The sequence below is a fragment of the Thalassospira sp. UBA4513 genome, from assembly GCF_002388495.1.
GTDB classification, from domain to species: Bacteria; Pseudomonadota; Alphaproteobacteria; order Rhodospirillales; family Thalassospiraceae; genus Thalassospira; species Thalassospira tepidiphila.
Genome location: NZ_DGMR01000025.1, coordinates 1 through 57,671 on the forward strand (window position 1 = coordinate 1; position 57,671 = coordinate 57,671).

At 52.7% G+C, this 57,671-nt stretch carries 44 protein-coding genes and 1 tRNA gene (1 of these 45 running past the window's edge); 21 read left to right on the forward strand and 24 right to left on the reverse strand.

Features of this window, described 5'->3' with window-relative positions:
• The 13 genes from B2T33_RS10160 to B2T33_RS10220 all read left to right on the forward strand — a co-directional run.
• Positions 1-1,098, forward strand: a 1,098-nt coding sequence (locus B2T33_RS10160) for a toprim domain-containing protein (protein ID WP_286791925.1), incomplete at its 5' end; no start/stop codon positions are given.
• A gap of 116 nt (positions 1,099-1,214) precedes the next feature.
• A complete protein-coding gene (rpoD, locus tag B2T33_RS10165; protein ID WP_286791926.1) occupies positions 1,215-3,296 on the forward strand; it encodes an RNA polymerase sigma factor RpoD in 2,082 nt (693 codons plus the stop codon).
• A 106-nt stretch (positions 3,297-3,402) separates the two neighbouring features.
• A tRNA-Ile gene (locus B2T33_RS10170) sits at positions 3,403-3,479 on the forward strand.
• A 973-nt stretch (positions 3,480-4,452) separates the two neighbouring features.
• Complete coding sequence (locus tag B2T33_RS10175; protein WP_210514500.1) at positions 4,453-4,974, forward strand: TnsA endonuclease N-terminal domain-containing protein; 522 nt, start codon at positions 4,453-4,455, stop codon at positions 4,972-4,974.
• Complete coding sequence (locus B2T33_RS10180) at positions 4,971-7,061, forward strand: Mu transposase C-terminal domain-containing protein (protein WP_286791927.1); 2,091 nt, start codon at positions 4,971-4,973, stop codon at positions 7,059-7,061. Before B2T33_RS10175 ends, B2T33_RS10180 begins: the two co-directional genes overlap by 4 nt.
• The gene (locus tag B2T33_RS10185; protein ID WP_286791928.1) at positions 7,039-8,004 is read left to right on the forward strand and encodes a TniB family NTP-binding protein; all 966 of its coding nucleotides are present in this window, start codon (positions 7,039-7,041) and stop codon (positions 8,002-8,004) included. The genes B2T33_RS10180 and B2T33_RS10185 overlap by 23 nt, the downstream gene beginning before the upstream one ends.
• Positions 7,991-9,544, forward strand: a complete 1,554-nt coding sequence (locus B2T33_RS10190; protein WP_286791929.1) for a TniQ family protein — start codon at positions 7,991-7,993, stop codon at positions 9,542-9,544. The genes B2T33_RS10185 and B2T33_RS10190 overlap by 14 nt, the downstream gene beginning before the upstream one ends.
• A 173-nt stretch (positions 9,545-9,717) precedes the next feature.
• Complete coding sequence (locus B2T33_RS10195; RefSeq protein WP_286791931.1) at positions 9,718-11,196, forward strand: Fic family protein; 1,479 nt, start codon at positions 9,718-9,720, stop codon at positions 11,194-11,196.
• A 650-nt stretch (positions 11,197-11,846) separates the two neighbouring features.
• A complete protein-coding gene (locus B2T33_RS10200; RefSeq protein WP_286791933.1) occupies positions 11,847-12,272 on the forward strand; it encodes a helix-turn-helix domain-containing protein in 426 nt (141 codons plus the stop codon).
• Between the two features lie 428 nt (positions 12,273-12,700).
• Positions 12,701-15,730, forward strand: coding sequence for a type I restriction endonuclease subunit R (locus B2T33_RS10205; RefSeq protein ID WP_286791935.1), 3,030 nt, complete (start codon positions 12,701-12,703; stop codon positions 15,728-15,730).
• A complete protein-coding gene (locus B2T33_RS10210) occupies positions 15,720-17,045 on the forward strand; it encodes a restriction endonuclease subunit S (RefSeq protein WP_286791936.1) in 1,326 nt (441 codons plus the stop codon). The genes B2T33_RS10205 and B2T33_RS10210 overlap by 11 nt, the downstream gene beginning before the upstream one ends.
• On the forward strand, positions 17,042-18,265 hold the full coding sequence (locus tag B2T33_RS10215) for an AAA family ATPase (RefSeq protein ID WP_286791937.1): 1,224 nt from the start codon (positions 17,042-17,044) through the stop codon (positions 18,263-18,265). Before B2T33_RS10210 ends, B2T33_RS10215 begins: the two co-directional genes overlap by 4 nt.
• Positions 18,262-19,923, forward strand: coding sequence for a type I restriction-modification system subunit M (locus B2T33_RS10220; RefSeq protein ID WP_286791938.1), 1,662 nt, complete (start codon positions 18,262-18,264; stop codon positions 19,921-19,923). The genes B2T33_RS10215 and B2T33_RS10220 overlap by 4 nt, the downstream gene beginning before the upstream one ends.
• Positions 19,924-20,210: 287 nt before the next feature.
• Here B2T33_RS10220 and B2T33_RS10225 read toward each other — a convergent pair whose 3' ends face one another.
• The 9 genes from B2T33_RS10225 to B2T33_RS10265 form a co-directional block, all read right to left on the reverse strand.
• Positions 20,211-20,729: a DUF2478 domain-containing protein gene (locus B2T33_RS10225; protein ID WP_286791940.1), complete on the reverse strand. Its 519-nt coding sequence runs from the start codon at positions 20,727-20,729 to the stop codon at positions 20,211-20,213.
• A gap of 45 nt (positions 20,730-20,774) precedes the next feature.
• Entirely contained in the window at positions 20,775-21,398 is a 624-nt protein-coding gene (locus B2T33_RS10230; RefSeq protein ID WP_286791941.1) for a carbonic anhydrase, read from the reverse strand.
• Positions 21,399-21,444: 46 nt separating this feature from the next.
• Complete coding sequence (locus B2T33_RS10235; protein ID WP_197145733.1) at positions 21,445-22,263, reverse strand: peptidylprolyl isomerase; 819 nt, start codon at positions 22,261-22,263, stop codon at positions 21,445-21,447.
• A gap of 57 nt (positions 22,264-22,320) precedes the next feature.
• Positions 22,321-23,016, reverse strand: coding sequence for a respiratory nitrate reductase subunit gamma (narI, locus tag B2T33_RS10240; protein ID WP_064779676.1), 696 nt, complete (start codon positions 23,014-23,016; stop codon positions 22,321-22,323).
• An 11-nt stretch (positions 23,017-23,027) separates the two neighbouring features.
• Positions 23,028-23,732, reverse strand: a complete 705-nt coding sequence (gene narJ / locus B2T33_RS10245; RefSeq protein ID WP_286791942.1) for a nitrate reductase molybdenum cofactor assembly chaperone — start codon at positions 23,730-23,732, stop codon at positions 23,028-23,030.
• Entirely contained in the window at positions 23,732-25,255 is a 1,524-nt protein-coding gene (gene narH / locus B2T33_RS10250; protein WP_286791943.1) for a nitrate reductase subunit beta, read from the reverse strand. The genes narJ and narH overlap by 1 nt, the downstream gene beginning before the upstream one ends.
• On the reverse strand, positions 25,252-28,992 hold the full coding sequence (locus B2T33_RS10255) for a nitrate reductase subunit alpha (protein ID WP_286791944.1): 3,741 nt from the start codon (positions 28,990-28,992) through the stop codon (positions 25,252-25,254). Before B2T33_RS10255 ends, narH begins: the two co-directional genes overlap by 4 nt.
• 68 nt (positions 28,993-29,060) lie before the next feature.
• Complete coding sequence (locus tag B2T33_RS10260) at positions 29,061-30,455, reverse strand: NarK family nitrate/nitrite MFS transporter (RefSeq protein WP_245229948.1); 1,395 nt, start codon at positions 30,453-30,455, stop codon at positions 29,061-29,063.
• A 61-nt stretch (positions 30,456-30,516) separates the two neighbouring features.
• Positions 30,517-31,881, reverse strand: coding sequence for an MFS transporter (locus B2T33_RS10265; RefSeq protein WP_063088761.1), 1,365 nt, complete (start codon positions 31,879-31,881; stop codon positions 30,517-30,519).
• Between the two features lie 257 nt (positions 31,882-32,138).
• Between B2T33_RS10265 and B2T33_RS10270 the strand changes: the two genes are divergently transcribed.
• Together B2T33_RS10270 and B2T33_RS10275 are read left to right on the forward strand one after the other, a co-directional pair.
• Positions 32,139-32,837, forward strand: coding sequence for a helix-turn-helix domain-containing protein (locus tag B2T33_RS10270; RefSeq protein WP_063089020.1), 699 nt, complete (start codon positions 32,139-32,141; stop codon positions 32,835-32,837).
• A gap of 11 nt (positions 32,838-32,848) precedes the next feature.
• Complete coding sequence (locus B2T33_RS10275; protein WP_063088762.1) at positions 32,849-33,154, forward strand: carboxymuconolactone decarboxylase family protein; 306 nt, start codon at positions 32,849-32,851, stop codon at positions 33,152-33,154.
• Positions 33,155-33,344: 190 nt separating this feature from the next.
• Here B2T33_RS10275 and ubiV read toward each other — a convergent pair whose 3' ends face one another.
• Genes ubiV through ubiT form a run of 3 tightly spaced genes read right to left on the reverse strand, consistent with a single transcriptional unit; the run spans position 33,345 to position 35,971 of the window.
• Positions 33,345-34,262, reverse strand: a complete 918-nt coding sequence (ubiV, locus tag B2T33_RS10280) for a ubiquinone anaerobic biosynthesis protein UbiV (protein ID WP_197145727.1) — start codon at positions 34,260-34,262, stop codon at positions 33,345-33,347.
• Positions 34,259-35,236, reverse strand: coding sequence for a ubiquinone anaerobic biosynthesis protein UbiU (gene ubiU, locus B2T33_RS10285; protein ID WP_286791947.1), 978 nt, complete (start codon positions 35,234-35,236; stop codon positions 34,259-34,261). The genes ubiV and ubiU overlap by 4 nt, the downstream gene beginning before the upstream one ends.
• A 24-nt stretch (positions 35,237-35,260) precedes the next feature.
• Positions 35,261-35,971 (reverse strand): ubiquinone anaerobic biosynthesis accessory factor UbiT, encoded by a 711-nt coding sequence (gene ubiT / locus B2T33_RS10290; protein WP_245227676.1) that lies wholly within the window; start codon positions 35,969-35,971, stop codon positions 35,261-35,263.
• A gap of 272 nt (positions 35,972-36,243) precedes the next feature.
• Here ubiT and B2T33_RS10295 point away from each other — a divergent pair, with 272 nt between their 5' ends.
• From B2T33_RS10295 to B2T33_RS10305, 3 genes are all read left to right on the forward strand, one after another.
• Complete coding sequence (locus tag B2T33_RS10295) at positions 36,244-36,951, forward strand: DUF542 domain-containing protein (RefSeq protein ID WP_083996935.1); 708 nt, start codon at positions 36,244-36,246, stop codon at positions 36,949-36,951.
• Between the two features lie 205 nt (positions 36,952-37,156).
• Complete coding sequence (locus B2T33_RS10300) at positions 37,157-37,894, forward strand: Crp/Fnr family transcriptional regulator (RefSeq protein ID WP_167351180.1); 738 nt, start codon at positions 37,157-37,159, stop codon at positions 37,892-37,894.
• Between the two features lie 34 nt (positions 37,895-37,928).
• Entirely contained in the window at positions 37,929-38,567 is a 639-nt protein-coding gene (locus B2T33_RS10305) for a Crp/Fnr family transcriptional regulator (protein ID WP_167351179.1), read from the forward strand.
• Between the two features lie 54 nt (positions 38,568-38,621).
• Here B2T33_RS10305 and B2T33_RS10310 read toward each other — a convergent pair whose 3' ends face one another.
• The 8 genes from B2T33_RS10310 to B2T33_RS10345 are packed head-to-tail and all read right to left on the reverse strand — an operon-like array spanning position 38,622 to position 47,769.
• Positions 38,622-39,560 (reverse strand): FAD:protein FMN transferase, encoded by a 939-nt coding sequence (locus B2T33_RS10310; RefSeq protein ID WP_339660079.1) that lies wholly within the window; start codon positions 39,558-39,560, stop codon positions 38,622-38,624.
• Entirely contained in the window at positions 39,557-40,150 is a 594-nt protein-coding gene (locus B2T33_RS10315) for a nitrous oxide reductase accessory protein NosL (RefSeq protein ID WP_064779666.1), read from the reverse strand. The genes B2T33_RS10310 and B2T33_RS10315 overlap by 4 nt, the downstream gene beginning before the upstream one ends.
• Complete coding sequence (locus B2T33_RS10320) at positions 40,147-40,968, reverse strand: ABC transporter permease (RefSeq protein WP_064779665.1); 822 nt, start codon at positions 40,966-40,968, stop codon at positions 40,147-40,149. The genes B2T33_RS10315 and B2T33_RS10320 overlap by 4 nt, the downstream gene beginning before the upstream one ends.
• Positions 40,965-41,855 carry an ABC transporter ATP-binding protein gene (locus B2T33_RS10325; RefSeq protein ID WP_286791948.1) on the reverse strand — a complete coding sequence of 297 codons (891 nt, stop codon included), beginning with the start codon at positions 41,853-41,855 and terminating at the stop codon, positions 40,965-40,967. The genes B2T33_RS10320 and B2T33_RS10325 overlap by 4 nt, the downstream gene beginning before the upstream one ends.
• On the reverse strand, positions 41,827-43,164 hold the full coding sequence (locus tag B2T33_RS10330) for a nitrous oxide reductase family maturation protein NosD (RefSeq protein WP_064779663.1): 1,338 nt from the start codon (positions 43,162-43,164) through the stop codon (positions 41,827-41,829). The genes B2T33_RS10325 and B2T33_RS10330 overlap by 29 nt, the downstream gene beginning before the upstream one ends.
• A gap of 6 nt (positions 43,165-43,170) precedes the next feature.
• Complete coding sequence (nosZ, locus tag B2T33_RS10335) at positions 43,171-45,117, reverse strand: TAT-dependent nitrous-oxide reductase (protein ID WP_062957249.1); 1,947 nt, start codon at positions 45,115-45,117, stop codon at positions 43,171-43,173.
• A complete protein-coding gene (locus B2T33_RS10340) occupies positions 45,117-47,384 on the reverse strand; it encodes a NosR/NirI family protein (protein ID WP_083996933.1) in 2,268 nt (755 codons plus the stop codon). Before B2T33_RS10340 ends, nosZ begins: the two co-directional genes overlap by 1 nt.
• Before the next feature lie 4 nt (positions 47,385-47,388).
• Positions 47,389-47,769 (reverse strand): hypothetical protein, encoded by a 381-nt coding sequence (locus B2T33_RS10345; RefSeq protein ID WP_064779662.1) that lies wholly within the window; start codon positions 47,767-47,769, stop codon positions 47,389-47,391.
• A gap of 919 nt (positions 47,770-48,688) precedes the next feature.
• Between B2T33_RS10345 and B2T33_RS10350 the strand changes: the two genes are divergently transcribed.
• Positions 48,689-49,507, forward strand: a complete 819-nt coding sequence (locus B2T33_RS10350) for a DUF418 domain-containing protein (RefSeq protein ID WP_286791949.1) — start codon at positions 48,689-48,691, stop codon at positions 49,505-49,507.
• 82 nt (positions 49,508-49,589) lie between these two features.
• Here B2T33_RS10350 and B2T33_RS10355 read toward each other — a convergent pair whose 3' ends face one another.
• Genes B2T33_RS10355 through B2T33_RS10365 form a run of 3 tightly spaced genes read right to left on the reverse strand, consistent with a single transcriptional unit; the run spans position 49,590 to position 53,223 of the window.
• On the reverse strand, positions 49,590-50,786 hold the full coding sequence (locus B2T33_RS10355) for an aminotransferase class I/II-fold pyridoxal phosphate-dependent enzyme (RefSeq protein ID WP_197145715.1): 1,197 nt from the start codon (positions 50,784-50,786) through the stop codon (positions 49,590-49,592).
• A complete protein-coding gene (locus B2T33_RS10360) occupies positions 50,783-52,141 on the reverse strand; it encodes an MATE family efflux transporter (RefSeq protein WP_064779653.1) in 1,359 nt (452 codons plus the stop codon). The genes B2T33_RS10355 and B2T33_RS10360 overlap by 4 nt, the downstream gene beginning before the upstream one ends.
• Positions 52,141-53,223, reverse strand: coding sequence for a GNAT family N-acetyltransferase (locus B2T33_RS10365; RefSeq protein ID WP_197145713.1), 1,083 nt, complete (start codon positions 53,221-53,223; stop codon positions 52,141-52,143). Before B2T33_RS10365 ends, B2T33_RS10360 begins: the two co-directional genes overlap by 1 nt.
• 318 nt (positions 53,224-53,541) lie before the next feature.
• Here B2T33_RS10365 and B2T33_RS10370 point away from each other — a divergent pair, with 318 nt between their 5' ends.
• Positions 53,542-56,151: an amino acid adenylation domain-containing protein gene (locus tag B2T33_RS10370; RefSeq protein WP_197145711.1), complete on the forward strand. Its 2,610-nt coding sequence runs from the start codon at positions 53,542-53,544 to the stop codon at positions 56,149-56,151.
• 13 nt (positions 56,152-56,164) lie between these two features.
• The gene (locus B2T33_RS10375; protein WP_064779650.1) at positions 56,165-57,475 is read left to right on the forward strand and encodes a lysine N(6)-hydroxylase/L-ornithine N(5)-oxygenase family protein; all 1,311 of its coding nucleotides are present in this window, start codon (positions 56,165-56,167) and stop codon (positions 57,473-57,475) included.
• Between the two features lie 62 nt (positions 57,476-57,537).
• On the opposite strand, the gene B2T33_RS10380 is transcribed toward B2T33_RS10375, so the two are convergent.
• A protein-coding gene (locus tag B2T33_RS10380; RefSeq protein WP_197145709.1) for a sigma-70 family RNA polymerase sigma factor crosses the window boundary here: on the reverse strand, positions 57,538-57,671 show its 3' portion. 430 nt of this gene lie beyond the right edge of the window; 134 of the gene's 564 nt are visible here — the last part of the coding sequence; its start codon lies beyond the right edge, outside the window — the gene reads right to left on this strand; its stop codon occupies positions 57,538-57,540.

Sequence of the window (57,671 nt, forward strand, 5' to 3'; positions counted from 1 at the left end):
TATATGGATGTGATTGCCCTGCACCGTGCGGGCTTTCGCGGGGCAGTGGCCCCACTTGGCACCGCGGTGACCGAAGAACAGATTGGCGAACTTTGGAAAATGACCAACGAGCCGATCCTGTGTCTGGATGGCGATGTTGCCGGCAAGCGCGCAGCGGTGCGTGCCGCAGAACGCGCACTGCCGATTTTGCGCCCTGGCAAGTCATTGCTGTTTTCGATCCTGCCCGAGGGGGAAGACCCTGATAGCCTGATGGCGGCCCCGGACGGCTTTAACAGTTTCCGCAAAATCATCGAACATGCCGTGCCGTTGGCCGAGCTTGTCTGGCGCATGGATGCGGGTACGCACAAGATTGATACCCCGGAACGTCGTGCAGCCCTTGAGGCGACGATAAATCAACGCATTTCCGTGATTGCGGATGAAGCGGTGCGGTCGCAATACAATTCGTTTTTCCGCGACCGTATCTGGAAACTGTTCAAGGGTGACCGGGGCGGAAAGCCCGCAAACCGGTCGGGAAATTCGGGCAATTTCCAAAATAAAAAATCCGGATGGGGTGGCAAACGCGGAAAAAATGACCATTTCTGGGGTCCGGCCGGTAAAGCGGTTCCGGGCATGTCGCGACCGCCTATGCAAAAGAAGCGTGACCTGCAAGACTCCATTCTTTTGCTGACATTGATCAACCATCCTGCCTTGCATGATGAGATTGGTGAACAGCTGGGAATCTATAGTTGTGCAGACTCCGCGCTTGACAATCTTCGTCGGGCCGTCTTAAAGCTGCTTGACGATGATCCTGGACTTGATTGCGAAACGATCAAGGCCCAATTGGAGCGCGACGGGCTGTCAGAGACAGTTTTGCGGGTGGTTAGTGCCGATGTTATTGCGCACGCCGCTTTCGCCAAGCCCGAAACGCCGCTCGAACGGGCCCTGACGGGTTGGAAACAGGTTTTTTCCATGGCTGTAAGCTCCCTGGAGGACGAAGAGGCAAAATACGCCGTCCGACAGTTGGCAGCAGATACCAGCGAGGAGGAATGGGAAAGATTTTCTCACAGACGAGAGGATCTGGCCCGACGCCGGGAGAAAGTGTTTAAGCTCGACGACTGATCATTGATCACGTGTGTGGTCTGGATCAGCGATCGGGCTATTTGTGATTTGCGCTGAAAGACACGGCGCTTGGGACAACAACGGTACGAACGTACCCAGCGGGAAACGGGGAATAGATGTCGTCTAAGACTTCGAACGCTGAAGAGAAAAAGAACTCTTCTGAAAACGCAGACGGACCTCTTCTCGATACATATAAGTCGGCCATAAAAAAGCTCATTGCCAAGGGCAAGGAGAAGGGCCACATCTCGGTCGATGAGTTGAACGCGGCCCTGCCATCCGAGCATTTCTCCTCGGAGCAGATCGAAGACGTGATGAGCAATCTCAACGAGATGGGCATCAATGTCATCGATGGCGATGAAGCCGACGACAATGACGACAACGACGATTCCGATGCTGATCCGCGTGGCAACATCTCCGAAGATGATGTTGGCCGGACCGATGATCCGGTGCGCATGTATCTGCGCGAAATGGGCAGTGTTGAACTGCTGTCGCGCGAAGGCGAAATCGCCATTGCCAAACGTATCGAAGCCGGTCGCGACATGATGATTGGCGGGATTTGCGAAAGCCCGCTGACCATTCGTGCTATTGTGAACTGGCATGACCAGCTTCAGGCTGGCGAACTTTTGCTGCGTGACGTCATTGACCTTGAAACCACCTATGGCGGTGGCCCGGAAGCGGAAATTGCCGCGGCCGAAGGTGAAGACGAAGAAGATACCGACGTCGATGCAGAGGCAGATGTCGAAAGCTTCGAGTCGGCCAATGACGACGATGACGAAGAAGCCGAGACCGAAACCCCGGCCGGCCTCACCGATGAGGCCGAGGAAGACGAGGACGAAGAGGACGACGAGTCTGAAAAGTCCGAGGATGAAGAGGGTGAGGCCAGCGCTGACGGCGACGATGATGACGACGATGATGAGAACGAGCAGGTCAACGTTTCGCTTTCCAAAATGGAAGAGGAGCTGACCGAGCAGGTTCTCGAGAAGTTCGAACTGATCGCCAAGACCTATGAGAAATTGCACAAGGCGCAGGAACAGCGTCTGGTGGCAATGAACAAGGGTGAGGCCGTTCCGGCCGCGACCGAAAAGCGCTACAACAAGCTCAAGAACGAGATGGTTGACCTGATGGAAGATGTTCACCTGAACAACTTCCGTATTGAGGAACTTCTCGATCACCTGACCGGGTTGAACAACCGTCTGCTCGGCCTTGAAGGCAAGCTTCTGCGCTTTGCCGACCGTTGCAAGATCAAACGTCCCGACTTCATCAAACAGTATCAGGGCCATGAACTTGACCCGAACTGGATGGAACGTGTTGGCGGCTTGCCGGGCAAGGGCTGGAAAACCTTTGTTGAACGCTATTCCGAAGAAATCGCCAACCTGCGTGAAGGCATCGGTGGTGTTTCGGCCGAGGTCGGTTTGCCGGTTGGCGAATTCCGCCGCGTTTACGGCGTGGTCAACAAGGGTGAACGCGAAGCCGGTCGTGCGAAAAAGGAAATGATCGAGGCCAACCTGCGTCTCGTGATCTCGATCGCCAAGAAATACACCAACCGTGGTCTTCAGTTCCTTGACCTGATTCAGGAAGGCAACATTGGCCTGATGAAGGCGGTGGATAAATTCGAATACCGCCGTGGGTACAAATTTTCGACCTATGCGACCTGGTGGATCCGTCAGGCGATCACCCGTTCGATCGCCGATCAGGCGCGCACCATCCGTATTCCGGTTCATATGATAGAGACCATCAACAAGCTGGTCCGTACATCGCGCCAGATGTTGCATGAAATCGGCCGTGAACCGACCCCGGAAGAGCTGGCAGAAAAACTCCAGATGCCGCTTGAGAAGGTCCGCAAAGTTCTGAAAATTGCCAAGGAGCCGATCTCGCTCGAAACCCCGATCGGGGACGAGGAAGACAGCCATCTTGGCGATTTCATCGAAGACAAGAACGCCGTTCAGCCGCTTGATGCTGCGATCCAGGCCAACCTGCGTGAAACAACCACGCGCGTTCTGGCATCGCTCACCCCGCGTGAAGAACGTGTTCTGCGTATGCGTTTCGGGATTGGCATGAACACTGACCACACCCTCGAAGAGGTTGGTCAGCAGTTCTCCGTGACCCGCGAACGTATCCGTCAGATCGAAGCGAAAGCGCTGCGCAAGCTCAAGCATCCGTCGCGCTCGCGCAAACTGCGTTCGTTCCTCGATTATTAAGAAATTACGCGACGTTCGGGCTTGACCTTGGCCGGAAAATCGCTAGTTTTCGGGACCGCACCGGACCACCGGTGCGGTCTTTTCTTTACCCGGACTTTTGTCTTGGGGGCCCGTAGCTCAATTGGTTAGAGCCGACCGCTCATAACGGTCTGGTTGGGGGTTCAAGTCCCTCCGGGCCTACCATTTTTTCTGATGTCGAGTGCCACAAAAGTTGAAATTTTCGCCAGAGAAGATGAAATTCTCGCCGGAAATGATGAAATTGGCACTCGACAATGCCCCTGTTGGCAAAAAAGCTTCGAATAAATAAAGCTCCTTTCCCGTGATCATAATTCACTATCTTCGTTGGCTGAATTGCGTGGCCGATTTTAAATGATCGGTTCCCTTACCTCTGTGTGAACGAATATTCAGCTCCGGTCTGATGGGCATTCACGGACAATTTTTTGCATTTTAAGCGAAATGGTTTCTTCGAGTCCCTACCTATTCCCAAACCTCTGAAAATTTTGATGCCGAAATAATTGTCCTAGGCAAAATTTTTTTGATCTCAATATCGGAGCATCTGACAGAACGTTCTGGCTTTTTGTCGCGTTATATTCTGAATTTTGAATAGGAGGCTGATACGACTATTACAATGTATCAATCTCCCGAAATTGACGATGAACACCGCAATTTCCCATCCTGTCTTTTCGCAAAATGCAAAAAGACATTGTATCGCTACCTTCTCAAAAAAATACCAGTTCACGCATAAAAAACGCCCATCGCACCGGCTCAGAAAATTGTGAGCGGTGTGGGTAAGGTCGTATGGAAATGAGGGGGCCTTGACCTTTAGGTGATCAGTCGGAAACATTCTTTCCAACGAAAACAACCCATGAGGCCCAAAACGCAAAAACCGCCCCAGAATGTCTGAGACGGTTAGGTACGTCGCTAAAGCGAGATAAGTTGGTAGCTCCTCCTTTAGCACGTTCCTTCCTCTCAGGCAAGCATTGCGTGTCAAGCACGCCACAGGACCACTTTGCCTAAATTCAGCGATGAGGAGAATGATATGCACAAGCCAGGACGGAGGGTAGTAACCCCTAGTAAAGGCCGCGTCGTAGGCCGTTTCTTTAGCAGCAGGAACAGGCGTTCAATTCCATGGGAATCTCAGCTCGAACGGGATTGCATGAGAATTTTGGATGTCCTGCCCGAGGTGGAAGCGTACTGGTCGCAGCCGGGCGGGTTCATCTACGAGTTTGCCGGGAAACAGCGGATTTACTACCCGGATATCGAGGTCAAAACTCGCACGGGACGTAAATTCATCGAGGTCAAGCCGAACGATAAACTCTTAAAAGGTGACACATTCGATAGGTTTGAAGTCATCCGGCTTGTACTTCAGGGTGAGGGATATTCTTTCGAAGTGTGGACAGAAGACCAAATTCGCCCAGAGCCGCTGGTCTCAAACGTTGATCTCTTGCAACCTTATCGTCTGCTAGGTGGAACAATATATTCCACTATTTCGATCGCACGTGCCTTTGGCGGAAGAAAACGGATATCAATCGGTGAACTTGCGCGGCAAATAAGTGCGGATAACGCATTTGAGGCCGTATTGCCTTATATCGCGGAAGGCAAGCTTTGTGTCGATCTCAACAAGCCTATAACCGCGGATAGCCTCGTATGGTTTTACGACGGGGAGATCGAACAATGACAATGATCCATATTCCGGTGAACTCTCGAGTTCGTTTAGACGAGGCAGTTTATAAAGTCACCTGCCACACCGAAACCGGTGAGTTGAACCTCACATGTTGTCAAACGGGTAAGCCTCTTCTGATCTCCACGCGAGAACTGGTGGAAAAAATCATCGACGGTGAAGCGTCAATAGATCAGAAAGTTCCTGAAACGATGGTCAATTTAAAAGGTCAAATTGAAAAACGGTTTGATGCTTTTAATGAGAGGGATAAGGCAGTTGCGCGCGAACGGCTAAGTTATGTTGAAAAAGTCGATGAGCATCTTGCCGAAAGCAACTTAACAACAGCCATAAATGACGTGATCCAGAGAGCAGTGACGGGCGGGATTTCCATGCCGCCAAGTTTCACTGCAATTTGGAGGTGGTATGATGCCTGGATCAAAGGTGGGCGGAACATCACGGCTCTTCTTCCACGGCACCATGTGAAGGGGCGACGGCCGACATGTCTGTGCAACCGGTCGTTTGAAATACTTCAGGAAGTTATCGAGGATCACTACCTCATCCGAACCCCGAAGACGAAACTCGATGTTTTCAAGCTGTTTAAAGGCCGGTTGGTAAAAGAAAACAAACTTCACCCAGAAGCTGGGCGTATGCATGTACCCTCGGCGCGAAGCATCTACCGTTTTCTTGCAGGGCTCAATCCCTATGAAGTGATGGCAGCCCAAAAAGGACGAAAAGAAGCTGACAAGGTTTTTGCCTCTGTCGGAGCTGGCGTCGGGGCGAGATTTCCTTTGCACATTGTGCAAGTGGATCATCACTTGATGGACATCATCCTGAGGCTTCAGTCAGGGCACGTTATTGGAAGGCCTTGGTTAACAGTGGCTTTGGACCTTTACAGTCGAATGCCTGTTGGGTTCTACATTAGCTTTGAAGCACCGAGCTATGTTTCAGTCATGCATTGCTTGAAGCATGCAATCCTTCCAAAAGAGCAATATCTCGAACAAGTATTGTCGCAAGTCAAAGCCCAACCGGGTACCATGATGGACGCTAAGTTCTCATCAGAGTGGCCGTGTTTTGGTTTGATGGATACTTTGGTTCTCGACAATGGTCTGGAGTTCCACTCGCAAGATTTGCAGGACAGTTGCAGTCAGCTAGGTGTTTCACTGGAATATAATCCGGCTCGTACACCTCATTATAAGGGCGCAGTTGAACGCTTCTTCGGAACGTTAAACACGAAGCTGATCCATACCTTGCCCGGCACAACATTTTCCAATCCAGAACAAAGAGGTGACTATCCGTCTGAGGATGCCGCCTGTCTAACAATTGAGGACTTGGAGTTCCTGCTGACGAAATTCATCGTCGATGATTATGCGGTTACAGTTCATTCGACGCTGGATCAGTTTCCGCTGGAGAAATGGCAGGACGGAGTGCAGAAGCATCCGGTTCGTTTCATCTCCGATCAGCAAGACCTGTCTGTATTGCTGTTCAAGGTTAAGCTAAAAAAGCTGACCCGAGCCGGTATCAAGATCATGGGATTGCGCTATCAGTCGGATGCCGTGCAGTTGCTTCGGCAGCTTCTGATGAAAAATGGATCAGGGAAGAATGTAAACCCGAACGTTCGCGTCAAATTTGATCCCGAGGACTTGTCGACGATCTTTGTCGAGGACCCTCACGCGAAGGTTTTCCTCCCAGTCACATGCATTTACGAGACATATGCGTCGCAACTATCGATTTGGCGTCATCGCATTATCCGCAAAGCGATGCTCAAGCAAAAGCTGGACCTGAGAAAATCCTCGGAAGATGAATTTCTCGAAGTGCGGCAGTCATTGTTCGAAGTGGCTGAAGATCTCATTAAAAGTCGCCAAAAAAGAAAACGCAAGGCGGCCAATCGTGTCAGCAGCGAGGAAAGGAAAGCTGGCAACGATAATGGTCCGCTGCCTGCTTCGGACGGTGCTGCTGAAGATGATACTGACGATGTCATGCCAGCTACCGAATTCACTTCACCATTTCAGTCGCCTGAAGAACTTGACGAGGAATTGAAACGACGGGGATGGAGGTCTTCGCGTGCGGGAAGGGAAAACCGTGATGGGGGTGAAGCTGATGCATGAGTTCGAGAAACTCCTTACCGAAGAACAGGCTATTAAACTTGCTGCATTCCGGGATCGCAGGATTGCACATGATGCCTTTCAGGATGCGCTGACCAAAATTGCGAATTTCCATCAAACAGGACGTCATGCTGCCCGGCCGGGAATTCTGACAATGGTCGGTGAAACAGGAGCAGGTAAGACCTCCATCATTGAGGATTACTGCAATCTTCACAACGAGAGCGGCCAATTCAAGAAAGTACTGTTCGTTATTGTACCTGAGAGTTGTACGATCAAGAACCTTGCCGCGAGCATACTTATGGCTCTAGGAGACCTGTCGAGTGTGAAAGGCACCCGGCAGGACATGGAGCTCCGGATCAAAGACTATGTTGATCGCACGGGTGTCGAGATGCTGATCTTTGATGAGTTTCAGCATCTGACCAACCGCGGGAGTGCAAAACGACAGTACGATGCGGCAGACTGGTTAAAAACTCAGGTAGAGATATTGCGCAAACCGATCGTGTTTGCGGGGCTACCTGAGGTTCATAACATTTTCGCACTGAACCCACAGCTTGAGACGAGAAGAAACGGCAAGATAGGCATTGTGCCATTTGATCTTGATACGGACGAAAACCGCAGGTCCGTTTTCCTCTTCTTTCATATGCTGAACAAGCACTTGCCACTCCCAAGGCCTGAGTTTTCCGCTCTGAATGATCCGAACGCGATCAAATATGTGGTCGATGAGAATAAAGGACTTCTCGGTCACATGATGAAAGCTGTCTATCGTGCGACCGAGAAAGCAGTGATTGAGGGAGATGAGACACTCCGGTTTTGCCACCTGCAAGATGCTGTGCAGGAATTGGGACCTGTGACCTTCGAGGTTGGGCAAGCAACGATCCGTCCTGGGAAAAAGAAGAAATCAAGGGATAAAGATGGAGGAAAGGAAAATATCTATGACCTCCTCTAGATCCCTCCTTTTTAAATCGCCCCCTATCCAAAACGAGAGTTTGGTCGGCTATCTGATCAGAATAGCTGAACTGAACCGGTATCCACGCATGTCTTGGATCGGAAACTTGGCCGGGGTTAATCTCACGGAAGAAACCTTGTCCAAGATGAGCAGCCGTCTCGGGCGCTTAGCTAAAGTTGTTGGCGCTTCAGATGCGGAGATGAAGTCCCTCTGCTACTACGTAAGTGCGAAGGGAAACAATCTACACGTTATCCTGTCGATGGGAGAGATTATCCCCAAACAATACCTTTACTGGCCAAGTCAACGTGTCTGTTTTTCATGCTTGCGCGAAAAAGGCTTCGTTTCGGGTTTGTGGGATCTGAAAGCCGTTACGCACTGTCCGGAACATGGCGAATTGTTGCGTGATGCCTGTCCTGCTTGCAAGGAGCCCGTAACTTTCAACAGGGGGCGCATAGCCCCCTGTCTACTCGGGTGCCAGTATAGAGGTCACGGAAGTGAGTGCCCGGACTCAGTCAGAGCACTCATGCAACTCATCTCCAACAAGTTCCTTGATAGCAAATTCGATTTGACCGAGTTCGGTTTCCCGAAACAGATTGTGGATGGCGATCTTTATATGCTCCTGCAGACGATATCCTTCTTGGCGATGCGCTCCTGGCGTGGAGAAGGTGATATCGACCATGGATGGTTGGAAGCAAGACCTGAAACCATGATTGAAAAGATGGATCATGCTTCCGGTGCATTGGTTAACTGGCCTTCCGGGTATTTCAAATTCCTCGATGATATATGTGCGGGTAAAGGTGCGCCGAATGGTGCAATTGTGATGCACTGGATGTTCGGTGGTTTTTACAAAAGCCTGGTTTCACAGCAAAAGGAGTTGGGGTTCCTGTTTGATGGGCTTCAGGATTACATGAACCGTCGACTGAATGATCGCATTTTGACAGGTAGAGGGTGTCCTTCTGTACTGAAGAAGCGTGATCGACGGATTTATGTGCCGGGCTTTATTGCTCGAAAGCAATTGGGCGTTGGTCGCCAGGAATTCAAACGCCTTGTCGACCGGCATTACCTTCAGAGCAAACCCTTCGACACCAGCTATGGTAAGATGATCTGCGTGCATCGTGACAGTGTGCGGGAATATGGCGAAACCAGATCGCGTTTTGTCGGAAGAAAGGAGCTTGCAGAAGAACTCGGTCTGTCCCTTCACTCGCTCTACAGTCTGAGTACCGCGAGCATTCTTAATCCATTTCATTCGCCCGAAAAGGACGGCTGGCCAAAGTGGTGGTATGACAGGCAAACCGTCGATGAATGGTTGGATGATTTGCGAGAAAACGCTAAGCGACCGGCTACAGGTAAAAGAACAATCCAGTTGTCTAAAGCTGTCGCCAAATACAATCATATGGGCCTGACATATAGCAAATTGTTCAATGCCATAAACCACGGGGCTCTGAGATTATATCGTCGGCGATTGGATACTGAAAATCTGCTGGACTATTTTTCCTTGGACGAGGCTCAACTGAGTAAGTGGTACCTCGCTCGCGGCTAGATATGTGGCATCGATTTTCACATAGCAAGCATTCGCTAGTTGGAAATATCTGAGCTTTGAATGGCTTTTTTGACGATCCTTATTCGTCTATTTGTCAATAAATCCATATCTTATTGTTAAGTTTGTCCAAAAAGTGCTTGGGCTATTCATGCTTATTGGCGGAATTGTTGCATATGCAGTCGTTAAAAAATCTGCCTGAACTTTTCACGACCTCACCATCGTCGCGGCAGATAATTTCCTATGCACTGAAGACGAATAGAGTGAGACGGCTGGCGCGCGGGCTGTATACCAAAGATATAGATACACCGCTCAAGGACTATGTGCGCCGTCATCTTTGGGAAATCGTCTCAAAGCTATACTCAGAACCTGTTCTTGATGGGCGTACAGCCCTTCAGAATGGGCCAGCCAATGATGGGTGCATCTTTCTCGTTACCTCAACCGGCCAGAATACTGTTCTGCCTGGTTTGACCATTTATGTTCGCCGTGGGCATGCGCCGCTCTCAGACGACACCAGAACCAGAAACGGCGTACGTATCCCGAGCCCGGCACGTGCCCTGATCGAAAACATGGTTCCGTCCCGTGCCTCTTCACGGCGCGTCGCGCGAACATATAGCCAGGATGAAATCGAGGCGTATCTCGATACCTATCTGGAACGTTATGGGGAAGACGGCCTAAGCCGGTTGCGTGATCAGGTGCCTGCGGTCGGACAGCAGTTGGGAATGACAAAGGAAGCTGAAAAGCTTGATCAGGTCATTGGTGCCCTGCTCGGTGCAAATAATGTGCTCCCAGAAGTTGCCAGGCGAACAGACAAGGGCGAAACCCGGATTGATGCTGATCGTGTGGTTCTGTTTGAAAAGCTGTTTACGGCACTGCACGAGTTCATCCCCTCAGATCGCCCAGTCTCTGCCATAAACCCAGCCAAAAATGAGCTGAGTGCTTTCTATGAGGCTTACTTTTCCAATTTCATTGAGGGAATTAAATTCGACGTAGAGGAAGCGCGGGACATCATCCTTACAAACAAGGTTCCCCAGGGGCGCTTAGAGGATGCTAAGGACCTTTTCGGGACGTGGCAGGTGGTTTCTGGTGCGGCACACATGTCTTCGCCCCCAACGAGCTTTGACGCCTTTATTCGCCAATTAAGAACAGATCACGCTAGCGTCATGCAGGGGCATTCGAGCAAGAACCCTGGTGTGTTCAAGGCCAAAGCCAACATGGCAGGAGACTATGTATTTGTGTCTCCGGAAAAGGTGGCTGGCACCCTGGAAGAGGGATTTGCCATGCTTAATGAGCTTAAGGGTGGATTTAGGCGTGGTGTGTTTGCCATGTTCCTGATCAGTGAGGTGCATCCCTTCGATGATGGCAATGGACGGATGGCACGCATTGCCATGAACAGAGAAATGTCGGCTGATAATCAGTCGAGAGCTATAATCCCCCCAGTCTTTCGAGATACATATTTTGCTGGTTTGAGAAGTATGTCCCGAGTGGGAAATACAACGGCTCTGATCCGTATGCTTGATTTTGCTCAGCTTTGGACATCTGAGGTGCTGTGGCAGGATTGGGCTGAAACGCGCAGCATTCTTGAGGCATGTAATGCGTTTCTGGAGCCGGAAGAGGCGAATGAACATGATCGGCGTCTGATGCGCCCGCGATAGGTGTGCCGAAGGCCGGACGCGGGCTCAATTCAAGCCAGAGATTGTGGTAAAGTCACGTTTGGTAGACTAGATGATTTCTCGTCCTACTGCAGGAGATGCTTCCAGCCATTCACTGTGTGCGTTTGCTTGCACGAGTGCTTCCGAATCTGTAACGGCCAGAAGGTCGTCCAGCGAGTAACAAGGTGTGTTTCCCTGACGAAGTAGGAGTGCGCCATCCTGCACTGATGCAAAAAGGGTCTGCCCCTCTTTAAGGCTCAGTCTGGCAACCAGATCATCAGGCAATGTCAGGGCAAACTCACCATCTCGCTTTGAAATTTTACAGGGATACATTTTGGGGGCTCACTGCTCAAACGTTCACGCCAGAACGGGTCAGATAGTCGGAGATGCTTTTGGGTTTTAAGCGTTCCTTCATTAAAACCTCGTTGGCTGCAGGCTTCATTGGTTTGCCTTAAATTCACGCTGGATGAAAATGGCTGAAGCTCAAGCTTGTGAAGTGATTATAGCATTTCCGCTGCTTGATGGCCATTTTTCATGCGGAAAGAGATAGGAGCTTCGTGCGGCACGCAACCAGGGTTTTGTGGTAAAGTGGAGCCTGTCAGGAAAGCTTGCTGTTCCAAATTGAAGGATGGTCAGCGACGGAGAGTATGAGGATGATACCAACTTCTTCGGATAAGACGAAACTGCGCGATGCTATTGATGCAGCGAGAGAACGGGGACGAAAACTGTCCGCCGAGATCCTTGCTGGTGAGGAAATGAAAACCTCTGAGGAATTTGCTGCGCTGCTGGGAGTTTCTGTTGCAACTGTACACAACAGGCGACGTCGCGGGGAGCTATTAGGGCTCAAAGGTGCAGTGAAAGGATATCGTTTTCCTATCTGGCAACTCAACAAAGACGGAAAACCATACGCGACATTTGTCGAGCTACATGAAAGTTTGGGCGGTTCTTGGTCGGTCTATCGGTTGTTGACGCAACAGCATGGCGAACTTGATGGTTTGACGGGGCTGGAAGCGTTGCAAAGAGGTCAGGACTATCAAGTTGTTGATCTGGCCGACACTGTTGGTCGAGACTTTAGCTGAAATCACGTTTGCCCGATGAAGTTCCGGCATCCAGAAGAGTATGAAACTCATTGCATTTCTGGCCATATTGGCCAAGAAGAGAGAAATAACAGACCTTAAGTGAGACTTGGCCCCTTAGTGCGAAAGGTGTGAAACATTGTTTGGGAGCTGCAATCGACTAGGGTTTCTCGGAAATGTCGACGGTTGCTATATATGAGATACTATTTTTTTGGGGGGGTGCTGTGGCAGGATATGGGCTGTTGAGATTTTGGAGATAGGCTGTCGATCTGAACACAACTCCATCCCAAAAGACACAAGAATGGGACAGTCCTTTCACAATGGATTGTTTTTTTCATTCGAGGTGTTGGACTCAACCTCTCCAAATATTCATATCTCACGTCCGGAAGCTGTGTGCTTCTAGGCTAAATAAAAAAGAGTGATTTCCTATAATGGTGACGAATACCCCTGAACGCGATCTTGAAGAGGCCCTGATCACGAAACTCGGGACCCTCAAATACGAATATCGCCCAGACATTCGTGATCGAGCGGCTCTTGAAGCTAACTTCAGGAATAGATTCGAAGCCCTGAACCAGGTGAAGCTTACGGATGGTGAATTCAAGCGTCTTCTGGAAGAAATAGTCACGCCTGATGTCTTCACTGCTGCCCGGACCCTTCGTGAACGCAACAACTTTACTCGAGATGATGGAACGCCGCTCAACTACACTCTCGTAAATATCAGGGACTGGTGCAAAAACACCTTCGAGGTGATCAATCAGCTCCGCATCAATACTGACAACAGCCACCATCGATATGATGTCCTAATTCTGATCAACGGCGTTCCAGCTGTCCAAATTGAATTGAAGTCCCTTGGCATTAGCCCGCGTAGGGCGATGGAACAAATTGTCGATTACAAGAACGATTCTGGAAGCGGTTACTCCAAGACACTTCTATGCTTCCTTCAGCTCTTCATTGTCAGTAATCGCGATCGCACGTTCTATTTTGCAAATAACAACAACAGCCATTTCGTCTTCAATGCTGAGGAGCGGTTTCTGCCGGTCTATGAATTTGCCGATGCAAACAACGAAAAGATAGTCCATCTCGACAGTTTCGCTGACAGCTTTCTTGCCAAATGCACTCTCGACCAGACCATCAGCCGTTATATGGTCCTCGTTGCAAGCGAGCAAAAGCTTTTGATGATGCGACCGTATCAGATATACGCGGTGAAGGCGATTGTCGACACAATTGCCCAAGACAGTGGTAACGGTTATGTCTGGCATACTACCGGTAGCGGTAAGACGCTTACGTCCTTCAAAGCCTCAACGCTTCTGAAAGATAACCCTGATATCGAAAAGTGCCTCTTTGTTGTGGACCGCAAGGACCTGGATCGACAGACGCGCGAGGAGTTTAATAAGTTCCAGGAAGGTTGCGTCGAGGAGAATACCAGTACCGCGTCCCTCGTCCGCCGCCTACTCTCGGACGATTATGCAGACAAGGTGATCGTATGCACCATCCAGAAACTGGGCCTCGCGCTGGACGAAAACAGCAAGCGCAACAAGAAGCAAAGGAAAGACGGTAGGAAGAGCTTCAAGGAGCAGTTGGAACCCCTTCGTAACAAGCGCATTGTCTTTATCTTCGACGAGTGCCACCGTTCGCAGTTCGGTGAGAACCACAAAGCCATCAAAGAGTTCTTCCCTCGAGCCCAGCTCTTCGGCTTCACCGGAACGCCTATCTTTGGACCGAATGCGGCCCAGCAGAAGATCGAAGGCTCACAAGCCAGTATGATGACGACGGAAGATCTCTTCCCTGAGCGCCTTCACACGTACACAATTACGCATGCTATTGATGATGGAAACGTCCTTCGGTTTCATATCGACTACTTCAAGCCACAGGGAAAAACGCTGCCGAAGCCGGGCGAACCGCTCGCGAAGCGGGCAGTCATCGAGGCTATCTTGGCCAAACATGATGCGGCCACCGGTCAACGCCGGTTCAATGCCTTGCTCGCCACAGCTTCGATTAATGACGCGATTGAATATCATGCCCTCTTCAAAGCTATGCAGGCCGAGAAGCAAGCAGTTGATCCCAGCTTCCTGCCACTGAATATCGCCTGCGTCTTCTCGCCACCTGCCGAGGGCGATCCCGACGTGAAGCAAATTCAGGAAGACCTACCGCAGGAAAAGGAAGACAACACCGTTGAGCCGGAAAAGAAGAAGGAAGCCCTGAAAGCCATACTTGCGGACTACAACGCTCACTATGGTACCAACCACAAGATCGGTGAGTTCGATCTCTATTATCAAGACGTCCAGAAACGCATCAAAGACCAGCAGTGGCCCGATGCCGATCTTAAAAAGGCCTATCCCAATGTGCCACACCACAAGATCGACATTACTATCGTCGTTGACATGCTGCTCACCGGATTCGACTCCAAGTTCCTGAACACACTCTACGTAGATAAAAATTTAAAGCACCACGGGCTTATCCAAGCCTTCTCGCGCACCAACCGTGTACTGAACGCGACCAAACCCTACGGAAATATCCTCGACTTTAGGCAGCAGCAGGATTCGGTCGATGCTGCTATCGCCCTCTTCTCGGGCGAAGCAGCTGCCGAAAAGGCCCGTGAAATATGGCTGGTGGACAAGGCCCCTGTGGTCATCCAGAAATTGGAAGCCGCCGTCCAAACACTTGACGCCTTCATGACGTCGCAGGGCCTCGATTGTGCGCCAGATGCTGTGCCAAATCTTAAGGGTGATGTAGCGCGCGCGACCTTTATCGAGCGTTTTAAGGAAGTGCAGAGACTAAAGACCCAGCTCGACCAATATACCGACCTGACGCCAGAAAACGCCGCCACCATAGAGCAGATTTTGCCCCGTGAGGCGCTCTTAGGCTTTCGCGGCGCCTATCTGGAAACTGCTCAGCGGCTCAGGGCTCAGCAGGATAATAGCACGGATACGCCGACGCAGGAGGCCGACGAGCTGGATTTCGAGTTCGTCCTCTTCGCCTCTGCTGTCATCGATTATGACTATATCATGGGTCTGATCGCCCGCTATTCCGAAGCATCGCCTGGAAAACAGAAGATGAGCCGGGAGGAGCTGATTGGGTTGATCCAGTCCGATGCCAAGTTTATGGATGAGCGCGAGGATATCGCGGCGTATATCAATACTCTAACGGCGGGCGAGGGCCTCAGCGAAAAGGCCATCCGCGAGGGCTATAGTCGCTTCAAGGCGGAAAAGAATGCGGCGGAACTGGCAGGTGTCGCGGGCAAGCATGGCCTGAACACACTAGTGCTGGAGGCCTTCGTGGACACTATCCTACAACGTATGATCTTTGATGGTGAGGCGCTGACCGAGCTGATGGAGCCCCTTGGCCTGAACTGGAAAACGCGCCGGGTAAAGGAATTGGACCTGATGGAGGACCTCATTCCGCTTCTTCTCAAGCGCGCCGGTGGACGCGAGATTTCAGGGCTGAGCGCTTATGAGCAATAAAGTTAAATCCCAAGTCGCGACTGGCGGTAAGTCTGCTTTGGTACCCAAGCGGCGCTTTCCAGAGTTTCGAAACACGGCGGGATGGAGAGAAATCACGCTACAACAACTAGCCCAGCCAGTCACTGATAGGGCGACAGCCGAAGATGAAGACAACGTTCTGAGCCTTTCAGGGGAACATGGACTTGTACGCCAAAATGACTATTTCGGCAAAAAGATCGCAGGCGGAAGTGCAGAGCGTTATCTGAAGATTCGCAGAGACGATTTCGTCTACAATGATCGGACAACTAAGGCGTCGCGTTTTGGAACGATAAAGCGGCTTTCCCATTATCTGGATGGGATTGTCTCGCCCATTTACAAATGCTTCCGCTTCCAACCGAGGGAGAATCCGGTTTTCTGGGACTGGTACTTCGAGTCGGGAAGCCATGGCCTGGCATTGAGTGGGCTGGCCAACGAGGGGGCCAGAGCTGGCCGGTTTAATATTTCCGTTTCACAGTTCCTGTCAACGAAGGTATGGCGGCCAGACGAAGCCGAGCAACAAAAGGTCGCCGACTGTCTGGATTCTGCGAACGCGCTGATTGCCGCGCAGGGGCGGAAGGTGGAAGCGCTAAGAGCCCACAAGAAGGGCTTGATGCAGCAGCTTTTCCCCCAGGAAGGTGAAACCCAACCCCGCTTCCGCTTCCCGGAGTTTGAAGCGGCAAAGGATTGGGAGGAAATCCCGCTCAAAAAGCTAGTTGGTGGATTAGATGCTGGAGTCAGTGTGAAGTCCGGCGATAGACCTGCAATGAGTCGTGAAATTGGTGTGCTTAAGACAAGCGCTGTCACAAGTGGTTTCTTCGACCCGCTTGAGAACAAGGTTGTATTTGATGAATCGCAAATTTGCCGTGTGAAGGAGCCAGTTCAGGGCGATACAATAATAATTAGTAGAATGAACACACCAGCGCTCGTGGGGGCCAGTGCTTATGTAAAGGTCGGCTTGCCAAACTTATTTCTTCCTGATCGCCTCTGGGCTGCCAAGAAAAGGGGCGTAACATCCATGAGGTTCTTGGCCTTCTTGTTAGGGGCCGACAGAGGGCGATCAGCATTATCGAGCTTGGCAGGCGGGAGTTCTGGTTCCATGAAGAACATCTCGAAAAAAGATGTTTTGGCACTCTTGCTTGCAGTGCCGTCCCCGCCCGAACAGCAGCGCATCGCCGACTGCCTCACCTCCCTCGACGACCGTATTGCTGCCGAGACCCGGAAACTCGGGATGCTCAGGGCCCATAAACAGGGCCTAATGCAGCGGCTTTTCCCCCAGGTCGGGGAGGTTGACGAATGAGCACCTACAAGAGCCTGAGAACTCTGGTGGCCCGGCTTCGTGACGACTTGAATAATCCGACCGGCCCAGTCTCGCTTGTCTTGATTTATGCCTATAATCGCACCGGCAAGACACGCCTGTCGATGGAGTTCAAGGACGCCGGCAAGCGCAAAAACAGGAAGAACCCGACTGGGACGCCCGACACGCTCTATTTCAACGCTTTCACCGAAGACCTGTTCGTCTGGGAAAACGACCTGGACGGCGACAGCGTTCGTCGTCTGCAGCTGAACGAGCAGTCGTCCTTTTTCAACGCGATGACCGAGCTTGCGCTGGACGAAACCATCGCCCGCTACCTATCCCGTTACGCCGACTTCGATTTCGACTTCACCTACAAGGAGATCGAGCAGGGAGGCGAGACACTGTTCAAGCCGGACTATGTGAGCTTCAGCAAGGGCGGCGAGGCCAACATCAAGGTATCACGCGGCGAACAGAACATCTTCATCTGGTGCGTTTTTATGGCCATCTGCGAACGGATGCTGGATGGGCATGAATCCTATCAGGGGAAGAAGTACCTCTACATCGACGACCCGATCTCGTCGCTGGACGACAACAACGCGATTTCCGTCGCCTGTGATCTTGCCAAGCTCCTCCGCCGGGCGGCCACGCGAACGGATGCGGACGGGAATCCTACGCCCATCAAGGTGATCTTTTCTTCGCACCACGCGTTGTTCTTCAACGTGATGTGTAACGAGCTCGGCCGGAAGATTGATGACGCGCCTTCGGTTGCTCACCGGCGCTATTTCCTGCACCGACCAAACGGTGACGGCACCTACCTGCTTCAAGCGACAGAAGACACGCCCTTCTTCCACCATGTGGCGACGCTCGCCGAATTGCAGCGGGCTGCTGATCCGAAGAAAGGCAAGCTCTACACCTACCACTTCAACGCACTGCGCAGTGTCATGGAGAAAACAGCATCCTTCTTTGGTCACCCGAGTATCGCCTTTTGCCTGAGGGCTCTGGACAACGAGGAAGACAGGGCGCTGTTCAACCGTGCGCTGAACCTGCTGAGCCACGGCGCCTATGCCATCCATGAACCGACCGAGATGGGCGAGGACAACAAGGAGCTCTTCCGCCGTATCCTTCGAGAATTCATCATCCGGTTCGAGTTCGCTCTGCCGGGCAACGCACCCGCCCGGCCACCAGCCCCGGCACCCGCACCCCAGGAAGCACCCGCACAATGAACGACCAAATCCAAAAACAACTGGGCAAGACCCTCTGGAATATCGCCGACGCGCTTCGGGGCGCGATGAACGCGGACGACTTCCGCGACTACATGCTATCCTTCCTGTTCTTGCGCTACCTTTCGGACAATTACGAAGCGGCGGCGAAGCGAGAGCTTGGCTCCGACTACCCCGATCTGCCGGAAGATGTTCTCGCCCGCACGGGCGCGAGTACGCCCCTGCAAGCATGGTACGAAGACAATCCGGATGACGTGGCCGATTTCGAAAGGCAGATGCGCCGCAAAGTGCACTACGTGATCCAGCCGCCGTATTTGTGGAATAACATTGCCAATCTTGCTCGTACGCAGAGCGATGAGCTGTTGCTTACGCTTTCCGAGGGGTTCAAGTACATCGAAAATGAGTCCTTCCAGAGCACCTTCGGTGGGTTGTTTTCCGAGATCAATCTTTATTCGGAGAAGCTAGGCAAGACGCAGGCGGACAAGAACAAGAAACTCTGTTCCATCATCTCCGAGATCGCCAGAGGGCTGGCCGAGTTTTCGTCCAAGGTTGATGCTCTCGGCGACGCCTACGAATATCTGATCGGGCAGTTTGCCGCTGGTTCTGGCAAGAAAGCAGGTGAGTTTTACACTCCTCAGCAGATATCGGACATCCTTTCGGCAGTCGTGACGTTGGACAGCCAGGAGCCAGCTACGGGTAAGAAAGAGCGACTAGAGAGTGTTCTCGACTTTGCCTGCGGTTCGGGATCATTGCTGCTCAACGTTCGAAAGCGCATGGGGGCTCATGGCATAGGCAAGATTTTCGGGCAGGAAAGTAATATCACGACCTACAACCTTGCTCGCATGAACATGTTGCTGCATGGGATGAAGGATACCGAGTTCGAGATTTTTCACGGGGACACCCTAGCCAATGACTGGGATATCCTACGCGAACGGAATCCGGCCAAGAAGCATGCATTTGACGTTATCGTCGCCAATCCGCCCTTCAGCTTGCGTTGGGAGCCATCTGACGCAATGGGCGACGATGTTCGGTTCAAGAACTATGGGGTTGCGCCCAAATCTGCTGCGGATTTCGCCTTTCTGTTGCACGGCTTTCATTACCTGAAAGACGATGGCGTAATGGCCATTATTTTGCCCCATGGCGTGCTGTTCAGAGGTGGTGCCGAAGAGCGCATTCGCACCAAGCTGCTAAAAGACGGGCACATTGACACGGTTATTGGCCTTCCGGCAAACTTGTTCTATTCGACCGGTATCCCGGTTTGCATCCTTGTGCTTAAGAAGTGTAAGAAGCCGGACGACGTGCTCTTCATCAACGCTGCGGAGCACTTCGTGAAAGGCAAACGGCAGAACCAACTTGGAGATGGTGAGAACGGCACACCCGATCATATCGGAAAAATCATTTCGACATATCAATTCCGCAAGGAAGAGGAGCGTTACTCCAAGCGTGTGAGTATGGAGCGTATCGCCGAAGAAGGTTACAACCTCAATATCTCCCGCTACATCAGCACAGCCATGCCCGAGGAAGAGATTGATCTCGCTGCAACGCAAAAGGATATGGTTGAGATCGAAAAGCAGATTTGGGAAGCAACGGCAAGGCATAATGAGTTCCTTAAAGAACTTGGATTGCCTCCTTTGCCAACGCCCAAGAAGCAAAGTATCTAAATTTTAAAAGCGTACGTTCTTTTCCAATTGCAACACTTACTTGTCTTCAAAAGTCAGTGACCAGAGAAATGTCATCTTTTCTGGCAATTCCGCAGCTTTTTGTCAGCTTATGTGACAATCCGTGTCAACTTATCTGGCAATCGAAAATGCTAAGGGATTGATTTCGTTGCATGCTGAATGTCAGCTTTTGTGGCACGTGACATCTGAAAAATTTATGCTGCATAAGCCCGACGCATATATGCGTCGGTGCAGCTATTTGATTGTCATAGTTCGGGTTAATGCGCGTGCTAGGCAGGCTGGACCAACGCACAATTCTCCTCAAGCCAATCAAAAAGATCGTTTTCTTTTGGTGGCAAGGCGATTTCCAGGCCTCCGGCAAATTCCTTGAATGCTTCGAGGTTTAGTTGGTTCAGGCCGACCAGTACCGTGATGTCTTTTACCAAAGCATCGGCAATGACATCCCGAAAACCGCGCCCTTCGGCCTCGTGCTTGCCGAATTTGTTGATAACGAGAACATCGGCACCTTTTTGAAGCTCATGGGTGACGAAGCCAACAGCATCTTCCAGTGCACTTGTGTCGAGGCGGCAGCCGCGTGAATGTTTGCCTAGTGCCTGAGAAATGCGAATAACCGGACCATCCGGCAGTACCTTGACATCCATATCGCACGGATCGTCCATTTCCCGTTCTGAATTGATCTGGACTGTTCCGCAAACGCGCAAGCCCGTGTCCGAGAGGCGCCGGGCAACGCTCGACAAAAGCAGGTCTGTGTCGCCTCTACCCGCTGCCATCGTGTATGCGATTTTCATCTTGGTATTCCTTGTCTCGTTTCATCGGGGAATAGCTCACCTGAGTCAGGAAGCCCGTTCCTCGGAATTGGGAAAATCCGATCGACGGATCGTGCATCCAAGGTCACGTAAAAGGCCGTCTTTCAGGCTATAAATCAGGCCATGAATTTTGATTTCTGCGCCAGCGCGCCAGGCACGCCGCATGATCGGGGTTTCGGCCACCCGGCTGACACCCTCGATCACATTGAGCTCCGCGAGCCTGTCACGCCGAACCTCGATGTCACTGTGCTGGTCAAGTGCACGGGCATGATAGCGGGCCTGACGACGGATCGGTTCAAGCCAGTGATCGGCCAAGCCATGGGGAAGGTCCTCCGTCGCTGCTCTCACACCGCCACAACCGTAGTGACCGCAAACAATAATCTCGCGGACCTTCAGGGTATCGACGGCAAACTCAAGCGCAGAAAGCAGGTTCAGGTCCGATGAATGCACCACATTGGCAACATTGCGGTGAACAAAAACTTCTCCGGGATCAAGCCCGGCAACAACGTTGGCCGGTACCCGGCTGTCTGAACATCCGATCCAGAAAAACTCTGGCGCCTGATGGCTTGCCAGTCTGGAAAAATATCCGGGCTCTTCGTCTTGCCGTGATCGCGACCAGACTTTGTTTCGTTCCAAAAGGTTTTCAAGCATGCAAACCTCACACCTTTTGTGGGTTATATGCGCTAAAACCGCGCGCTTAATTGGGTTTCGTATTGTTGGTCCCGCGTCCAAGGTCGGCTCCGGTGATGGAGGAGGAGGCGATAAGGCCGTCGACAAACGCCTTTGCCTTGCGGGCCCACTGGGCTTTTTCCATCGCTTCGGAGATTTTTGGTTTCACGGTCTCGAACGGCAATGGATGCCCCTCTGCAAGTGCATCTAGCCGGAGGACGTGATAGCCATATCTGCTCAGTACAGGCTCGGGCGCGATTTCGCCCTCAGAAAGCTGGCGAAGTGCGGCTTCAAATTCCGGCACCGTATCGCCGGGACGCAACTGACCAAGCGATCCGCCTGCTGAACGCGATCCACAGTCGCTTTGCGTGCGTGCAATCTTTTCGAACGTCTTGCCGTCTTTGCGAAGGTCGCTGAGGATATCGTTTGCCCGTCTGAGGGCCAGTTCTCTCTCCACGGCGTCATTCGGATCGCATTTGCACAGAATGTGGGACACTTCCCACAACGGCATCGAGCGAAACCGCTCGGGATCCTTTTGCCATTCGGCACGAATGGCTTCTTCGCTTGGGGGAATGATATCGATCTCTGCTTCAAGCAATGCGCGGATCATGGCCTCTTCCCCGGTTTCAAACCGGTTTGGAGAGACTTCCAGCGGGACTGCTTCAATACCGTTTTTGCGCGCTTCCTGAAGCAACAGGGTACGGATGACCAGTGCATTTGCCGCGTTACGCAAAGCGTCGGCAAAATTGTCCTTTGACGCCGTGTGGTTTTGCAATTCCGCAGCAACCGCTGTTTGCGGAATGGTTTCGCCATTGATGACGAGATCGGGAAACATTTGCGTATTCATAGCGCTTTGTCCTTTGTTTTCAGGAGGTCGTCGGCGCATGAATGCGCCGACTGTCCATTATCGATGTGACAAAGGTCTGGTGCGGCGTGACCGGACAATCTGATACCCCGGACGCAAGAAATACCGCACTGGAACTGACAGCATGTGCACAAGGCGCGTGAACGGGAACACCAGGAAAATCGTCAGGCCCAGAACCAGATGCAGTTTGAAGATCCAGGCCACATTGGTAATGTGGCTGGCGGCATCAGACTGGAAGGTGAAAATTCCCTGTGCCCAAGCCATGAACTTGGTCATTTCATACCCGTCGAGATGTTCAAGCGACACAAAGATGGTGCCGATCCCAAGAACAAGCTGTGCCAGCAACAGGGCCAGAATGCCAATATCGGCAAAGCTTGACGTTTTGCGGATACGCGGATCGGTGATCCGGCGATGAAACAGCATCAGGCCACCAATCAGGGCCATGACACCGGCAATGCCACCGGCCACAACTGCCAGGGTCTGTTTGGCACCATGAGTGATCCCAAGGGCATCAAAAATCCAGATTGGCGTCAAAAGTCCGACCAGATGGCCAAAGAAAATGACCAGAACACCGACATGGAACAGAACGGAGCCCAGCATCAATTGCCTGCGACGCAGAAGCTGACTTGATGATGTTTTCCAGGTGAAGGGATCACGTTCATATCGGGCGATAGAGCCGATAATCAGGACCGATAGCGCGATATAGGGATAGATCCCGAAAAGGAAGTTATGCATTTGGGCCTCCTTTACTCTGCTGCTGCCGGCGGTACCGGTCCAGCGGGTTGATCAATACGCGACAGAATGTCACGCACCTGCGGGCAACCGGCATTCGGGTCCGGTCCAAACGTGACCTCGCTTTCTTCCCAGACCTCGTCGAGGGCCTCGAGGTCATTGGGGTCGTCTTCGGGTTGTTCAAGGAGTTCGGCAACAGCATTGGCGTCAGCCGTGACATTTGCCAGTTGCTGCAAGGCGGAAAACACCGCCTGATAGGGGCTTTCGCGATTTTCAAGACGGGCGCGGATTGCCTCAAAGATGTGTGCTGCGTCAGCCAATGTGTCCTGCACCTCTGCACGCGGTCGGGTCGACAGGAATTCCAGCAGCACAGGAAGATGGTCTGGAAGCTCCGTTGTTGCCGGTTCAAAGCCGCCAGCCCGATATGTTTCAAGCAGGCTGACCATGGCACCACCACGGTCGCGGCTTTCGCCGTGAACATGCTCGAACAGGTTAAGTGACAGGCTGCGCGAACGATCAAACAGCATGACGAAACGTTCCTGAAGATCGTAAATGTCATCGTTTGACAGCGCTTCGACCAGCGGTCGCAAACCGCGACGTGCCGCCGCCGTAAGGCGGGTGTCCGATGCCAGAACGCGGCCAATTTCGGGCATGGCTTCTTGCAGTTCTGTTGTCGGATAGCTCAGCAGAAGCGAGAACGATTTGAGTGTGCGGTCCATCAGCGTACCTCCTCTGGCATTTTCAGAGGCTTCTTGCTGCCACCAAACAGGGACCCCTGACTGATGCCCGAAGAACAACCGTTGCAGTTGGTGAACCCTTCGCCGCCACGCAGGTCATAGGCTTCCTCGACCTGTTCGCGATGGGTGGTCGGGATGACGAACCGGTCTTCGTAATCGGCAAGCGCCATGATTTTGTACATGTCCTCGATGGTTGCACCATCAAGACCGACGCGTTTGGCGACCGACTCATCAATGACACCATCGACGGTTTTCGACCGCATATAGGCCCGCATGGCCAACATCCGTTCGAGAGCATGTGCCACTGGCTCCTCGTCGCCAGCTGTCAGCATATTGGCAAGGTATTTCAAAGGAATGCGAAGGTTGCGGACATCGGGCATTGCCCCGTCCATGCCGATTGCACCGGCTTCGGCAGCATTCTGGATCGGGGAAAGTGGCGGGATATACCAAACCATCGGAAGGGTGCGGTATTCCGGATGCAGCGGGAAGGCAACTTTCCACTCCATCGCCATTTTCCAGATCGGGCTGTCCTGGGCTGCCTTGATCCAGTCTTCCGGAATGCCGTCGGCACGGGCCGCCGCGATAACTTCCGGATCTTTGGGATCCAGGAACACACCAAGCTGGGCATCATAAAGATCGGTGGTTTCTTCGGCATTGGCCGCGGCTTCGATCTTGTCAGCATCATAAAGCATGACACCGATATAGCGGATACGCCCGACACAGGTTTCCGAACAGACCGTCGGATTGCCTGATTCAATGCGCGGATAGCACAGGGTGCATTTTTCCGATTTGCCCGTTGACCAGTTGTAATAAACCTTCTTGTACGGGCAGCCAGATACGCACATGCGCCATCCCCGGCATTTTTCCTGATCGATCAGGACAATGCCGTCTTCTTCACGTTTATAAATCGCCCCAGACGGGCAACTTGCGGCACATGCCGGGTTGAGGCAGTGTTCGCACAGACGTGGCAAATACATCATGAATGTATTTTCGTATTCGCCGTAAATGTCTTTCTGGATGCCCTCGAAATTGTAGTCTTCCGAGCGTTTCGAAAACTCCCCGCCAAGGATTTCTTCCCAGTTCGGGCCTTTTTCGATTTTTTCCATCCGTTCGCCAGAGATGCGCGAGCGTGGACGTGCGGTCGGAAAGGCCTTCGTTTCCGGGGCCGATTTCAGGTGATCGTAATCGAAATCGAACGGTTCGTAATAGTCGTCGATTTCCGGCAGATCCGGGTTGGCAAAGATATTTGCCAGGATGCGCCATTTCGATCCCTGTTTGGGCTGCAGCTTGCCCGACTTGGTGCGTTCCCAGCCACCATTCCAGCGGTTCTGGTTTTCCCAGTCGGTCGGATAGCCAGTACCTGGCTTGGTTTCGACGTTGTTGAACCAGGCGTATTCAACGCCGTCGCGGCTGGTCCAGACGTTTTTGCAGGTGACAGAACAGGTATGGCACCCAATGCATTTGTCGAGGTTCAGCACCATGCCGATTTGTGCGCGGACTCTCATTTCCCGACCTCCTTGTCGTTTGCTTCTTCGTCGAGCCAGTCGACCTTCTGCATTTTGCGGACAATGACGAACTCATCACGGTTGGCACCCACGGTTCCGTAGTAGTTGAAACCGTATGATTGCTGGGCATAGCCCCCAATCATGTGTGTGGGTTTAAGTGTCGTGCGGGTGACAGAGTTATGAATGCCGCCGCGTTTGCCGGTCTTTTCGGAGCCGGGCGTATTCACGATCTTTTCCTGTGCATGGTACATGAAGGTCGTACCATCCTTGATGCGCTGGGAAACGACTGCGCGGGCGGTCAGGGCACCGTTGGTGTTGTACAGTTCCACCCAGTCATTATCGACGATCCCGGCGCGTTTTGCGTCGTTTTCGCTGATCCAGATCACCGGACCACCACGGTTAAGCGTCAGCATCAACAAGTTGTCGCTATAGGTCGAATGGATGCCCCATTTCTGGTGCGGTGTGATGAAGTTCAGCACCACATGGGGCATACCGTCGCGGGCTTCGTCGTTGATTTCCGTGGTAATGGTTTTGAGGTCAACCGGCGGACGATAGGAAACAAACCCCTCGCCAAAGGCCCGCATCCATAAGTGATCCTGATAAAGTTGCTGACGTCCGGTAAGGGTCCGCCACGGGATCAGTTCGTGAACGTTGGTATAGCCCGCGTTGTAACAGACATGCTCTGACTCAAGGCCCGACCAGGTCGGCGAAGAAATGATCTTGCGCGGTTGGGCGGCAATGTCGCGGAAGCGGATTTTTTCATCTTCCTTGGGAAGGGCGAGATGGGTGTGTTCCCGTCCTGTGATCTTGCCAAGTGCATCCCAGGCCTTGACCGCAACCTCACCATTGGTTTCCGGTGCCAGCATCAGAACCACTTCGGTGGCATCGATATCGGTCTCGATCTTCGCACAGCCCTTGGCAGATCCTTCCTGCCACACACCGTTCAAATCACGAAGATGCTGAACCTCGACCTCGGTCTTCCAGTTGATCCCCTTGCCGCCATTGCCCAGTTTGTCTAGCAACGGGCCAAGTGCGGTAAAGCGATCATGGATTGCGGTGTAATCGCGCTCGACGGCGATATAGTTCGGTGCAGTCTTGCCGGGAATAAGTTCGCATTCACCCTTCTTCCAGTCTCTGACCTGATCCTGGGCGAGTTCACCCGGGGTGTCATGAAGGATCGGCAGGGCGACAATGTCGGTTTCCTTGCCAAGATATCCCGGAACGATTTCCTGGAATTTCTTGGCAATGGCCTTGAAGATTTCCCAATCAGACTTGCTTTCATAGGCCGGGTTGACGGCCGCCTGAAGCGGGTGGATGAACGGGTGCATGTCTGACGTATTCAGATCGTTCTTTTCATACCAGCTTGCGGTTGGCAGAACGACATCGGAATAGACTGCGGTGGTGCTCATCCGGAAATCAATGCAGACCAGAAGATCAAGTTTTCCACGCGGGCCTTCTTCATGCCATTTGGCTTCCTTGGACAATTGATGGCCTTCTTCGCCCAAATCCTTGCCCATGACACCATGATCGGTGCCAAGAAGGTGTTTGAGGAAATATTCGTGACCCTTGCCCGAAGAACCCAGCAAGTTGGAACGCCAGACAAACAGGTTGCGTGGCCAGTTCTTTGGATCATCCGGATCTTCACAGGACATTTCCAGGTCGCCAGATGTCAGTTTTTCGGCAACATAGGCCGGGATTTCCTTACCGGCTTCTTTGGCTGCCTTTGCAACATCGAGCGGATTGGTCTTCAGTTGTGGCGCTGATGGCAACCACCCCATCCGTTCAGCACGGATGTTGTAGTCGATCATTGAAACGTCCCAGTCGCCATCCGGGGCGGTCGGAGACAGGATTTCTTTAGCCGTCAGCGTCTCATAACGCCACTGATCGGTATGGGCATACCAGGCACTGGTCGAATTCATGTGCCGAGGCGGGCGTCCCCAATCAAGAGCAAACGCCAGTGGTTGCCAGCCAGTTTGCGGACGGAGTTTTTCCTGCCCGACATAATGGGCCCAACCGCCACCCGATTGGCCAACACAGCCGCACATGACCAGCATGTTGATGACACCACGGTAGTTCATGTCCATGTGGTACCAGTGGTTCATCGCAGCTCCGATAATGACCATTGATTTGCCTTTGGTCTTTTCGGCATTTCCGGCAAATTCCCGGGCGACATGAATGATCTTGTCGGCTGGAACACCCGTAATCTTTTCCGCCCATGCCGGGGTTCCGGGCATGCCGTCGGCATAGTCACTGGTGACCCAGTCACCACCCAGCCCGCGATCAAGGCCATAGTTTGCACAGAACAGGTCAAATACGGTCGCGACCATGACCTCGCCATCGGCGGTCTGGATGCGTTTGACCGGAATGTTGCGGTTCAGGACATTGGGATGCTGTGCATCGGTTGCGAAATGCTCCGAGGTGTCGCCTCCGAAATACGGGAAGTCGACACCGACAATCTCATCATGATCTTCTTCAAGAATCAGCGACGTCTTGAGATTGGTATCTGCACCGGCGGCTCTTTCTTCCAGGTTCCATTCACCAGCTTCACCCCAGCGATAGCCAATCGACCCGTTCGGAGCAACAAGGCTGCCGGAGTTGTCGTCAATCGCAACGGTTTTCCAGTCGGGATTGTTGTCCTCACCCAGTTTGTCACTCAGGTCAGAGGCACGCAGGAACCGGCCCGGAATGAGCGAGCCATTCTTTTCATCGAGTTTTACCAGCATCGGGAAGTCCGAATATTTGCGGCAATACTCTTCGAAATATTCGGTCTGACGGTCGAGATGGAATTCCCGCAGGATCACATGGCCAAACGCCAATGCCAATGCGGCATCCGTACCCTGTTTAACATTGAGCCAGACATCGCCGAACTTTGCGGCTTCGGAATAATCCGGGCAAATAACCGCTGATTTGGTTCCGCGATACCGGGCCTCGGTATAGAAATGCGCATCCGGTGTTCTGGTTTGCGGTACGTTCGATCCCCAAAGGATGAGATATCCGGCATTGTACCAGTCTGCGGATTCCGGAACGTCGGTCTGTTCGCCCCAGGTCATCGGCGATGCCGGTGGCAAATCGCAATACCAGTCATAGAATGACATGCACACACCGCCAAGAAGGCTGAGATAGCGTGAACCCGCTGCATAACTGATCATCGACATCGCCGGAATGGGCGAGAAACCAAACACACGGTCAGGACCATATGTTTTCGCCGTAAAGGCGTTTGCAGCCGCAACCAGTTCGGTTGCCTCATCCCAGGTCGCACGAACAAACCCGCCTTTGCCGCGACTTGCAACATAACTTTCCCGAAGAACGGGATCGTTTTGAATGGCTGTCCATGCCTCGATCGGGTTCATTGTGGAACGCATCCGGCGCCAAAGCTTCAAAAGCTTGCCACGGATCAGCGGGTTTTTGACGCGGTTGGCAGAATAGAGATACCAGCTATAGCTTGCCCCACGTGCACAGCCGCGCGGTTCATGGTTTGGCAGTCCGGCACGGGTGCGCGGGTAATCGGTCTGCTGGGTTTCCCAGGTGACGATCCCGGATTTCACATAGATTTTCCAACTGCAAGAACCGGTACAGTTCACACCGTGTGTCGAACGAACGATTTTGTCGTGGCGCCAGCGGTTGCGATAGGTATCTTCCCAGTCGCGATTTTCGCGGGTGACCTGACCGTGGTCGTTTGAGAACCTCTCCAGTTCCTTGTTCTGGAAGAAGTTCAGTCTGTCTAACAGGTGACTCATGGCGTTTCTCCTGAAGGCTGCGGACCCTGCCCAAACCGGTTAGGTCGGGCAGGGACAATTTTGGGTGATCAACACGAAACCGGTGCGTTCTTGCGGCTGTAGTAGAACCAGGTGATCGCAAGGCAGACCGCGTAGAAGACGGCAAAGCACCAAAGCGCACCTGCGGGACCACCGGTCAGCGCGATGGAGGTGCCATAGGCTTTGGGAATGAAGAATGCGCCGTAGGCTGCAATCGCACTGGTAAAGGCGATGATCGCGGAACTTTCGAGTTCCGACTGTTTGAGCTGGGTGGCCTGATCGGCATCGGGCATCAGGCGCGGGATTTCCTGACGCATGATCGACGGAATCATCTGGAAGGTTGATGCGTTGCCGACACCGGTCAGGAAGAACAGCGCCATAAAGCAGGCAAAGAAGCCCCAGAAATGACCGCTCGTTCCGCCAAGCGGCAGGAATTGAAGGACGCCGACAACGGCAATAATCATGCCGATAAAGGTCCAGAATGTTACCCGGCCGCCACCAAGCTTGTCAGAAATCCATCCTGTACCTGCACGGCTCAGCGCACCAACCAGCGGACCAAGAAATGCATATTGCAAGGCATCGACTTCCGGGAACTGGGTCTTCATCAGAAGCGGGAACCCGGCGGAATAGCCGATAAAACTGCCAAATGTCCCGGTATAGAGGATGCACATAATCCAGTTGTGTTTGCGGCTAAAGATGATCGACTGCTTTTTGAAGCTGGCTTTGGCATCCGCGATACTGTTCATGCCAAACCAGGCAGCAATGGTCGAAACCACGATGAACGGCACCCAGATGAAACCGGCATTCTGCAAGAAGATTTCGCCCCCACCAGCAACGCTTTGGGCTGCGCCACCAAAGGCGCCGAACACACCGGCCGTGATCACAAGCGGGACCACAAACTGCATGACCGAAACACCAAGGTTGCCAAGTCCGGCATTCAGGGCCAGGGCGTTGCCCTTTGTTCTTTTCGGATAGAAATAGGCGATGTTTGCCATCGAGGAGGCAAAGTTGCCGCCCCCGAACCCGCACAACAGTGCAAGAATAAGGAACCAGCTGTAGGACGTATTGGGATCCTGCACGGCAAAGCCGATCCCAAGGGCTGGCAGCAACAAGGATGCTGTGCTCAGCGTCGTCCAGACACGGCCACCAAAGATTGGCACCATAAAGCTATAGAAAATACGAAGCGTTGCCCCCGACAAACCGGGCAGTGCGGCCAGCCAGAAAAGTTGGCCGGTGGAGTAGGTGAAGCCAATGCCCGGCAGCTTTGCGACAACAACCGACCAAACCATCCAGACCGAAAACGCCAGCAAAAGGCAGGGAATGGAGATCCAGAGATTGCGGGTGGCGATTGCACTGCCTTTGCTTGACCAGAACTCTGTATCTTCTGGTCGCCAATCGGTCAGGACAGCGCCTTTTTGACCATTGTCTGCGTGCGTGATTTCCAAAGGAACCTCCCGATGAAACTGTTGGAGAGGCAGAGCGCAATCTGCGCTCTGCCGGTTTGTCTTACTGAGCAGGTTTGGTGGTAACGCCCGATGGTTTGCCAGTGGCAGGTGCCGGTTTCTCCAGCGGTTTGTCGGGCACATCTGAAAGGTATTTTTCGTCTGCCAGTGCCGGATGACGCGAACGTTCCATGCGGCGGATCACGACATGCATCCAGATCGTGGACACCGCGACCAGAACGAACAGCAGCATGAATGGCGCGGTCCAGACATTGGTCAGATCAAGAAGCACTCCGAAGGCGATTGGCAGGAAGAAACCGCCAAGGCCACCGATCATGCCAACCAGACCACCAACCGATCCGACGTGATGTGGGTAGTAAACCGGGATGTGTTTGTAGACGGCGGCTTTGCCCAGACTCATGACAAAGCCGAGAACGACTGTCAGGGCGACAAACATGCCAACCGAAACACCGAAATCAAACTCGATGGGTCCGTTGATGCCCGAAACCAGATAGGTCGTCTGCGGGTAACTCATGATGAACAGAACGACCAGGGAGACGATGAAGGTCAGATACATCACCGCACGTGCACCCCATTTGTCCGACATCCAGCCCCCCAGTGCCCGAAACACCGAGCCGGGGAGAGAATAAAGTCCGGCAAAGACGCCCGCCGTGGTTAGTTCCAGCCCATAGGCGCCGACATAGTAGCGCGGCAAAAAGCTTGCCAGCGCGACAAAGGCACCAAAGACAAAGAAGTAATAGGTGGCAAAACGCCAGACCTGCATGTTCTTAAGGGGCTCAAGCTGTGAGCTGGCCGACACCGGGCCTTCGCCAGATTCCTTGCGCGCTTGCTGGACCGGGTCGGTTTTTGCCAGCAAGAAAAACAGTACGGCTGTGATGACAAGGACGACGGCGTAAACGCGGGCCGTCCCCTCCCAACCAAGGGCGACTACCAGAAATGGGGCGGCAAAGTTCGTTACAGCCGCGCCAACGTTACCGGCGCCAAAAATCCCCAGCGCAGTGCCCTGACGTTCCTTTTCGAACCAGCGCGACGTATAGGCGACACCAACGATAAAGGACCCACCAGCAAGGCCAAGACCAAGGGCGGCAACAAGAAAGATTTCATAGCTGTGGACGGACGTCAGGAGCCAGACACAGACGGCTGTAATCAGCATCTGCAGTGGGAACATAACCCGACCGCCAAATTGCTCTGTCCATACGCCAAGGAAGATACGGCTGACCGAGCCGGTTAGAACCGGTGTCGCGACCAACAGCCCGAATTGTGTATCACTCAGGCCGAGTTCCTGTTTGATCTTCACCCCGATAATGGAAAAGATCGTCCAAACCGCAAAGCATACCGTGAAGGCGAAAGTACTCAGTCCCAGAGCACGGTATTGGTCTGTTTGTGAAACCCCTTTTAACGTATGCATGGCAATTCCCCTCGAGCATCTGTCGTTACATTGGAGCGTGTCCGAATGGCCTGATCATTGTTTGAGGGGACCCTCGTCAGGGTTGATCTAAATCAGAAAACGTGGAACGCTTCGGTGAAATAAACAGCCACGCCAAGTATGTGGTCCGACGGTTTGCCGAACCTCAATACACAGAGAGAGCAAGAGCAAATGCCCGCTTGATAAATATCAAGTAAGCAGCAGGCACGTTTCTGCGCAGGGTTATAAGTGAGGAAAAAATGTCCGATTCGACCTTCCCGGAGGTGCGCAGTCTGGATCTCTTCGCTGATATGAGCGACGAGAACTATGCCAAGCTCATGCGCGGCGCTTATTTGCAAACATTTCCACCGCATGTTGACCTGATAGGTGAAGGTGAAGGTGCTGATTTCCTTCATGTTTTGGTCTCAGGCGCGGTGGATCTGTTTTCGCGTTGGAATAACCGGGAAACGAGTGTCATGATCGTCAAGCCGGTTTCAACTTTCATTCTTGCCGCTACCATTCGCGATGCTCGCTATTTGATGTCGGCCAGAACAATGGAGAAAAGCCGGATTGTCATGATCCCCAGTCAGGATGTCCGGGCGATCTTTGACCTTGATGCAGGCTTTGCTCGTGCGGTTGTCGTCGAATTGGCCGCCTGTTATCGTTCAGTGATCAAGACCACCAAGAACCTGAAGTTGCGCACAGCCCTCGAACGTCTGGCGAACTATTTGCTGTCCCGACATCGGGCCTATGGTGCCCCGGCGAGTTTCGATCTTGATCTGGAAAAACGGCAACTTGCGTCGGTTTTAGGGATGACACCCGAAAATCTCAGCCGCGCGTTCAAGGCACTTCAGGCATATGGGGTCGCGGTTAACGGAGAAAAAATAGAGATAACTAACCCCGCCCTTCTTCAGAAATTTGCCAAGCCGACATCTCTGATTGACGATGATCAAACGTAAGGAGAGAGCCTATGGTTAAATCTATGCCCGGTGCTGCCGGAACACTGGCGGACCAGTATCCCGATATCTGGAAGGCTTATGCTGAACTTGGTAAGGCCGCTGCAGAGGCAGGACCTTTGACGGATCGGGAACGCCGCCTTGTAAAGCTTGCGCTTGCAATCGGTATTGGTTCTGAAGGAGCGGTACATTCACACACCCGGCGTGCCAAGGCCGAAGGTATCGCCCAAGAAGATCTGTTGCAGATTGCGATGTTGTCTATCGGACCCGTCGGTTTGCCGCGTGCGGTTGCCGCGAAAACCTGGATTGAGGACATCTAGGGCCCTTCCGACATGGTTCCATTCGGGCACTTTCAGTTGATCATTGTCAAGGGTTCCCACCATCGCAGTGTTATGCTGATTGGTGTTCACAATGTAATGTCATGCGAACTCCCCGACTTGTGAATGTATTGAAGGGCTGCAATCGGTAAGATTGCAGCCCTTTCTTTCATTGTGAGTTCTGCCGTGGTTCTTATTCTGCCTGCCGCGCGCGCGTCTGACGAAACTCGGCCCCCGGGGCTTCGTGCAAGAAGCCGTTGGCAAAGTTCATCGGGAAACGCATTTCCTTCAGGCGGTGCCTGAGTTCTTCCGGATCGGTTTTACGCGCGAGAACTTGACGATAGAGATCCGAAACCCTGGTCATGTCCAGACTATGTGGCGACAGGCGGAACGCTGTCACACCGGCGGTTTGCATCTGTGCGATATTGTCCGCCATTTCAACATAGTGGCTGGACAGGGTTTGCAACCCGTTGACCGCCAGAAACGGCGTATCGTCGAGTGTTTCGACATCCATGCCATCAAGGTGGTCCCCGCAAACGTACCGGCAGCCATCCTTGTGCAGGCCTTGCGCCCGTGCTGAATAGCAGCGGGCCGAAATGGCCAAAGGCATACGACCAAATACCTGTACCTCAATCTCGGCCGCGGTCTGCGCGCCACATAATGCTGCGATCGAGGACATCGGTAATTCCCATGGCAGGGCGATCCGTTTAGCGCCTTTTTCGGCAAAGTAGGACAGCGTCCCTTCATTATAGGTGTTGATGTAGGGACCAATCATGTGCGGCTGACCTGCGAGCAAACGCACAACGGAAATATCGTTGGCCTCAATCATAATGTCGGGCATCTGCGCGATGTCGCGTATTTGATTAACTTCGCGCTCATTCATCACCAGTGCGAGTGTAGAGAGAACAACTTCCTTGCCGCTGCGCTGAAGTCGTTCGATAACGCTTGGGAGGTGCTTGTCAAAGAAGGGCATCCGTTTCGCGCAGACAACTTCGCCAACATGGACGGTATCGACGTCGGTTTCATCTGCAATGCGGCTGTAGAAATCCTTTTTGCGGTCCTCGTCCCAGTGAAAAAGAACCGGGCCCATAACAAGTCGCGATCTTTTCATTGCCAGCTTCTCCGGTATGCACCTGTGGTATCGCTTTGACCTTCACTCAGCGTGCTGAGTTTTGATCGCGCGTCGCGTTGTCCCTCGGCGATCTTGTCCAGTGATGTTCGAAATGCGCCAACCACCTGCGATATATAGGCCTTCCCGCGTTGCCGCCCTTCGATCTTGAGCGCGGAAACGCCTGCATCTGCCAGTTCCGGCAGCATGGCGGTGACATCAAGGCTGGTGGGTTCTTCAAACAGATAGCCGGATTTGTCCATGGCACGAAACCGGCCCTTGCACAGCGTCGGATAGCCGACCTTTTCATCGCTGTCATAGATGTTGATGGTGAAATTCCCCAGTCGGGAAACTGTCGTGTCGCCGCGTTCTTCATAGTGAACATGTGCTGCCGGCGAACAGACGCCGTTCATATTCGGACTTTCGCCCGTCGCGTATGAAGACAGTGAACAACGGCCTTCGGCCATCACGCACATCCCGCCAAATGCGAATACTTCTGTTTCGACCTGTATGCGTTGATTAAGCGTGCGGATCTCATCAAGCGACAGAACACGGGGCAGTACAACACGGCGCACACCGAATTCCTGATGATAAAATCGAATGGCTTCTTCGTTCGAGGCCGACGCCTGTACGGATAAATGCAAACGTGCGTCAGGATGATGATCGCGCGCATATCGCAGCAAACCGATATCAGCAAGGATGATGGCATCGACACCAATTGCCACGGCATCATCAACTGCCTTATGCCAGATTTCTTCAGCCCCGGCTTGCGGATAGGTATTGCAGGCAAGATAGACATGAACTCCGTGCTTGTGCACATGTTTGACGGCATCGCGCAACTCGGCACGTGAAAAGTTCAATCCCGGAAAGTTTCGGGCATTCGTTGCGTCCCGAAAACCGCAATATACAACATCAGCACCCGCCGCAACGGCGGCATGCAGGCTGGCAGGTGTTCCTGCAGGACAAACGAGTTCCATATTGAACCTGTGAATAGTTGTGGATCAGGGATTGGCGGGCAGCGCGAAATCATCCTTGGCCGCACCGGATGGTTTGGGGCGCGTATGGCGGTTCCGCCTTTGTATTGTTTTCTCGATCTCAGCCAGTGTGACCGCTTGCGCGGATGCGCGTTTTTCCACGCCGAGCAAACGTTTGGCGGTGGGGGACGTCAATGCATTTGCCGTCCGGTTCATGTCGTGCTGAAGTTGTCGATAAATTTTTTCGGCAAGGCCAAGTGCTGCCCTAGCTGCTGGGCCCATCATGCCAAAGCTTTCCGCCACGGCGGATCGCAGATCAATGGACTCTCCATCCAGGGCATTGCGAAGTGCGACAACAAGTTCAGTGCGTCCCTCGATCCGCAATGTGCGCGAAAAGAACAGTGCGTCACCATCCGATGTCCCCTGAAGAAGCTCCAGCAGCGCGGGTAACGGTCCTGATATCTGTGCTGCGACAGTTTCTTCTTCTATATGTCTTGCGGGGCGGAGTTCAGGATGATCGGCATCTATTTTTAAATAGAATTGCAAATCCAGATCAGTCGGAGAAATCAGCAACGCGAATGCTTCTTGCTCTGCCACCCGTTCAAATACCGGTCTGTAGCGATGATGCATCGTCGCCATCGCGTGACGGCATATACGCTCTACCAAAAGGGCTGGCGCATTGCGTATGAACGGGTTTGCCAGCAAAAATGGCGTAAAGGATGGATAGCTTTCTGTCACGGCATACTCCCACGGCATACTCCGGCGTTTTGCATGGCGAAGTATCACTGGCCCGGGCGGGTTGGCGTTTGATGTTTGTCAAATCACCGTGAGATTGGAATTACGCTTAGTTGGAACAAGCCGACAGGATGTTACTTTGACGTGATAATCGAACAGAACCGACCGCAACATTTTTTGGCATAAATCCATTTGACCATCGTCAATCTGCCAAATTGTCGCTGGTTTAAACTCCCTTTCGTTTGCTGGATGCCGATCTTAGGGAGGACACCTTTATGCAAGATGCGTTGAACACGGCAACACAGGACGTTAAGCCCGCCGAACTGCTTGATCAGAGTCTGGGGGGCTTGATTTCATGTTTCCCCGGCGCAACGCTGGTTTTTCGCCGTCATCGCATCGGGTTTTGTTGTCATCCTGACCAGACACTTCAAGAAGCTGCAAAGCGCAAGGAACTTGATCCCCACGCGATTGCCGGGGAACTCTGCAAGCTTCCCAAGGGACCTTTGACCATGCCCGATGTGGGGGATGTTGATGGGTTTATCGATTTCATCCTTACGCGCTATCACGATGTTCACCGCGAAGAGTTGATCGAGCTGATTGCGCTGTCTCGCGAAATTGAAATTGTGCATGGTGACCATCCGGACGCGCCGGTAGGGCTGGCAGATGCATTGATGGAAATGGCAGAGCAACTTGATATGCACATGACCAAAGAGGAAAATATTCTTTTCCCGGCGATGCGTGAAATGAGCAGGAATACCTCGATTACGTCGGCACTTGCCATGCCTATCCATTGTATGCGCGAAGAGCATGACGATCACGGCCAAGCCATCCACAAACTGCAGAAATTGACAAACAATTGCACCTTGCCTGACGGGGTATGCGGTTCGTGGCGCAGGTTGTACAGCGCGATCGGTAAGCTGATCGAAGATCTTGTTGCACATATGTATCTGGAAAATTCGATCCTGTTCCCGCGTTTCGAATAGTCTGCTGCAAAATGTGACAGCGATGTCGTCGCGTGTTTTCTGTGACAAAGCCCTGCTGACTGGCAGGGCTTTTTTGCTGGACGGTGCACTTTGTTTTATGGGCCTGACGGACTTGTTTGACATGGAACAATCCACCCCGGCCGGTTGAATGTTAGATTTGTTCCAATGCTTAACTACAACCGCGTTTTTCCATGGAAACTTCACAATGAGAGATATTGATCGAATCTCGGGTGTTCTCCAGTCTGGGCGCTATTTCAAAAACTGGCCGAAAGACGACATTCTGGAACTGGCGTCATTGTGTACGTGGGTTCGGTATGATCCAGATACGGTAATCATCCATGCCGGAGACTCAGCATCGGCCCTTTTTCTGATTGTGAATGGGCATGTTGAGTTGTCCTACACGGACGGGGAGGGCAAGGACGGTGTTATTGATTTGCTGGGTGACGGACAGCTTGTAGGTGAGTGTGCGCTGGCACCGGAAGCCTGTTACGCCGTTTCAATCAAAACGCTGGACGCGACGACCGCCATCCGGATTGACGGCGCCGCCTTTGCCGATTTTCTCTCGGCGCACTTTGATCGGGCATTAACCATGATGTCGGTTGTAACAGAAAGACTATGTCAAATGTTACGCCAGACCGAGGAACTGAAATGCCGGTCAGCGGCCCAACGTTTGGGGATATATTTGCTTGCAGATGCCGTTCCTGTCGGGGATGCGCATGAAACGCCGCTTACCGTGGAAAAGTCTGCGTTGGCACGCAAGATTGGCATGACAAGCGAGACATTTTCCCGGGCGCTTAAAAAGTTGTCGGAACATGGCGTTTCCCAACACTCCAACGGGTACATCATCCGTATTGCAGATACCGAGATGCTGGCCGAGTGGTGTGGTTTATCAAGCAGTGAAGCCAGGGAGGAACAGTCTGATGGTTTCAAGGTCGCTGTCTAGCGCAGATCATGATGTAATCTTTCAGGTGCCGCTGTTGGCAGCACTTGGGGAAGAACGGCTAAAGACACTGCTGGGAACATGCAAGGTCGAAAGCCATGCGCGGGGGGAACATCTTTTTCGGGCCGGTGATGTGGCCGAATATTTCTACATTCTTTTGTCCGGTCATTTGCGGCTTGTGAAAACCTCCTCGCAGGGGGATGAAACAGTGATGCATTTCCTGACCGAGGCCGGTTCCTTTGCGGAGGCAGTTTCCTTTGCGGGCCGGTCCTATCCGGTTGAATGTCAGGTCGTCGAGAATTGTGAAATCGTGGCCATTCCGCGCACTGCCTATCTTGGCATCCTCAAAAGCGCGCCTGACGTTGTCGGAGATGTGCTGGCAAGCCTGTTGCGGTGGGAACGGTTCTTCCTTGAGGAAATCTATAAACTGCGCCATACGCGTCCGATCCAACGGATTGCTGCGTTTCTGATCGATTTTGAAGACCGAAATGGCGCGGCCATCGACGGCACAAGTGGCAAAAACTTTCCCGATAAGCGCCAGATTGCCAGCCGGATCGGTATTACACCAGAAACGTTTTCCCGGTCCTTGCGCAAACTTGAAGCATCTGGCGCCATATCGGCGGGGCCGAAACTGCAGATACTTGATCGTGAGGCACTTCTGGAACTGGCCCACTAGCTCAGCGGCGTTCCAAACGTTTGCCAGAAATGTCATCCAGTATGGGAGGCAAAGCTAGACCAGTTTTGCGCTCGGGAACTGTGCGAGCAATTTGTCTGCCTCGCCTTTATTCATAAGGCAAATTGCCGTGCTGAGCCCATCGGCCACAGCTGCCTTTGTTGCAGTTACACTAACCGCTGTTGGGCGTGCTTGTGCGGGACGGCCGGTGCGCGGATCAAGAATGTGACCAACAAGGCCCGCCTGATCAAAGAAGGTGCCGTTCGGCAGTGATGTTGCCAAGGCGTTGTCGCGCAACATTACCCTTTCTTTTCGAATTTCTGATCCGGTATTGATTGAAACAGGCCAGTCTTCACCTTCAGGGTGGCCGCCCAGAGCCGCGAACTCGCCGGTATTGATCAGGACGTTGTTCAATCCGTCATCGCGAAGCAACTTGGCGATACGGTCTGCAACGTAGCCCTGGGCAATTCCATTCAGGGTCATTGCCATGTTCGGTCTTCTGAAGCTGACCTGGCTCTGATTGATAACAACCTTGTCCCAGCCTGTTCTTGAAAGTGTTTTACGGATAAAAACATTCTCGGGCGCCCGGCCTTCTGAATAGCTTTGCGCATAGAGTTGCCAAAGCGGCTGAACCGTTGGATCAAAAAGGCCACCACTTGCCTGGTTTATGGTCCCGCACAGTCCCAGGCATTCCAAAAGTTCGAAAGGCGGAGTGTTAACCACACCATCGCGGTTCAATTGTGCGAGCGTGGAATTTTCCCGATAGAGACTGAAGATATTTTCCAGTCGTTCAAGTTCGCGGGTTGCACGCAAAAGGATGTCGTCAGCGTTGGGGTGCGACAGGCTGATCGATGCAGCAGACCCCATTGCAACGCCCTTCCAAGTGCGGACCGGATGCTGTGCCTTTAATGCAAACGGTGCAGCCGAGAGTGCGCCAGCGGTGGCAAATATGGTCAGAAACCGGCGTCGTGAAAAGTCGGACATGGCGGACCTCATTCTTTGCGAAGTTTTTCAAGACGCGCGCGATAATCGTCGTCATCTGGCATGATCGCCGTTTCGTGTGTCTCGGCGGATGGTGTTACGGGCACACTGTTTAGAACCAGCACGTCATCAATGTCTTCAAGGCGCATTATCTGGCCGCCATGGCGACTGACGAAATTCTTGGCATCGTCCTGATCAGAGAAGGGAACAAGTTCCGGTGCCCCCATACCCCCGGTCTTGGCAGAAGCGACGACATAATGCGCACTGGTTGCCGGTATCCAGTTTTCTCGTCCCACATTTTCCCAGTCATGGGCCCTGGACATGTCGGTGACGTAAATCGCACGGATTTTATAGTTTTGTTCGGGCATGCGTTCATAGGCAATGCCATCGCGAACCTGACTGAAAAACAGGGGGTAGGGCAAACCTTCAAGATGAATTTGTGCCTTCGGGCCTGCATGCTCAAGAATGTTCATCTGGCAGAAATGTCCGACAGCTTCTTCAGTCATGGCGACCGGTGGCGGCATGGTATCTTTCGTCTGCTGCTGACATCCGGCAAGAATAAGCAGGCCGATTGTGACTGAAGATAGCGCAAGTCGGGAAATCATGGCGTCACCCTCCTGAAAATCTGCCAGGCGAGGATCGTGGCAATCACCGGCCAGATCAGAATGGATATCAGGGCATGAACAGCGGGGATGCTATTGGCAGCCCCCGTCAGGCCGGCTGCAGCAGCGGTCGCATCCGAAACGGCAAGGTTATATATCCGAAAGGCATCTGCCGGATTGCCGATTAGCAACCACGGAAAATAATGCGTTGTGAAGGTTCCGCCATCATCGGCGACAATGGCCGCCAAGAGGCCAAGATCATATAAAACGATCAGAACCAGCCAGAGCCCGATCACCAATCCTGCTGCTGCGCCGGGTCTGCGTGCGAATGCCGATATGCCATAACCGATCCCAAGGAACGTCGCGCCAAGAAGAAGCGACGACCAGAATAGGCGAAACAGTGCAGGGATGCCAACAAGCGCATTGGGGTCTGTTGCAATCGCAGCAACGGCGGCAATTCCGTAGCCGGCCAAGACGGCGATACTCAGGATCGCCAGATGGGCGATGAATTTCCCAAGGACCAGTTCCCCGCGGGCGACGGGATAGGTCAGAACAAGGGACAAGGTGCCGCGTTCGATTTCGCCTGCGATTGCGTCAAAGGACATCAACAGTGCAACCAACGGCACAAGATACACCGCAAGGGATGTCAGGCTTGCGACGGTGACGGACAGTTTATCCACACCAACTGCGCCGGTCGGGGCACTGCCCGCAGCAGATAATACAAGTGAAAACAACACCATCATCGCGACAGAAATCGCCACCCAGCGGTTACGAAGCGCAATGATGAATTCGCTATGGGCTGTTGCCAGAACCTTGTTCATGCGTTCCCCCGTTTGCTGAAATGGCTATAGATATCTTCCAGGCTTGGCGGAATGACATCGACATCATCGACCAATGGCCCCAGTGCCGAGATATCGCCAAGACGTGCGAGCTTTTGCTCGGAATTGCACACCAGATCGACAATCACGCCGTTGCTGCGTTCCCCGGAAAGCTTTTGGGCGACCTCGTCTGCCTTGCCGCGTTGGGCAGATACCTGAAGGCGGATGGGTAGCGATGCCTGTTGACGCAGGTTTGCCAGGGTATCGTTTGCGACCATTACGCCTGACGACAGAATGACAATCCGGTCAGTTCTGGCCTCAACCTCGGTAAGGGCATGAGAAGACAAAAGAATTGCGGTGCCTTGTGCTGCCAGTTCATCAAGAATGACATAGAACTCGCGTCGTGATACCGGGTCGAGACCGCTTGTCGGTTCATCAAGGATCAGGAATTTCGGTTCACCAATAAGCGCCTGAGCCATGCCGACACGTTGGCGCATTCCCTTGGAATAGGTGCCAATGCGGCGGTTTGCTGCTGCCCCCAATCCGACGCGTTCAAGAAGCGATGCGGCCTTTCGGGGATCTTCGCCGCGAAGTCGAAGATAATATCGAAGCTGTTCTTGTCCGGTCAGCGACGGATGAAAGGACGCGTTTTCCGCGAGATAGGCTGTTTGCATGCGGGCCCGGTAACTTCCGGGTGCAAGACCATGGACAGAAACCGTTCCCCCTTCTGCAGTGACAAGGCCGAGAATGATCTTCATCAGTGTCGATTTTCCGGCACCATTATGGCCGAGCAAGGCAACGCGTTCACCTGCGGCAACATCAAAGCCAACCGCATCAAGAACGGTATGATCATCATAGCGTTTAGTGACTTGTGAGAGGGTCAGACACATTTTCAGTCCTTTCACGCAGCCAGACAGGATTGGCGCGAGCAGCCATTTCAAGAGAGACGATTTCTTCGGGAACCGGAATTTCGATCGGTTTCATGAGCGGGAAGCTGTCGACGACCCCGCCCGGCAACGTTGCGGGGAAGTGTGCCTGGCTCCAGCGGATCAATTGAACGGCGGGTGATCCCAAAAGCATACCGGCTGCGGGTTGGGACCATAAAATATGATCGACAAGATCGTTTGGCCGGAACCGGCTGTCAGCAATGCCGTTGCCATCAAGATCGAATACCGGATGATCGGACCAGAAATTTCCCCGGCCATCGAAACTCCATTCGACGTCACGGGTCCCGACATACTTGACCTGGGTTTTGTTGGCGATGAAGGCATTGCCTGTCAGGGCATTGCTTTCGGAACCAGCGGTGAAATGTATGCCGGTCTGGCAGCCCTCGAACCGGTTGTCCCCGATCAGATTGTGATGCGCGTTATAGATAAACAGGCATTTCCCTCCTGCGCCGCGTACCAGATTTCCGACCAGATCAGACTTGTTGGTATAGTTCAGCATCAAGCCCTGGTCACGATCAGCAAGAGACAGATTATCGCGCACCGTGATGCGGTTCGAATACATCAGGGCAAAACCAAGGTGATTGCCAATCGACACATTGCCCGAGATTTCTGAATCATGGGCATACATGTAATGCACCGCAAATCGCAGATCGCGCATCAGATTGCCACGGAAGACGCCGCGATTGGAGGTGTTCACGAAAATGCCGTCGCGTCCGAATTGGATCTCGTTGTTTTCGACCAGTGTTCCCGGCGCGTTCCAGACATATATGCCGTTGCCACGCGAATTCAGTCTGTGATCGCGGCGTCCGATAATGACATTTTCGCGCACCGTGGCTTGTTTGGCGCCGTGAATATCAACCCCATAGAGGTTTCCGAGGATGCGGTTATCCTCGACCAGAATACGTGCGGCTGTCCGATGGAGCTGGATGCCGGAATCAATTGTTTCATGTGCTGAACCCGAACCCACGATCTCAAGCCCACGGATGGTGATATCCGTTCCGGTTACAGAAATGACGCTTCCGGTCTTGTTTCCATAAATTTTTGCTTTGCCCTGACCATCAATGGTGACGGGCCTATCGAGTTCTATGGGACCCTGATGGAGCCCCGGATCAAGCAGCAGCACATCGCCGGGGGCAGCCCCGGCGATGGCAGAGATCAGCGCCCCGTCAGTTGACGGCACAGATTGCGTTGCCGCAAGAACCTGCAGCGGCAAGACAGCCATGGCCAAGATCATCATGACGGGGCGCAACATCACAGGTTAACTCCGCGGTTCAACGAACATACGGCCACGCATTTCCATGTGCAGGGCATGACAGAACCACTGGCAATAGTACCAGTAGACACCCGGTTTGGAGGCGACAAAGGTTGCCGATGCAGTTGCTTGTGGGCCGACCTCGAATGCAACGCCATGGTCCCCCATGGTGAAACCGTGTGTCAGGTCATCGATGTCGTCCATGTTGGTGATGATGACGGTTACTTCATCGCCTTCCTTGACCTTGAAGGACTCAAGGCTGAAGGTTGGCGCTGAAGAACTCATATAGACACGGACCTTGTTGCCATCGCGGACAACGGTTTCGGTCCAGTCGTCAATGTCGACGCCATCTGCCTCGGCTTGTTCGCGGGTTTTGGCCCACATCGGATCCTGACGATTCCAGACACTGGCCGGGGTGACCACCGAACGGTGAACAATGATCGAATCATGGGGTTCGGCGAATGTCGGACCATCATGCATAAGAACCAGATCATCGCCCTGCATCGAGAACAGCTGTTCGTTTTCTGGCTTAAGCGGGCCGACATTCAGGAAGCGGTCCTTGGAGAACTTGTTCATTGAAATGAACCATTTCCCGTCAGCTTCCAGAGTTTCCCCCATCGAGGTGGAGTTGTGGCCCGGCTGGTAATGGACATCGACCTTTTTGATGATCGGATCGACATTTTCACCAGCATAGGCACGCACGGCTTTTTCAATGTTCCATTTGACCACCTGACTGTCGAGGAACAGGGTGGTCAGTGCGTTACCCTTGCCGTCAAATGCGGTATGTAGCGGACCAAGACCCAGTTCCGGTTCGGCAACAACGGCGGAACGCGGTTCTGCGCCGTTATAGAACACGGCATCCAGCTTGGTGACATCAATCACCGATACAGTCGGGGAAAGCTTGCCGGCGATGCAAAGGTGCTTCTTGTCCGGTGCCATGTTACAGCCATGCGGACTGTTGGGGATCGGGATGTATCGGGTGTAGTTCTTGTTCTTGCCTTTGCGGCCATCGATAACTTTTACACCATTGAGTTCGATGTAATCGCCTGCTGCGATGCCTTTTTCGATTTCCTTGATGTTAAAGACAACAACGTGATCAAGCTCGGACGCGGTCATCTCCGCAAGGTTCATCCCCATTTCCGAGTTGTAGCTGGTTGAAAAGGCATATTTGCCGTCATAGTCGGCGTCGGTGTTATCAAGGTTGCCCGATACCATGACCTGCCATGCGACCTGCATCTCGTCTGCGTCGATTGCAGTGTAGAAGTTTACGTATTGCGACGGATCATCAAGCACCTTGCCGTCATTGACCATCGGCGTCTCGTCCTCGCCATTGGCAAAGACATAGTTGGTACGCGGCCATTTTTGCGGACGCAGGCCGTGAATGGCCTTTGCGTTCGGGATTTCCAGGACCTTGTCAGCCTTCATGACATCGCAACGCACACGCGCCACGCGCGTATTCGCCTTGTCATTCATGAACAGGAAACGGCCGTCATACTTGCCTTCGGTGAAGGACATATGGACGTGGTGCAAGTCGCCGTTATCATGGATCTTCTTGCCGTTGGCAGCGAGAAATTCCTTGGTTTTGGGCAACATGTTCTCGGTAAGAACATTCAGGCTTTCATTGGTCTGCCCCCAACCCGTTGCCGAGCAACGGTTGAAAACAGGAACGCGCATAAGTTCACGCATGGACGGGATACCCAGAATGCGCATTTCGCCCGTCTGGCCCGACGACCAGAAACCGTAATACTCATCAAGCTGACCGGGGGCGAGGCTTGCTTCAGCGCCGGTTGAAGCCTGGGCGCTGCCAATCGAAAGGGCTGTTGCAGCACCGGTTGCGCCACCGACTGCTGCCAAGCGTGCAGCACCTGCCGCACCGGCAAAGGCAGCACCGCCAGCGGCTACGCCAAATAGATCACGTCGGCTGATTCCGGGTTTGGATGTTTTGTCAGACATCATGACTTCTCCTTGAGATTTTGCTTGGTCGTCCGGGTCCGGTTCAGCGCTTTTTGTGCGCCTTCCGTGCTTGCCAAGAGGCTTTCCTGCCGCTTGAGTTTCTTGATCACGACCGGACAGATTTTTTCGCTTTGATACAGCACCTGACAGTGAAGGCAGTTGTGACACTCGTTGGGGTTGATTTCTCCAGTGGGGTGGATGGCTTGAACCATGCATTCATGCGCGCAGCTCTGGCAGGGGCTGCCGCATTCCTTGTAGCGTTTGAGCCAGTCAAACATGCGCATACGCGCCGGGATCGCGAGGGCTGCGCCCAATGGGCACAGATACCGGCAATAGAACCGTTCGACGAAAAGCCCGGCGCCAAGAAGGACAAGCGCGTAAAGAACAAACGGCCATGCCCGATCAAATTTGAGGATGATGGCGGTCTTGAAAGGTTCGACCTCGGCCAGCTTCTCCGCCTGATCAATGGAGGCCAGCATGGTGCCAAACAGGCCAAGGAAGATGATGTATTTCACCGCCCAGAGCCGTTCATGCAGCCCCCACGGAAGCGTCCATTGCGGGACATGGAAGAATTTGGCAATCCGGTTGGTCAGTTCCTGAAGCGCGCCAAACGGGCACAACCAGCCGCAATAGGCACCGCGCCCCCAGAAGATCAGCGCCGCAGCAACCGAGAACCACAGAATAAAGGTCAGTGGATCAAGCAGGAACGCTTCCCAGGTAAATCCCGTCACAAGCGAGTTGGTCAGCGCCATAAGATTGACGACGGAAAGCTGTGCGTTGGCATACCAGCCAAGGAACACCAGCGTGACAGTCAGGAAGCAGATGCGGAACCAGAAGGTAAATTTTGCAGAACGTGTCAGGAAGCCCTGGAAGAAGAATGCGGCGGTCAGAACAATCAGCATGATGCTGAGCACGACGATTTCGACCGTCTTGTCACGCCAGATCCGCTGCCAAAGGGCGGTTTTGGCAGTCTGTTCGTCCGTTGCGAAACTGGCCCCGGTTGAGTTGTTAGCCTCTGGCGTCGGCGAAACTATCTTGGTGAGGTAGTTGACTGGCGGCTGCCAGCCGATGTCAAAGGTGGTGTAGAGACGTTCAATTGCGCCGACATCACGATGGACAAGAAGTTCCAGACGCCAGGGTTGTGTCGGGTCAAAGTTGCTGCTTGCCGGGATCTTGAACAGATCCATCTCTTTGAATTGCGGTGCGCCATCGGCCATGATGTCACCAACACGGCGATGGTTGCGGTCGCGGAAACGTACCGACATATCGCCCTGAATAAGCTGGATACGGTCAAACAAGCCGCCGCGGACATATCCCGAACCCTTGAAGGAGTATTGTCCCCGGGCGGTAACAAGAATGGCTTCTTCGCCATCCTTGAGCCAGGTTTTCAGATTGTTGTAGCCGCGCTCGCCAAGTGTGGCCTTGCCAATGGCCGGGATGCTGACAAGCGAGACATACATGTCGATGAAGGTTTCTTCGGCCGGGGCTTCGATTGGCCGCTCAAGCGCCCTTGGATCATCCATCGTGGCAAATGCATCGTTTACCTGACCGACATCAAGTGACATGCGACGAATAGTCCCGTCACCAACCAGTGTGAACCAGTCTTCCGGGGCGGTCGCATCCGATCTGATTTTGAATTGTGCTGCATTGGATTGCTCCGGGGCACTCAATCCACCCAATTCGAGCATGCGCGCAACCTTGATGCCCGAGCGCAGGATCGAGTCATCGATGACCATAATGGTCACCGTTGCACCGGAAATAATATTCAGCTCGTGGTCTGCATCTTTTGTTGCGGCAACTAGGTCAAAGCCGACATATCCCTCGGTGAGTGACGCGATCCGCTCTTCTGGAATGCCAATCAGGACAATCGGTTCGGAATGCTTGACCAGTTTGACACCGATGATCCGGGCCTGTGAGTCAACAGCGACCATCACATGGATCGGTTTGCCGGAATAGCCGGTGGTGCCAACAAAATCAGAGGTAATAAAAGCCCAGCCGATCTGCTCACCGTTCTTGAGAACCGGTGCGACCGGCACGTCTTTTTGAACCGGACCATAATCATCAGCACCCTCGACCAGGGATGCTGCGGGAACTTTTTCAATGAACTGCGCCAGAACAGGTTTGTTTTGCGCGTTTGCCTGGGAAACCCACAGCACTGAAGAAAGAAGACAAACAACAGCAATGACCAGAAGACATTGCAGGAGCATCAATGCGCCGGGTGCCTGGTATTTGGTCTGAAGATGACGTGGGGCAAATGGGATGTTCATGAATTCAAACCTTGTACGGAGGCGCGCGCGCGGTTGCCGGTGCAGTGGGTGTCGCGCCGGCGTGGTCAAATGACATGGGGAAGATCGTCAGAACGACTTTGCGGTCATGTTCGGGCACGCCAATTGGGTCTGAAAGCTGGAATGCAGATCCGCTCAGGCAGTTCATGCAATTTGGGTAATCGCATTCGACAGGTGCGGGTGCTTTGTTGCCGTTCCGGTCGATCAATATTGTCACGGGAGTCTGGTCTGTGCTGCAGATCGTGATTTGAACAAGGTCAGCAGCTGCAGTTTGCTTCGTCACCTGAGCAATAGCCTGAGCAACACCGGTTCCGGTCAGGGAAAGTGCGATCAGAAACAACAGAAATGTGCGAAGCATTTTTTCCATAATGCTTCTCATATTCCATCGCAGATTCCTGATTATTGACAGTGGTCAAGTGACTAGGAGCTTGAGCTTCAATTGATTGCACTGAGACAGTTAACGTTGACGTTGACTAAGTTTATTGGGGGACGATATCCGAAGAACTGTGCAAAGAAGTCATGTTCAACCCTCAAACTGTAAACGTGTCCGGTAAACGAAGCGCGTCAGTTTTCCGTTGGCAAAAGTACTTTGAGAAAAATGTCAGCTTTTCTGTCAATTTAGCAGCTTTTTGTCAGCTTTTGTGACAATCGATGACAACTTATTTGGCAAACGAAAATGCTAAGACTTTGATTTCGCGGGAAGTCGAATGTCAGCTTTTGTGGCACCTGACAATTACAGAACGTACTCACTGCTCCATCGCTCTCAATCGTCCCGCAAAAAGCAGTCTGATCTAGCAGTTGCCTGAATTGTCATAATTCGGGGTTATCGGACTTGCGGTCGAGCATGCATAAGCAGCGCAGAAGTCGCACTTGTCCCCTGAATTAAATCAGTTGCCAAACGTCTTTCTACTAAGAGTTCCAATCAAGAGGAAAGACGTAAGATGTTTCTGCAACGTGAGTCATCAATTGACGCCCTTCGCGCGTTCGCCTTGTTCGGGATACTTGTGGTCAATTTGCCCTTCTTTGCGATTACTTTTGGTTTTGCTGGCGGGGCATGGCAGGACGGGGAGCCGCTTTGGCTGAATGTGCTTGCCGCGAGCGTGATCCAGGGATTGTTTGAAAGCAAATTCATTCTGATTTTCTCGGCCCTGTTCGGGTTTGCCGCGTTACAGCAATTCAAACGATATGGGGCCGGTTTTTATGTTCGGCGGCTTTGTGTGCTGGCACTGTTCGGCGTTGTGAATCTGGTATTCCTTTTCGAAGCAGACATTTTGTTGCCCTATGCCGTGATCGGGCTGCTTTTGTTGATCGGTCGGAAAATTTCTGTTCGCGGACTTATGGTTTGTGGTGTTGCTCTTTGGGCGATGGCTGTAGTTGGGAATGCGCTTTTTGGGGTGAGCCTGACAGTGAACCCATCGCCTTATGTCGTGCCAGAGATACCGGTTTCGGTGGTTCTGGCGACCGGCAGTTTTGCAGATGTAATGGCGGTGCGTCTTGAGAGTTGGGCCGGTTTCCAGCTTTATTGTCTTTGGAGTAACTATCTGCTTGTTGCTGCTGCCATGGTTTCGGGGCTTGCCGCCGCGCGGTTTTGTGAGGAATATGGCTTTGATGCTCTTGTTGCCAAATTACGCACCATTGCGGCGTTTGCCGCATTTCCGGGAATTGCAGGAAGCCTTCTTTACGGGGCGCTTGCATCGTTGCCCGCAGCATTTGAGCCAGAGCGCTTCTTTATGATGACATTGGTTTTGCGCCCGCTGTTTGCGGTACCATTGTCCATTGTTCTTGTCGCATATGGTCTTGTCGCCTTTCGCGCAACGGTTTGTAGCAATTTGGTTGCATTCATTGCGCCTGCTGGCCGCATGTCGTTGACGATCTATTTGGGAATGTCATTGGCTATGGGATTGGTGTTCTTTGGTTACGGTGCCGGTATGCACAATCAGGTTCGTTTGGCTGATTGTTTGTGGATTTCAGTTGTGATGTATCTGGGGTGGATCGTTTTTGCCAAGCTTTGGTTCCGCTTCGCATCACGCGGACCGCTTGAATTGATTTTGGCGGTTCTCACAAGGCCGAACTCCCGGCAAGGAGTTGTGTCGGTTAGCAGTTAAGCTACAAAAGTCGGAAATGCAAAAGGGCGCCATTTTGGCGCCCTTTACCTTTTCTGTTCAGAGGATTGGCCTAAGCCGTGGCTTAACTGGTTGTCCCAGCATCGATTGCCTGTTCCAAATCTGCCAGAAGGTCAGACGGGTTTTCCAGCCCGCAGTAGATGCGCACAAGTTGCCGGTCCAACTGGAAATGACGAAACGCACTGATTTCATATTTCTGGTGGAGTACCGCAGCAGCGGGAACGATCAGGCTTTCGGGACCACCCCAACTTACGCCTAACCTGAATGTTCGAAGGGCGTTGCTGAAATTTCGAATGTCGACCGTCTCATCGAGAATGATGGAAAACAGGCTCGAATGGCCATGTAATGTGCGTTTCCCAGCATGGTTGCTGAACCCGGTATAGAGCACCTGGGAGACTTTTGGGTGCTTGAACAGGCTTGTGGCCAAATACTCACCGGTTTGGGCGTGTCGTTGCATGCGCAGCTCAAGTGTGTCGAGGCCGCGTAGCAAAAGCCATGCTTCAAACGGACCAAGTTTCCCACCGAGATAAGGGAAGGTTGAACCATTGATTTTGTTGATCAGGTCCTTTCGCCCGGTGACGACGCCGGCAACAGTGTCGCTGTGACCAGACAGGAATTTCGACGCTGCATGGATGACAAGATCGATACCGTGATCGGCCGGGCGCTGAAAAACCGGTGTTGCCCAAGAGTTGTCGATAACGGTGATAACATTTTGCTCTTTCGCTGTTTGGCCCAGTTTTTCCAGGTCCTGGAGTTCAAATGTCAGAGATGTCGGACTCTCAAGGAACAAAAGTTTTGCACCTGAAATGGCGTCAATTACAGCATCTGTCTTGGTGCCATCGACATAGTCGATGGCCACGCCCATTGGTCTGAGCATGGTTTCAAAAAGCCGATATGCATCGGAATAAACATTGTGAACGGTAACGATCCGGTCGCCCGGTTCGACAAGTGCCATGACGGTTGCACTGATTGCCCCCATCCCGCTTGCAAAGGCACGGGATGCTTCGGTGTTCTCCAATCTTGCAATTTCCCGTTCGAATGCCATTACGGTGGGATTGTCACCACGAGCATAGATGGGACCGCCAGGATTTCCGGCATAGGCATTTGCCATGTCGTCAAAGTCACGGAATGCAAATAGCGACGTTTGATAAATTGGTTGGGAAACCGCCCGGAAGTGGCGCTCGTAGTTGGGATCAAATGCACCGTGATGCCGGGATCCGTGGTCCTGCAGCGAGAGTGGCTTTGAAGGTAGCTCGTTCATGATGAAAGCTCCTTGATCAAGAGTGTTTTGCGATCAGAAAACGTCAAAGCAACGGCAATGAGTGCAGTCAGTCCTGCCGCAAGCGCAGGTGCTATGACAATTCCGTCCAAGCCAAATGCCATGGGTAAAAATAGCGCCAGTGGTAATTGAATGTAGCCCTGTGGCGCCATGCTGACGATGGCAGCGCGCCGCGCATTATGAGCAGCCTGAAAGCGCGATACCATCGGTTGATAGATGCCAACGAACGCGACTTGTATGGCAAGGATATCGAGCAAATGCGCCCCAAAGGTGATCAATTCCGCTTTGCTCACAAAGGCGGCAATCAACCAATCCCCGAACAGGAAGGCAATAACTGCGCAGGTAATCGAGAAGGCCGCGCAATAGAGAAGGATGCCCGTAAACACGGCCTCAAACCGTGCCTGATTACCTGCACCTGCTGCGTAGCTCAGGATGGGTTGTGCACCCAGACAAAAGCCGATGATCGGAAGAATGGCAAGAAGCACGATACGCAACGAGATGGCCAATCCAGCCAGTTCTTCTTCGTTGCCATGTCTGGTGGCTGCCTGCATCAGAGCGGCAAAGCATATTGATGCCAGAATAGTGGTTGTACTGGCTGGAATGCCGAGCTTGCCAAACGGTACTAGAGCTTTGCGCCAAGAAAGTGCGTGAAGAGCCCCGACATCGGGATGTATTCGTCCAAGGCGCTTTTTGAAGTAATAGACATACGCACAAAGGGCCGCGATCTGTGAGATGATCGTTGCCCACGCCGCCCCTGCAACCCCCAATTCGAATCCAAAGATAAGTATCGGGTCAAGTACCATGTTCAGACCAAACGACCCGAGCAAGGTGTACATCGAAAATCGGCTGTTACCTTCACCGATTGCAATGAAATCGCAAACGATCTGCAACAGTACCAGCACAGAGCAGGCCCCAAGAATTCGCATGTATATGGAAGCTTCGGTGAAAACCTCGTTGCGCGCACCGAGCAGATGCAGAATTGGTCCGTGGAATAATGTGATCAGGATGGCAACGCTAACGCCAAAGCCAATGGCCAAAGCCAAGGCAAGGGATGCGCTTCTTGCGGCATCTTGGACATTGTCCCTGCCAAGTGCACGACCGATTTCGGTTGAGGCTGTTAGGCCCAATCCGTGCCCGATTGCACCGACCAGCATGAAGCAGGGAATGGATAAAGTTACCCCCGCCATGGCACTAAGCGCATATTGGGAAACAAAAAAGGCATCGACGACCTGATTGATGGCATTGATCGAAAGCCCTGCCACAGATGGCAGGGCCAGTCGCAGGATCAATCGCATGATCGCCGGATCATTCAGGTCCGGAAGAGCACGCTTTCGCATCAGGAAGCATCCTCATCGTGGACAAAGTCCGGAACAAACAGTCGATCATCAAAAAAGCGTTCGCGCAGCAACATAACAAGAAGTGACGTCTTGTGGGGGAAACGAACCTGTTTAATGCCGGCAAAGCCTGAACGCAGAAGATTGCGGATTTGCTGATTGTGGCCTGCATCAGGTTCACCGACAATGCGTTGCGTTCTTGGGTCATCAAGGAACATGTAATGCATCAGAGACGGAAGCCATGCGGTCAAATATTCCTTTCCGCGAAATGCATCTTCGCCAATGGCAACGTGCCAGCCGCGGTCAAAGTCACCTGCATCATAATGCTCGCCAAGACGATCTTCTTGTGCCCAGTAGAGCTCGAAATACCCGAATGGGGTGTCGTTGAAATACCCGATCAGCGGCTCGGTTCTGGGATCATCCAGTCGGCTTTGGATGAAGGCTTTATGCTTTTCCTCTGAGCCGGACTCTTCCCAGAAGACGTCGACGCGCGGGTCGTTCATCCATTTATGGAAGCACCCGAGATGACGACGAATATCCGCGCGTTCAAACCGGATAGTTTTGTAGATCCAGGGGATGTAACGCGCATAAAGTGTGTGCGAGGCACTTGGGCGACGGACTGGATGACGGCGTCCGTTGGTTGACGTGTAACTCAAAGGGAATGGGTCGCGTTCGGGATGTGCCAACCAGTTCAGCGTTAGTTGATAGAGATTGCGGGAACTGACAACAATGCTATCACCTGAATGAGAAATCAGACCGTTGCGAATCATGTTCGCTGTCCATTCCGGATCCAACTGCGGGGGAAGTTTGATTTCAGACCGAGAAGGATGCGCAATCAGAAGTGCTTCGCCCAGCGCAGCCAAACCTTTGGCATCTAGAACGTTAAGCGTCAGGCTTGCAACATCATCAAGGACGATCTGGTCCGGTGAGAGGGTGAAATAGAAGTCATGATTTTCACTTTCCCCACAAAGCTGAATATGTCCGTCCTCGATGGACGAGTGCCAGTTTCCGGCGTTCTGAAAGTGAGGAACTTCCAGTTTCTGGGATGAGTTTTGAGTTGGTGCTTCTAATGCAATGACATTCATATTCAGATCTCCTGATGTCTAAGTTTCCAACCCGGTTGGGTTCGTTAAGTCTCTGTAGTCCGGACGGATGAGAGGATTGGAAGTTCAGGTGCATTTTTTCGATTCGAGATGCAGAAACTTCTGAACTTGGCAGGTGACGGTTCGTCTTTGGTGCAAATGCTTGAAACTTGCTTTGCCAATGTGGAGACGACCATGAATGGTTCTCAGGCGGTAAATGCCGCGTCCTTAAACCCATCAAACGAACCGAGTTCGCAACCCGGTTTTCATTCAATTTCAGAAGATGTTGTTGGTTTGCCATGGGCGGTGGAACCCTGGCGGATGAGAGGATATCCGCACCAAGTCATTGACCGTTTTTGCGACGATGATCCCGACCGCCCGGCCATCCTGACAACAGATGAGGTTTGGTCGCGAAAGCGCCTGAAACAAACGTCAGATGCGATTGCCTGCGCTCTGATTGCCAATGGGGTCGAGCGTGGTGATGTTGTTGTTGTTGCGCTTCCGAAATCTGCGATGGCGATTGCAGCCATTCTTGGTGTCTGGAAAGCTGGTGGGGCTTTTGTTCCCGTGGACCCGCAGCACCCCGAGACCAGAAATCAGCACGTATTGACTGATTGTTATGCACGTTACGCTGTTACCACCGGCAGGGATTTGACGGTTCTTGGTCAGCAGGAGCTTGAGGTTGTTCTTGTCGATGAGCTCGACACGTCGGAAGCCGACTTCCTCGCCGTCGCCCCGCTTGCCGATCAGCTTGCCTATATTATCTACACGTCCGGTTCGACTGGTCAACCTAAAGGGGTCATGGTGGATCAAGGCCCGTTGATTGACCATTTGAATGCTACCGGGCCAATCTATCTGATGGATGAAGATTCGCGAGAATTACCGTTTCTTCCATTTTCATCTGATGGTGGTCATGAACGCTGGATCGTGCCGTTGATGGCAGGTGGCAGTATTTTATTGCCTGACCAATTACTCTGGACGCCGGAAGACACAGTTAACGCCATTCGCAAACATGGCGTGACCCATGCTTCATTTCCGACCAGCTATGTACATGAGTTGGCAGGGTGGCTTCGCGAGAAGGGCCAGACTCTTGATCTGATACTTTGTTCCTTCGGCGGTGAGGCAATGCCAAAGGAAACTTTCAACCGGATCGCGCGGGCCATCAATTCTCGTTATCTGATCAACGGTTATGGTCCGACGGAAACCGTGATGACACCCATGTTGTGGCGTGTCGCTCAGGACCGGCTTTGTGAGACCGTTACAGCCCCGATCGGAAGACCGGTCGGAGATCGTTGGGCCTATATCCTTGATGCGGATGGCAACGCGGTCGCACCCGGCGAAATCGGTGAGATACATCTTGGCGGCTATTGTGTTGCCCGTGGATATAACAACTTGCCTGAAAAGACCGCCGATCTGTTCATTCACGATAATTTTGCGCTGAATGATCATGCACGAATGTATCGCACCGGTGATTTGGGCCGATTCCTTCCGGATGGCATGATCCAGTTTGCTGGACGGGTCGATGATCAGGTTAAAATTCGTGGGCACCGTATCGAGCCGGCAGAAATTGAAACAGTTTTGCGTGGGTTTGATGATGTTGCCAACTGTGTCGTCGTCGCAGCTGAAGTTGCCTCACGGTTGGAACTGATTGCCTATGTCGTACCGCGTTCCGGAGCATCGGTTGATACCCGTTCAGTTCGTGTGCGGTTGCAGGACCTGCTGCCAAGCGCAATGGTGCCTGGCTACATCATTGAAATGACGATGTTGCCACTTAATGCCAATCACAAGGTCGATAAATCACAGTTGCCGCTACCGCGTCGCGAGGGGGTCATAATCAAGCCAGCTAATGACGACGAGGCCGCTCTGTTGACCATTTGGAAATCCGCACTGGGTCTCGATGAAGTCGGAGTGACCGATAATTTCTTCGAGATCGGCGGGAATTCGATAACAGCCCTGCGTGTACTGGCAAAAGTTCGCGATCAGTTTCCTGAACGCAATGCGGAAATTACGGATCTTTTCAACTTTCCGACCATCCGAAGCTTGTTGTTGGCGCTGTCTGAACCCGAATGCAAGCCGGGGGCGGATATCGTGCATTTGCAGCAAGGCAAGCCCGATCAGCCTGTCCTTTATTGCTTTCCGGGGCTGCTTGTCAGCACGCGCGAATATATGAAGCTGGTGAAAAGTCTGGGCGAGGATCAATCCGCCGTGGGCTTCATGTGCCACTCGCTTACAGAAAATCAGGAACTTGATGTTTCGGTCACCGATATCAGTTCGCGATATGCAGAGCTGGTTTATCGGGAAGCGAAGGGACGTACCTGCGCCTTTCTGGGCTGGTCCTGGGGTGGTTTGCTTGCATACGAAGCTGCGCGAATGCTGGGGAATGACATCGATTTGCGAGTTGTCGGAATGGTTGATGTCTGTGACATGGACGAGGATTTTGATCTGAACGCACGGCCAAAATTCCAGCAGGGGCAGTGGGCCGAGATTGAAGCACGCATTCGGGTCTGGCTGCAGAAAACCAAGATGCGTGAAGAATGGGAACGCCTTTTGGCGCTGATGGATGACCTTGCTTATGCGCAGTTTGTCCATTTTGTGGGAAAAAGCGAATTCGGGCTGCCCACAGACGGGCCGGGGATCGGTACGCGCGAACATACGTTCTGGGTGCTAATCGACAATGCCCTTGTTTTCCGCCGTCATGAACTTCTGCCCTATGACGTGCCGATTGCTTCATGGCTTGCAGGCGATACGGTCAGTCGAAAACTTGATCTGATTGATTGGCAGTCACTTTCACGCCTTGCCGAGGCCCCTGAGCATATTCCAGGAACGGATCATTTGACGATCATCGGTGATCCGGCATTCCACACGCGGTTTGGCAAACGTTTGACGAACGCTTTCGAACAACCAGCCGATATGAAATTTTCAAGCAAATAGAAGGACTTGAACGATGGATAAATTGGATCTTGTCGGGATTGGAATTGGTCCTTTCAATCTTAGTCTTGCTGCGCAGCTGGACGGGGTTGCTGATGTGTTTTCAATCTTTCTTGAGCAACGTTCTGAATTTGCCTGGCATCCGGACATGATGCTGCCCGGTGTTGAGCTTCAGACTTCGTTTCTGAAAGATTTGGTGACCCTAACCAATCCGACGAGCAAATGGTCTTTCCTGTCTTACATGGTCGGCCAGAAACGCATGCTTGATTTCATGAACGCGGATTTTGCCGCGGTGCCAAGACGGGAATTCGCCGCTTATCTGAAATGGGTTGCAGACCATTTGGAAGGCTTGGCATTTGACAATGTGGTGCGCGAAGTCGCATTCGATGGTCAAGACTTTAAGGTTCGTACGGATCATACAAGTTATGTCACGAGCAATCTTGCCATTGGTGTCGGCAAGCCTGCATTTATTCCGGCCTGGGCGCGCCAGTTGCCCAAGCATAAATGCTTTCACACAAGCCAAGCGAAGTCGAATTTGCCAAAGCTGCGCGGCAAGAGAATTGCCGTTATTGGCGGGGGACAGAGTGGTGCTGAACTTGTTGAGTATCTGCTTGGTGGAAACGTCAAAGGTGTTGAAGAAGTTCTCTGGTTATCGCGGCGCGACAATTTCGAACCCCTTGATGATACTCCATTTGTGAATGAGTATTTCACGCCCGGATATGCAGATGTCTTCGCAGGTCTGCCGGATGCCTATAAACAGGATTTGATGTCTCGACAAAAGCTTGCCAGTGATGGTGCATCGCTTTCAACGCTCAAGTCGATTTATCAGCTGCTATACCGGCAGCGTTACCTGCAGGAGGGCCATGTTGCCGGTCGGCTCCTGCCGCAACGTGAAGTCTTTCAGGTTCAGCAAGATGGTGAAACAATGAGGATTGCTGCCAGAAACGGGCTTAATCAGGATGTCGAGTTCTTCGATGCGGATGCGCTGATTCTGGCAACCGGTTATGAAACGACATTGCCGGAATTCATGGCGCCACTGCGTTCACTTCTGGAAGTGGGGGCATCAGGTGCCTACCGCTTGGATGCGGAATTCCGTGCCCAATGGGATGGACCATCTGACCGAAACATCTTTGTTCAAAATGCCGGCAGGATCGATTTGGGGATCTTTGAGCCTCAACTAAGCCTGATGGCTTGGCGAAGTGCTAAGATTGTAAATGCTCTGACAGGCAAGAATGTCTTCAATCTTGATCAAAATCCACCGATTGTTGACTGGGTTGCCGGTACTGGGGACCGGGCAGGTGGTGCTGTCGTGCAGGCCTGGGGCTAGGGACGGCAAACTGAAATCTGCAGCCTGTTCGACTTAGTGAACAGGCTGCAGATCCGGAAGCCTTATGCTGGACGAGTCAGTTCTACATTATGGAGTGCCTGACGGCATCGCTGATCGGCCTGATGGATGTATGCGCAAACAGATGCTTTGGAGACACCGATATCCTTTGCAATGACGTTTTGCGCGAACCCGTCCA

Bases quoted from the DNA above. Each gene is read 5' to 3' on its own strand.
- B2T33_RS10265 (WP_063088761.1), bottom strand. From the start codon at position 31,881: ATGCATACGTTAAAAGGGGTTTCACAAACAGACCAATACCGTGCTCTG.
- B2T33_RS10375 (WP_064779650.1), top strand. From the start codon at position 56,165: ATGGATAAATTGGATCTTGTCGGGATTGGAATTGGTCCTTTCAATCTT.
- B2T33_RS10310 (WP_339660079.1), bottom strand. From the start codon at position 39,560: ATGAGGTCCGCCATGTCCGACTTTTCACGACGCCGGTTTCTGACCATA.
- narI (WP_064779676.1), bottom strand. From the start codon at position 23,016: ATGCATAACTTCCTTTTCGGGATCTATCCCTATATCGCGCTATCGGTC.
- B2T33_RS10215 (WP_286791937.1), top strand. From the start codon at position 17,042: ATGAGCACCTACAAGAGCCTGAGAACTCTGGTGGCCCGGCTTCGTGAC.
- B2T33_RS10315 (WP_064779666.1), bottom strand. From the start codon at position 40,150: ATGATTTCCCGACTTGCGCTATCTTCAGTCACAATCGGCCTGCTTATT.
- B2T33_RS10235 (WP_197145733.1), bottom strand. From the start codon at position 22,263: ATGAATACGCAAATGTTTCCCGATCTCGTCATCAATGGCGAAACCATT.
- B2T33_RS10180 (WP_286791927.1), top strand. From the start codon at position 4,971: ATGACAATGATCCATATTCCGGTGAACTCTCGAGTTCGTTTAGACGAG.
- rpoD (WP_286791926.1), top strand. From the start codon at position 1,215: ATGTCGTCTAAGACTTCGAACGCTGAAGAGAAAAAGAACTCTTCTGAA.
- B2T33_RS10340 (WP_083996933.1), bottom strand. From the start codon at position 47,384: ATGAACATCCCATTTGCCCCACGTCATCTTCAGACCAAATACCAGGCA.
- B2T33_RS10255 (WP_286791944.1), bottom strand. From the start codon at position 28,992: ATGAGTCACCTGTTAGACAGACTGAACTTCTTCCAGAACAAGGAACTG.
- B2T33_RS10345 (WP_064779662.1), bottom strand. From the start codon at position 47,769: ATGGAAAAAATGCTTCGCACATTTCTGTTGTTTCTGATCGCACTTTCC.
- B2T33_RS10370 (WP_197145711.1), top strand. From the start codon at position 53,542: ATGAGAGGATATCCGCACCAAGTCATTGACCGTTTTTGCGACGATGAT.
- B2T33_RS10275 (WP_063088762.1), top strand. From the start codon at position 32,849: ATGGTTAAATCTATGCCCGGTGCTGCCGGAACACTGGCGGACCAGTAT.
- ubiV (WP_197145727.1), bottom strand. From the start codon at position 34,262: ATGAAAAGATCGCGACTTGTTATGGGCCCGGTTCTTTTTCACTGGGAC.
- nosZ (WP_062957249.1), bottom strand. From the start codon at position 45,117: ATGTCTGACAAAACATCCAAACCCGGAATCAGCCGACGTGATCTATTT.
- B2T33_RS10225 (WP_286791940.1), bottom strand. From the start codon at position 20,729: ATGAAAATCGCATACACGATGGCAGCGGGTAGAGGCGACACAGACCTG.
- ubiU (WP_286791947.1), bottom strand. From the start codon at position 35,236: ATGGAACTCGTTTGTCCTGCAGGAACACCTGCCAGCCTGCATGCCGCC.
- B2T33_RS10220 (WP_286791938.1), top strand. From the start codon at position 18,262: ATGAACGACCAAATCCAAAAACAACTGGGCAAGACCCTCTGGAATATC.
- B2T33_RS10320 (WP_064779665.1), bottom strand. From the start codon at position 40,968: ATGAACAAGGTTCTGGCAACAGCCCATAGCGAATTCATCATTGCGCTT.
- B2T33_RS10205 (WP_286791935.1), top strand. From the start codon at position 12,701: ATGGTGACGAATACCCCTGAACGCGATCTTGAAGAGGCCCTGATCACG.
- B2T33_RS10230 (WP_286791941.1), bottom strand. From the start codon at position 21,398: ATGCTTGAAAACCTTTTGGAACGAAACAAAGTCTGGTCGCGATCACGG.
- B2T33_RS10355 (WP_197145715.1), bottom strand. From the start codon at position 50,786: ATGAACGAGCTACCTTCAAAGCCACTCTCGCTGCAGGACCACGGATCC.
- B2T33_RS10190 (WP_286791929.1), top strand. From the start codon at position 7,991: ATGACCTCCTCTAGATCCCTCCTTTTTAAATCGCCCCCTATCCAAAAC.
- narH (WP_286791943.1), bottom strand. From the start codon at position 25,255: ATGAGAGTCCGCGCACAAATCGGCATGGTGCTGAACCTCGACAAATGC.
- B2T33_RS10185 (WP_286791928.1), top strand. From the start codon at position 7,039: ATGGGGGTGAAGCTGATGCATGAGTTCGAGAAACTCCTTACCGAAGAA.
- B2T33_RS10175 (WP_210514500.1), top strand. From the start codon at position 4,453: ATGAGAATTTTGGATGTCCTGCCCGAGGTGGAAGCGTACTGGTCGCAG.
- B2T33_RS10330 (WP_064779663.1), bottom strand. From the start codon at position 43,164: ATGTTGCGCCCCGTCATGATGATCTTGGCCATGGCTGTCTTGCCGCTG.
- B2T33_RS10270 (WP_063089020.1), top strand. From the start codon at position 32,139: ATGTCCGATTCGACCTTCCCGGAGGTGCGCAGTCTGGATCTCTTCGCT.
- B2T33_RS10325 (WP_286791948.1), bottom strand. From the start codon at position 41,855: ATGTGTCTGACCCTCTCACAAGTCACTAAACGCTATGATGATCATACC.
- B2T33_RS10300 (WP_167351180.1), top strand. From the start codon at position 37,157: ATGAGAGATATTGATCGAATCTCGGGTGTTCTCCAGTCTGGGCGCTAT.
- B2T33_RS10365 (WP_197145713.1), bottom strand. From the start codon at position 53,223: ATGAATGTCATTGCATTAGAAGCACCAACTCAAAACTCATCCCAGAAA.
- B2T33_RS10295 (WP_083996935.1), top strand. From the start codon at position 36,244: ATGCAAGATGCGTTGAACACGGCAACACAGGACGTTAAGCCCGCCGAA.
- B2T33_RS10360 (WP_064779653.1), bottom strand. From the start codon at position 52,141: ATGCGAAAGCGTGCTCTTCCGGACCTGAATGATCCGGCGATCATGCGA.
- B2T33_RS10210 (WP_286791936.1), top strand. From the start codon at position 15,720: ATGAGCAATAAAGTTAAATCCCAAGTCGCGACTGGCGGTAAGTCTGCT.
- B2T33_RS10200 (WP_286791933.1), top strand. From the start codon at position 11,847: ATGATACCAACTTCTTCGGATAAGACGAAACTGCGCGATGCTATTGAT.
- B2T33_RS10195 (WP_286791931.1), top strand. From the start codon at position 9,718: ATGCAGTCGTTAAAAAATCTGCCTGAACTTTTCACGACCTCACCATCG.
- narJ (WP_286791942.1), bottom strand. From the start codon at position 23,732: ATGGACCGCACACTCAAATCGTTCTCGCTTCTGCTGAGCTATCCGACA.